This is a genomic window from Enterococcus sp. E5-162, from assembly GCF_035725965.1.
In the GTDB taxonomy this organism is placed as follows: domain Bacteria; phylum Bacillota; class Bacilli; order Lactobacillales; family Enterococcaceae; genus Enterococcus_B; species Enterococcus_B lactis.
The window spans coordinates 173014-230684 of the sequence record NZ_JAPRFV010000001.1; the positions used below are offsets into that span (position 1 = coordinate 173014).

60 protein-coding genes, 1 tRNA gene, 3 pseudogenes and 1 riboswitch (1 of these 65 running past the window's edge) are annotated in these 57671 nt (G+C 36.4%); of the genes and pseudogenes, 42 read left to right on the plus strand and 22 right to left on the minus strand.

Features of this window, described 5'->3' with window-relative positions:
• Positions 1 to 25: 25 nt before the first annotated feature.
• Together OZZ83_RS00810 and OZZ83_RS00815 are read right to left on the minus strand one after the other, a co-directional pair.
• On the minus strand, positions 26 to 286 hold the full coding sequence (locus OZZ83_RS00810) for a hypothetical protein (protein ID WP_033606565.1): 261 nt from the start codon (positions 284 to 286) through the stop codon (positions 26 to 28).
• Between the two features lie 181 nt (positions 287 to 467).
• Positions 468 to 881, minus strand: a complete 414-nt coding sequence (locus tag OZZ83_RS00815) for an Hsp20/alpha crystallin family protein (RefSeq protein ID WP_002291922.1) — start codon at positions 879 to 881, stop codon at positions 468 to 470.
• Between the two features lie 191 nt (positions 882 to 1072).
• Here OZZ83_RS00815 and OZZ83_RS00820 point away from each other — a divergent pair, with 191 nt between their 5' ends.
• Positions 1073 to 1711, plus strand: a complete 639-nt coding sequence (locus OZZ83_RS00820) for a hypothetical protein (protein WP_002291921.1) — start codon at positions 1073 to 1075, stop codon at positions 1709 to 1711.
• An 80-nt stretch (positions 1712 to 1791) separates the two neighbouring features.
• Here OZZ83_RS00820 and OZZ83_RS00825 read toward each other — a convergent pair whose 3' ends face one another.
• Both OZZ83_RS00825 and OZZ83_RS00830 read right to left on the minus strand, forming a co-directional pair.
• Positions 1792 to 2277, minus strand: coding sequence for a hypothetical protein (locus OZZ83_RS00825; protein WP_002306582.1), 486 nt, complete (start codon positions 2275 to 2277; stop codon positions 1792 to 1794).
• A gap of 137 nt (positions 2278 to 2414) precedes the next feature.
• Positions 2415 to 2630: a DUF378 domain-containing protein gene (locus tag OZZ83_RS00830; protein ID WP_002293281.1), complete on the minus strand. Its 216-nt coding sequence runs from the start codon at positions 2628 to 2630 to the stop codon at positions 2415 to 2417.
• Between the two features lie 610 nt (positions 2631 to 3240).
• On the opposite strand from OZZ83_RS00830, the gene OZZ83_RS00835 reads away from it, so the two are divergent.
• Positions 3241 to 4026 carry a glycerophosphodiester phosphodiesterase gene (locus tag OZZ83_RS00835; RefSeq protein ID WP_278023339.1) on the plus strand — a complete coding sequence of 262 codons (786 nt, stop codon included), beginning with the start codon at positions 3241 to 3243 and terminating at the stop codon, positions 4024 to 4026.
• 289 nt (positions 4027 to 4315) lie between these two features.
• On the opposite strand, the gene OZZ83_RS00840 is transcribed toward OZZ83_RS00835, so the two are convergent.
• A complete protein-coding gene (locus OZZ83_RS00840) occupies positions 4316 to 5203 on the minus strand; it encodes a peptidylprolyl isomerase (protein WP_002306584.1) in 888 nt (295 codons plus the stop codon).
• 184 nt (positions 5204 to 5387) lie between these two features.
• Here OZZ83_RS00840 and OZZ83_RS00845 point away from each other — a divergent pair.
• Positions 5388 to 6226 (plus strand): annotated as a pseudogene (locus OZZ83_RS00845) (lysostaphin resistance A-like protein).
• 195 nt (positions 6227 to 6421) lie between these two features.
• Complete coding sequence (locus OZZ83_RS00850; protein ID WP_029745051.1) at positions 6422 to 7234, plus strand: hypothetical protein; 813 nt, start codon at positions 6422 to 6424, stop codon at positions 7232 to 7234.
• 212 nt (positions 7235 to 7446) lie between these two features.
• Here OZZ83_RS00850 and OZZ83_RS00855 read toward each other — a convergent pair.
• Positions 7447 to 7812, minus strand: a pseudogene (locus OZZ83_RS00855) (Spx/MgsR family RNA polymerase-binding regulatory protein); the annotation flags it as partial.
• A gap of 155 nt (positions 7813 to 7967) precedes the next feature.
• Between OZZ83_RS00855 and OZZ83_RS00860 the strand changes: the two are divergent.
• From OZZ83_RS00860 to OZZ83_RS00870, 3 genes are all read left to right on the plus strand, one after another.
• Positions 7968 to 8474 (plus strand): cysteine hydrolase family protein, encoded by a 507-nt coding sequence (locus OZZ83_RS00860; protein WP_002345947.1) that lies wholly within the window; start codon positions 7968 to 7970, stop codon positions 8472 to 8474.
• Between the two features lie 168 nt (positions 8475 to 8642).
• Positions 8643 to 10556 (plus strand): alpha/beta fold hydrolase, encoded by a 1914-nt coding sequence (locus OZZ83_RS00865; protein ID WP_002348425.1) that lies wholly within the window; start codon positions 8643 to 8645, stop codon positions 10554 to 10556.
• 4 nt (positions 10557 to 10560) lie between these two features.
• On the plus strand, positions 10561 to 11562 hold the full coding sequence (locus OZZ83_RS00870) for an alpha/beta hydrolase (protein ID WP_002313716.1): 1002 nt from the start codon (positions 10561 to 10563) through the stop codon (positions 11560 to 11562).
• A gap of 244 nt (positions 11563 to 11806) precedes the next feature.
• Here OZZ83_RS00870 and OZZ83_RS00875 read toward each other — a convergent pair whose 3' ends face one another.
• Both OZZ83_RS00875 and OZZ83_RS00880 read right to left on the minus strand, forming a co-directional pair.
• Entirely contained in the window at positions 11807 to 12013 is a 207-nt protein-coding gene (locus OZZ83_RS00875; RefSeq protein WP_002306600.1) for a DUF3955 domain-containing protein, read from the minus strand.
• A gap of 844 nt (positions 12014 to 12857) precedes the next feature.
• Positions 12858 to 13007 carry a hypothetical protein gene (locus OZZ83_RS00880; RefSeq protein ID WP_002293298.1) on the minus strand — a complete coding sequence of 50 codons (150 nt, stop codon included), beginning with the start codon at positions 13005 to 13007 and terminating at the stop codon, positions 12858 to 12860.
• Between the two features lie 162 nt (positions 13008 to 13169).
• Here OZZ83_RS00880 and OZZ83_RS00885 point away from each other — a divergent pair, with 162 nt between their 5' ends.
• The 3 genes from OZZ83_RS00885 to OZZ83_RS00895 all read left to right on the plus strand — a co-directional run bounded on the left by OZZ83_RS00885 (position 13170) and on the right by OZZ83_RS00895 (position 15217).
• Complete coding sequence (locus OZZ83_RS00885; protein ID WP_002309158.1) at positions 13170 to 13661, plus strand: flavodoxin family protein; 492 nt, start codon at positions 13170 to 13172, stop codon at positions 13659 to 13661.
• A gap of 242 nt (positions 13662 to 13903) precedes the next feature.
• On the plus strand, positions 13904 to 14104 hold the full coding sequence (locus OZZ83_RS00890) for a cold-shock protein (RefSeq protein WP_002293303.1): 201 nt from the start codon (positions 13904 to 13906) through the stop codon (positions 14102 to 14104).
• Between the two features lie 525 nt (positions 14105 to 14629).
• On the plus strand, positions 14630 to 15217 hold the full coding sequence (locus OZZ83_RS00895) for a hypothetical protein (protein ID WP_002329249.1): 588 nt from the start codon (positions 14630 to 14632) through the stop codon (positions 15215 to 15217).
• A gap of 222 nt (positions 15218 to 15439) precedes the next feature.
• Here the strand turns inward: OZZ83_RS00895 and OZZ83_RS00900 are convergent, their stop codons facing one another.
• The 4 genes from OZZ83_RS00900 to OZZ83_RS00915 form a co-directional block, all read right to left on the minus strand.
• Entirely contained in the window at positions 15440 to 15805 is a 366-nt protein-coding gene (locus OZZ83_RS00900) for a TIGR02328 family protein (RefSeq protein WP_002306607.1), read from the minus strand.
• Between the two features lie 77 nt (positions 15806 to 15882).
• On the minus strand, positions 15883 to 16128 hold the full coding sequence (locus tag OZZ83_RS00905; protein ID WP_002306609.1) for a helix-turn-helix domain-containing protein: 246 nt from the start codon (positions 16126 to 16128) through the stop codon (positions 15883 to 15885).
• Positions 16129 to 16197: 69 nt separating this feature from the next.
• A complete protein-coding gene (locus OZZ83_RS00910) occupies positions 16198 to 16452 on the minus strand; it encodes a hypothetical protein (protein ID WP_002306610.1) in 255 nt (84 codons plus the stop codon).
• Between the two features lie 156 nt (positions 16453 to 16608).
• Entirely contained in the window at positions 16609 to 16932 is a 324-nt protein-coding gene (locus OZZ83_RS00915) for a hypothetical protein (RefSeq protein ID WP_002306612.1), read from the minus strand.
• 172 nt (positions 16933 to 17104) lie between these two features.
• Between OZZ83_RS00915 and OZZ83_RS00920 the strand changes: the two genes are divergently transcribed.
• A tRNA-Ile gene (locus OZZ83_RS00920) sits at positions 17105 to 17178 on the plus strand.
• A gap of 513 nt (positions 17179 to 17691) precedes the next feature.
• On the opposite strand, the gene OZZ83_RS00925 is transcribed toward OZZ83_RS00920, so the two are convergent.
• Together OZZ83_RS00925 and OZZ83_RS00930 are read right to left on the minus strand one after the other, a co-directional pair.
• The gene (locus tag OZZ83_RS00925) at positions 17692 to 18195 is read right to left on the minus strand and encodes an isochorismatase family cysteine hydrolase (RefSeq protein ID WP_002306614.1); all 504 of its coding nucleotides are present in this window, start codon (positions 18193 to 18195) and stop codon (positions 17692 to 17694) included.
• Positions 18196 to 18234: 39 nt separating this feature from the next.
• A complete protein-coding gene (locus OZZ83_RS00930; protein ID WP_002306615.1) occupies positions 18235 to 19044 on the minus strand; it encodes a Cof-type HAD-IIB family hydrolase in 810 nt (269 codons plus the stop codon).
• 333 nt (positions 19045 to 19377) lie between these two features.
• Between OZZ83_RS00930 and OZZ83_RS00935 the strand changes: the two genes are divergently transcribed.
• From OZZ83_RS00935 to OZZ83_RS00975, 9 genes are all read left to right on the plus strand, one after another.
• Positions 19378 to 20235, plus strand: a complete 858-nt coding sequence (locus OZZ83_RS00935) for a glycosyltransferase family 8 protein (RefSeq protein WP_002329245.1) — start codon at positions 19378 to 19380, stop codon at positions 20233 to 20235.
• A complete protein-coding gene (locus OZZ83_RS00940) occupies positions 20228 to 21130 on the plus strand; it encodes a glycosyltransferase family 8 protein (RefSeq protein ID WP_002306618.1) in 903 nt (300 codons plus the stop codon). The genes OZZ83_RS00935 and OZZ83_RS00940 overlap by 8 nt, the downstream gene beginning before the upstream one ends.
• 32 nt (positions 21131 to 21162) lie before the next feature.
• On the plus strand, positions 21163 to 21513 hold the full coding sequence (locus tag OZZ83_RS00945) for an iron-sulfur cluster biosynthesis family protein (RefSeq protein WP_002291264.1): 351 nt from the start codon (positions 21163 to 21165) through the stop codon (positions 21511 to 21513).
• Positions 21514 to 21561: 48 nt separating this feature from the next.
• Positions 21562 to 22485, plus strand: coding sequence for a magnesium transporter CorA family protein (locus OZZ83_RS00950; protein ID WP_002309159.1), 924 nt, complete (start codon positions 21562 to 21564; stop codon positions 22483 to 22485).
• Positions 22486 to 22564: 79 nt separating this feature from the next.
• Positions 22565 to 23458: an SDR family oxidoreductase gene (locus tag OZZ83_RS00955; protein WP_002306620.1), complete on the plus strand. Its 894-nt coding sequence runs from the start codon at positions 22565 to 22567 to the stop codon at positions 23456 to 23458.
• A 37-nt stretch (positions 23459 to 23495) separates the two neighbouring features.
• Positions 23496 to 24059 carry an alkaline shock response membrane anchor protein AmaP gene (amaP, locus tag OZZ83_RS00960; protein WP_002306622.1) on the plus strand — a complete coding sequence of 188 codons (564 nt, stop codon included), beginning with the start codon at positions 23496 to 23498 and terminating at the stop codon, positions 24057 to 24059.
• Between the two features lie 11 nt (positions 24060 to 24070).
• Positions 24071 to 24259 carry a DUF2273 domain-containing protein gene (locus OZZ83_RS00965; RefSeq protein ID WP_002291274.1) on the plus strand — a complete coding sequence of 63 codons (189 nt, stop codon included), beginning with the start codon at positions 24071 to 24073 and terminating at the stop codon, positions 24257 to 24259.
• Between the two features lie 12 nt (positions 24260 to 24271).
• Positions 24272 to 25171 carry an Asp23/Gls24 family envelope stress response protein gene (locus OZZ83_RS00970; protein WP_002345122.1) on the plus strand — a complete coding sequence of 300 codons (900 nt, stop codon included), beginning with the start codon at positions 24272 to 24274 and terminating at the stop codon, positions 25169 to 25171.
• A 31-nt stretch (positions 25172 to 25202) separates the two neighbouring features.
• Entirely contained in the window at positions 25203 to 25445 is a 243-nt protein-coding gene (locus OZZ83_RS00975) for a GlsB/YeaQ/YmgE family stress response membrane protein (RefSeq protein WP_002291278.1), read from the plus strand.
• Between the two features lie 287 nt (positions 25446 to 25732).
• On the opposite strand, the gene OZZ83_RS00980 is transcribed toward OZZ83_RS00975, so the two are convergent.
• Entirely contained in the window at positions 25733 to 26104 is a 372-nt protein-coding gene (locus tag OZZ83_RS00980) for a hypothetical protein (RefSeq protein ID WP_002306626.1), read from the minus strand.
• 611 nt (positions 26105 to 26715) lie between these two features.
• Between OZZ83_RS00980 and OZZ83_RS00985 the strand changes: the two genes are divergently transcribed.
• Together OZZ83_RS00985 and OZZ83_RS00990 are read left to right on the plus strand one after the other, a co-directional pair.
• Positions 26716 to 31191, plus strand: a complete 4476-nt coding sequence (locus OZZ83_RS00985) for an LPXTG cell wall anchor domain-containing protein (RefSeq protein ID WP_002345121.1) — start codon at positions 26716 to 26718, stop codon at positions 31189 to 31191.
• A gap of 168 nt (positions 31192 to 31359) precedes the next feature.
• A complete protein-coding gene (locus tag OZZ83_RS00990; RefSeq protein WP_002306630.1) occupies positions 31360 to 32823 on the plus strand; it encodes a helix-turn-helix domain-containing protein in 1464 nt (487 codons plus the stop codon).
• Between the two features lie 121 nt (positions 32824 to 32944).
• On the opposite strand, the gene OZZ83_RS00995 is transcribed toward OZZ83_RS00990, so the two are convergent.
• Positions 32945 to 33178, minus strand: coding sequence for a helix-turn-helix domain-containing protein (locus OZZ83_RS00995; protein WP_002306632.1), 234 nt, complete (start codon positions 33176 to 33178; stop codon positions 32945 to 32947).
• A gap of 8 nt (positions 33179 to 33186) precedes the next feature.
• Positions 33187 to 33660, minus strand: a complete 474-nt coding sequence (locus OZZ83_RS01000; RefSeq protein WP_325065996.1) for a DUF2975 domain-containing protein — start codon at positions 33658 to 33660, stop codon at positions 33187 to 33189.
• Between the two features lie 310 nt (positions 33661 to 33970).
• On the opposite strand from OZZ83_RS01000, the gene OZZ83_RS01005 reads away from it, so the two are divergent.
• From OZZ83_RS01005 to OZZ83_RS01020, 4 genes are all read left to right on the plus strand, one after another.
• Entirely contained in the window at positions 33971 to 35248 is a 1278-nt protein-coding gene (locus OZZ83_RS01005; protein WP_002309168.1) for a GHKL domain-containing protein, read from the plus strand.
• A gap of 7 nt (positions 35249 to 35255) precedes the next feature.
• Positions 35256 to 35996 (plus strand): LytR/AlgR family response regulator transcription factor, encoded by a 741-nt coding sequence (locus OZZ83_RS01010; protein WP_002306636.1) that lies wholly within the window; start codon positions 35256 to 35258, stop codon positions 35994 to 35996.
• A gap of 166 nt (positions 35997 to 36162) precedes the next feature.
• Complete coding sequence (locus OZZ83_RS01015) at positions 36163 to 36744, plus strand: accessory gene regulator B family protein (RefSeq protein WP_002335065.1); 582 nt, start codon at positions 36163 to 36165, stop codon at positions 36742 to 36744.
• The gene (locus OZZ83_RS01020; RefSeq protein ID WP_002291297.1) at positions 36741 to 36896 is read left to right on the plus strand and encodes a cyclic lactone autoinducer peptide; all 156 of its coding nucleotides are present in this window, start codon (positions 36741 to 36743) and stop codon (positions 36894 to 36896) included. The genes OZZ83_RS01015 and OZZ83_RS01020 overlap by 4 nt, the downstream gene beginning before the upstream one ends.
• A 76-nt stretch (positions 36897 to 36972) precedes the next feature.
• On the opposite strand, the gene OZZ83_RS01025 is transcribed toward OZZ83_RS01020, so the two are convergent.
• On the minus strand, positions 36973 to 37146 hold the full coding sequence (locus OZZ83_RS01025; protein ID WP_002291299.1) for a hypothetical protein: 174 nt from the start codon (positions 37144 to 37146) through the stop codon (positions 36973 to 36975).
• A 417-nt stretch (positions 37147 to 37563) separates the two neighbouring features.
• On the opposite strand from OZZ83_RS01025, the gene amaP (OZZ83_RS01030) reads away from it, so the two are divergent.
• From amaP (OZZ83_RS01030) to pbp4, 16 genes are all read left to right on the plus strand, one after another.
• Positions 37564 to 38130 (plus strand): alkaline shock response membrane anchor protein AmaP, encoded by a 567-nt coding sequence (amaP, locus tag OZZ83_RS01030; protein ID WP_002345120.1) that lies wholly within the window; start codon positions 37564 to 37566, stop codon positions 38128 to 38130.
• Positions 38131 to 38142: 12 nt separating this feature from the next.
• Entirely contained in the window at positions 38143 to 38331 is a 189-nt protein-coding gene (locus OZZ83_RS01035; protein WP_002290682.1) for a DUF2273 domain-containing protein, read from the plus strand.
• Between the two features lie 12 nt (positions 38332 to 38343).
• Positions 38344 to 38901, plus strand: a complete 558-nt coding sequence (locus tag OZZ83_RS01040; RefSeq protein ID WP_002290684.1) for an Asp23/Gls24 family envelope stress response protein — start codon at positions 38344 to 38346, stop codon at positions 38899 to 38901.
• 31 nt (positions 38902 to 38932) lie between these two features.
• On the plus strand, positions 38933 to 39175 hold the full coding sequence (locus OZZ83_RS01045; RefSeq protein WP_002290686.1) for a GlsB/YeaQ/YmgE family stress response membrane protein: 243 nt from the start codon (positions 38933 to 38935) through the stop codon (positions 39173 to 39175).
• A 327-nt stretch (positions 39176 to 39502) separates the two neighbouring features.
• Positions 39503 to 40717 (plus strand): ammonium transporter, encoded by a 1215-nt coding sequence (locus OZZ83_RS01050; protein WP_002313728.1) that lies wholly within the window; start codon positions 39503 to 39505, stop codon positions 40715 to 40717.
• Between the two features lie 30 nt (positions 40718 to 40747).
• On the plus strand, positions 40748 to 42175 hold the full coding sequence (locus OZZ83_RS01055; RefSeq protein ID WP_002306647.1) for an amino acid permease: 1428 nt from the start codon (positions 40748 to 40750) through the stop codon (positions 42173 to 42175).
• 22 nt (positions 42176 to 42197) lie between these two features.
• The gene (gene glsA, locus OZZ83_RS01060) at positions 42198 to 43124 is read left to right on the plus strand and encodes a glutaminase A (RefSeq protein ID WP_002309179.1); all 927 of its coding nucleotides are present in this window, start codon (positions 42198 to 42200) and stop codon (positions 43122 to 43124) included.
• A gap of 206 nt (positions 43125 to 43330) precedes the next feature.
• On the plus strand, positions 43331 to 44791 hold the full coding sequence (locus OZZ83_RS01065; RefSeq protein WP_002316287.1) for a hypothetical protein: 1461 nt from the start codon (positions 43331 to 43333) through the stop codon (positions 44789 to 44791).
• Between the two features lie 232 nt (positions 44792 to 45023).
• A complete protein-coding gene (locus tag OZZ83_RS01070; RefSeq protein ID WP_002309181.1) occupies positions 45024 to 46787 on the plus strand; it encodes a 1-deoxy-D-xylulose-5-phosphate synthase in 1764 nt (587 codons plus the stop codon).
• A gap of 84 nt (positions 46788 to 46871) precedes the next feature.
• Positions 46872 to 47330, plus strand: a complete 459-nt coding sequence (locus tag OZZ83_RS01075; protein ID WP_002309182.1) for an ASCH domain-containing protein — start codon at positions 46872 to 46874, stop codon at positions 47328 to 47330.
• 114 nt (positions 47331 to 47444) lie between these two features.
• Positions 47445 to 48128, plus strand: a complete 684-nt coding sequence (locus OZZ83_RS01080; protein WP_002316285.1) for an N-acetylmannosamine-6-phosphate 2-epimerase — start codon at positions 47445 to 47447, stop codon at positions 48126 to 48128.
• A 147-nt stretch (positions 48129 to 48275) separates the two neighbouring features.
• On the plus strand, positions 48276 to 48890 hold the full coding sequence (locus OZZ83_RS01085; protein ID WP_278023300.1) for a flavin reductase family protein: 615 nt from the start codon (positions 48276 to 48278) through the stop codon (positions 48888 to 48890).
• 15 nt (positions 48891 to 48905) lie between these two features.
• Positions 48906 to 49112: a hypothetical protein gene (locus tag OZZ83_RS01090; protein WP_002309183.1), complete on the plus strand. Its 207-nt coding sequence runs from the start codon at positions 48906 to 48908 to the stop codon at positions 49110 to 49112.
• A 223-nt stretch (positions 49113 to 49335) separates the two neighbouring features.
• Positions 49336 to 49502, plus strand: a riboswitch (M-box (ykoK) riboswitch).
• 124 nt (positions 49503 to 49626) lie between these two features.
• Positions 49627 to 50790 (plus strand): FtsW/RodA/SpoVE family cell cycle protein, encoded by a 1164-nt coding sequence (locus tag OZZ83_RS01095; RefSeq protein WP_002345119.1) that lies wholly within the window; start codon positions 49627 to 49629, stop codon positions 50788 to 50790.
• Between the two features lie 92 nt (positions 50791 to 50882).
• Complete coding sequence (locus tag OZZ83_RS01100) at positions 50883 to 51767, plus strand: LCP family protein (RefSeq protein ID WP_325065997.1); 885 nt, start codon at positions 50883 to 50885, stop codon at positions 51765 to 51767.
• Positions 51768 to 51897: 130 nt separating this feature from the next.
• The gene (pbp4, locus tag OZZ83_RS01105; protein WP_325065998.1) at positions 51898 to 53934 is read left to right on the plus strand and encodes a penicillin-binding protein PBP4(5); all 2037 of its coding nucleotides are present in this window, start codon (positions 51898 to 51900) and stop codon (positions 53932 to 53934) included.
• Between the two features lie 96 nt (positions 53935 to 54030).
• On the opposite strand, the gene OZZ83_RS01110 is transcribed toward pbp4, so the two are convergent.
• The 4 genes and pseudogenes from OZZ83_RS01110 to ahpF form a co-directional block, all read right to left on the minus strand.
• The gene (locus OZZ83_RS01110) at positions 54031 to 55182 is read right to left on the minus strand and encodes a cation:proton antiporter (protein WP_002319954.1); all 1152 of its coding nucleotides are present in this window, start codon (positions 55180 to 55182) and stop codon (positions 54031 to 54033) included.
• 153 nt (positions 55183 to 55335) lie between these two features.
• On the minus strand, positions 55336 to 55863 hold the full coding sequence (locus OZZ83_RS01115) for an HdeD family acid-resistance protein (protein ID WP_002306663.1): 528 nt from the start codon (positions 55861 to 55863) through the stop codon (positions 55336 to 55338).
• A gap of 98 nt (positions 55864 to 55961) precedes the next feature.
• Positions 55962 to 56312, minus strand: coding sequence for a DUF2200 domain-containing protein (locus OZZ83_RS01120; protein ID WP_002309193.1), 351 nt, complete (start codon positions 56310 to 56312; stop codon positions 55962 to 55964).
• A gap of 278 nt (positions 56313 to 56590) precedes the next feature.
• A pseudogene (ahpF, locus tag OZZ83_RS01125) lies at positions 56591 to 57671 on the minus strand (alkyl hydroperoxide reductase subunit F); it runs 448 nt beyond the window's last position.

Below are 57671 nucleotides of genomic sequence, written 5' to 3' on the forward strand. Positions count from 1 at the left end.
CTTCCAGCCAATTTTGACTGGAAGCTTATTTTTTTCTGAAATATCCTAACACACAAATGAAAAAGATGGCCGAAGCTAATAAACCGATTTCGTAGTAAAACAATGAAATACCAGAGTCATAATAATAAAAGCCTCTGATTTTATGGATAAAATAAATCATCGGACAAGCAGATAAAAGTAAGTATTTGTTCGGTTTTTTGAATAAGTAAAAGAAAATACTGGTCATTATGATGAATGGTATCCAAAATAAAAGTTTACTTAAGACAATCAAATGATCAACTCCCATATTTTTTACCAAGAGAGATCATACCATCTTTATCGCCAAAACAAAATATTTTTTTGTATCGTTTGAAATTTTAATTAGGATTATTGAATTAGTTCTGAATAACTATAAATTTCAATTAGAAATCACTTGTTCTTATCAAAAATAAAAATATCGCCTCTCATTTATTGAGAGGCGAAAGTTCTTAGTTTAACTCAATTTTTTTCGTTTCTTTTGGATGATGCGCCGTTTTAGGTAATGCTAATTTCAGTACACCATTTTTAAAGGTTCCGGTGATTTTTTCTTCATCAACATCAGGAAGATAGAATGAACGTTTGTAAGAGACCGAATGTCTTTCTTTCCGTACATAGTTGCCATTTTCTTTATCTTCCGTATGGGACTCGTGGTTGGCGGAGATCGTCAAAGTATTGTCTGAATATTCAACTGTCGTGTCTTCTTTGTCACAGCCAGGCATATCAGCTGTTAGTTTGTATTCTTTTTCGTTTTCAACTAAATCTACTTTTGGATAACTTGAAACACCTAAAAAATCATTGAACGCTGGACTAAACACATCATTGAAATCAGGGAACATGTCGCGAATGCTAGGTACATTTGCCATTTTTGATCATCCTTTCAATAGAGTATTTTTTATTTATCCCTATTTATGTAATAACTCTATTTTGAAAAAAATTCAAGTATAACGATTGTCTTTGTGAATGTTTCATCTAGTGAATTACAAAGGTTATCTTTCTAATTTGAGAAAGGGTTTGCTAGAATAATAGTAAGAAAATAATTTAGAGAGGAGAAAATATGGCAAAAACCACAAATCCCTATTGGCGAGAAGAAAGCAGAATCTATCATTTAGAATTAGAAATCGCTAGGACAAGCAATCCACAAAAGAAACGTGAACTCGGCTATCTTTTAGAAAAAGAAAAAACAGCTTTGCAGCAACGAAAATGGCGAGATCGAGAAGCGCGAAATTACCAAATAAAAACGATACGTAAAACCCGTAGAAGAAAAATCGTCTATTACACATGTTGTATAGCAGGAATCATCATCGTGTCATTTTTTATAATAAGCAAATTCTTTTACCCAAATGTAGAAAAATTGGATTTAGAAAACCATCCGGCGACTAATTTTATTACACAACTGACAAAAAGCGAAGTAGATACCACAAATTTAACAAGAGAGCAAGTAGAGAAGTGGGCATACTATCATTTGAAGTTAGAAGATCCAACTATTGTAAGCGCTAACCATTATTGGTTTGACGTTCGTATCAATCAAGTTAGAGAAGTAGAAGTAGATATTTTTATGGAAGAAGTAGCTGTAGCAAACTATGTAGTTGACGCAAATGGTCACTTATATCGTATGACTGCATCTGACAAAAAAATGGTGGCGAATAAATGGGACGTACCAGAGAATTTTGAAATAGAAAACGCGAACGATTGAGATACTCGTTCGCGTTTTTCAAAATAAAATAGCGTTAAAACACACAATGAACAGACAGAAATGTGAAATTTTCTATATCATCAAAACGGTGTGCCGTACGCATCAGTAATCAAGATCACTCCATCGGGGGAAACTCGATAGAAACCGACACTTCCTGATCCTCCTTGGGCACGAGTCTGCTTGCTAGAAGTCGTGAACAAATAATCTTGATCGATTTTTTGATAAAAGCTAGTAACGATATCTTCACTTTGTAATTCGGAACGATGGGCAATAAGAAATAGAAGTGCTTCATCAGAGTTTTCCAATGGAAGAGAAGGTTCAGTTCTTTCTTGCATTTCAGATGTTGAAGAAATGGTAGACGACTGAATGCTTGATTGGCTATATTGAGAATCTACATTATTAGTAGAAGTATTAGTAATGGAAGCAGTAGAAGTACTTTTAGTTGAACCGACCACAGGTGTTGAATTGGTTAGTGAAGATTCATTGATAGAATTCTTTGTAGCATTTCCACAGGCTGAAAAAAGTAGTACAACCCCTAACAATCCTACGTAAATCCCTTTATTCATGATGGTACCTCCTAAAATAGATTATCTTGATTCAGTATACCACTTTCCATGTGGAATCAGATGACTTCAAATAAAAAAACCTTCCCACTAATGGGAAGGTTCATGAAGATAATTGCTTTTTTAATAATTATAGCTTTCTAATATCTTTCATCAACTTTTCTAGTAATCATAGGGAAAAATTTCAAGCAGTAAATCGCACAAATACCTACGATGATATAAATGATCTTCGCAAAAATAGTTGTTGAACCACCAGCAATCATAGCTACTAAATCAAATTCGAACAAGCCTACCAACAACCAGTTCAGCCCTCCCACAATCAATAAAGTTAATGCAATAGCATCTAAAGTTTTCATTAGAATTCTCCTTTCTTAAATGATAAAATAATTATATATCAAAAAGAGAAACGTTGCTTATATAACGCTCAGGGATTTTAGCAAATGATGCAAAAAGAGGAAAAACAAGTAAAGGTATCGCAGATAATGCCTTCAATCAAAAAAAGAAATAGACTTACAAAACGTCTGATTTTCAACATTGACAGTCAGAAATACTTGATGAGCTCCGATGAGGGATGAGGAATGACTTGCGGACTCACTTATCCATAAAATAAACGATAGCCTTCTCGAAAACTCGAGAAGGCTATCTGACGATTCAATATTCATTAATTTAAAGTTTCGGTGACTATTACTAACTATTACTTATTTCTCATTTAAACGATGTATTCCCTAACCTCTAATACATCCTTGTAACTCTGAAGTTACGCCAGTTTTGAATAAATTTCATAAAAACAAATGAAAAGTGTCGCATAAAAATATCTTTCGTGTTTCTTTAGTATAACAGAACAAGAAGAAAAAGTCCATAAGGGATATTTTTAGCTCGTTTTAAAATAACTTTTTAAACAGGTTTAAGTTTGCTATACTTGTTTTTGAGGTGATTTGGCAAGTGAAAAAAAAGATTGGAATAGTAATGCTATTCACTATTTTATTAACAGGATGTGTTTCATTAGCAAATAATTGGTTGGAACATGAAGGTACTTACTTAGTGGCTCATCGTGGCGCACACATTATTGCGCCTGAGAATACGGTGGAGAGTATCCATCAAGCAAAAATATTAGGCTACCAAGCAGTCGAGATTGATGTTCGGACAAGTAGAGACGGCGTGAATTTTTTGATGCATGATGACACATTGGATCGAACAACAGATGGAACGGGGAAACCAGAGACATACACGATCAAACAACTAAAGAAGTTTAATTTAGATACGAAAAACTATCCAGAATACGTAAATAAAAAAGTTAAGATACCTACTTTTGAAGAAGCCGTAAAGGAAATCAAAAAAAATAACTTGATTGTCAACGTGGATGGTTCAAAAGGAAACTGGCAGGATGAACATTTTGTTAATGACATCGTAAACACGCTAAAACAAAATAGTGTGTATGAACGTTCATTTTTTGTACTGACGGATAAAAAGATCCGAGACGAAGTCGTAAAGAATCATCCTGACTGCACAGTATCTTGGTTATATGACCAAAAAAATAAACTTGAAGATGAGATTGAACAAGTAAAAAGTTATAAAAAAGCGTTGCTCTCAGTATCTAATGATGCTGCTACAGAAGAAACAATCAATAAACTAAATAAATCTGGAATCGAGTATCAAGTGTATGGGGTAAATGACGTTAAACGATTTGAAGTGTTAAAAAAATCATCCGTTCCAATCGTAGAAACGGATGAAATCAATCCTAGTGATTTATAAACATAATATATTCATTTTATGTAATTATTCATCTTTATATCCATTTTTGAACCTAGGTCGTCAAGTTGACTTAGTTTTTTTTATATAGCATGTTCATAAATAAAAAAACTTCTTTTTTATTTTATATTGATATGATTGTGATAAATTCAGTTACTTGTTTTGGTATGGAACTTGTTTTGGTATGGAAAAAAATAACCCGCATGAGGTCGTGGCAGAAGTGTTCATCTTTAAGAAATAAGAAGTAATTTCCGAAACTTGCTTGCCACATCCCCAATCGGGTCAAACTTGTTTATTTGAATATATTTTTTACATAAGGATCTTTAATAGTTACATTGTCTTTTTTCATCACTTTATGGATTGTTTTATCCATGAATTCCGTATCAAGGGTTTTTGTTTCCGTGGCGATTTTTTCTAGCTCTGATTTGTATTTATCTTTATTGGCACCTTTATCCTGTTTTTTTACCATTTTTACTAGATAATAGCTTTGCTGATAAGTCGTTGGATCTGTTACAGGAATGATATCAGAAACTTCCCCGTTGTTTAATTGAAATGCTGCTTTTTTTACTTCAGTAGGAATCCCTGGATTGGTTGAATCAAATTTCATTTTTCCATCAGTTTCCTTTAGTGTTTTATTTTTTCCATAAGCTTGAACAAGCTTGGAGAAATTTTCCCCTTCATTTACTTCTTTTTTTGCATTATCTGCTTCTTCTTTAGTCGAAAATGGGATGATCTGTGTACTAACTTCTGGATGGAATTCTTTCCAAGCAGTGTCTAGATCTTTATCTGTTAATTTTACATTGGCTTTCAAACCGTACTGGAAAGCCAGCATCTGTTTCAAAAGTTTCTTATATGTCTCTTCCGTTTGGCCAACTGCTTTTAATTGTTCCTTGTAGTTTGGACCAAGTTTTTTGATTTGCTCATTATATTCTTTTGTTACTTCCTTTGAAGAAATCTCTTTTCCGTATACATCATCAAACGCTTTGAAGACGATCATTTTTCTTAATAGTGTTTGATTGTTTGATTTAACTTTTGGGTTATCATAAAAATCCTGAACTGTAAGTGTTCCACCTTTAAACGTTGCAATTGTTTCATTGGACTTGCTACAACCTGAGAATAGTAAAATAGCAAATCCTGAAAGGCACATAATCAGTAGTTGTTTTTTCAAAAAATTTCCCATCCTTTCCTTATTAAAGACAGTCTAACAGAAGAACCAGGCAGACAGTCTTTCATTTTCGTAAGGTTTCTGTAGACATTCTTAGTTCGTAAAAATCTATTCTCTCTATGATGGAGAACATTTACATAGTTTTCACGAGACAAGAAAGAAAAGGGTTATTACACTTAATATAAAGGAGGGATGAAAGATGATCAGGATTATTCGATTGATTGGCTCTGTTTTAATAGTCTTAGTTGGTTTTGTTTTAGGAATTCTTGTCAATAATGCACTTGCGGATATGTTTCTTGGAGACAGTGAATGGATTGGAGCAATTGCTGGTACGGTTGGACATTTAGTTGTTTTTTTACTAGCTTTATTTCTTGCTAGTAAGATAGAAGGGAAAAAAGTGGAAGATTATGGTATTTCTGGACGAGGAAAAGACTGGGGGTATTTAGTGGGAGGTCTCGTTGGTGGAATTGGAGTGTTTCTGCTTATTACTAGTCCATTATATTTGATAGGGGCGTATCGGTTAGATTCAGGAAACGCAAATATTGTGCCGCTGATCACGAGTTTTATTTTATTTATTGCAGTGGGGTATCCGAAGAGCTTTTATTCCGTGGCTTTTTTCAGCACCAGCTGCTTAGATTTGGTCCGTTAATAGCAATGATTGGATCTGCTGCATTATTTGCTCTTTTGCACGGATTGAATCCTAACATGACATTTCTGGCAGTTTTCAATATCTTTTTAGCAGGTTGCTTTTTCAGTGCACTTATCTACAGTACAGAAAGTTTATTTACGGCCATCGGTGCTCACATTACTTGGAATTGGACACAAGGAGTTATTTTAGGTATACCAGTCAGCGGAACGTAAGAACAAGGTTTTTTCTCCACTCTGGTCCAATCGCAAAACACAATAATTACTGGGGGAAACTTTGGGGCTGAAGCGTCTATATCGACTACATTATTCTTGTTAGTCTTGATTGTTGGTTTGTTACTCTATGCATATAAAACAAAGCGAATGAAGAAACATACTGCTGTTTATCAATAAAAGATGAAGAAAGCAAGGCTGATATCGGTCTTGCTTTTTTAAGTCTTTCATTGATTAAACGAAAAAGTAAACAGATTCAAACGAATACACGACATCTTTTGTTAAATTTTCACAACTGACTGTCGTGTTCTCATCATTTTCATTTTATATAATTCCTTTATCAAATAGAAGGTTATTATATGGAGAGTGATTGAAATGAAGAAAACAGCGACCGTATTATTTGTTATTCTTGGGCTAAGTATAATTGCAGCAATGATTGGAATCAGTACTTCTGCAAATGAACGGACAAATGAAAATCTTTCATTTACTGTGAAAACTGATCGGATCGTTTATGACGTGACACAACAAGTCATTACTATTCTGATCAAAACAAATAAAAGCGTGAATGCTAGTGATATACATGCTGTTCTAACATATGGTTGGGATGGTAATGGAAGTTCAGAAAAGGTTATTGGGGAAGTTTATTTAAAGGACGTACAATGGACCGCTGGTATTGAGTATACAATAATGATTTCTGCAGAACTATCAATTGATGAGATCAAGAGTAAAGATAAAGTTGATTTGATTGTTTTTTATGATGGACAGATGACGATTACGGAGAATTTGAAACCAAGTAGTTGGACAGTTGTTGGACCGTCGAGCAGTACGGATAGTACGAGTAGTGAAAGCAGTACAGAAAGTACGAGTAGTGAAAGTAGCACAGGAAACACAAGTAGCGAAAGCAGCACAGGAAAAGTAAATAATGAACTTGATTTGGTACCTATCATACCAACTAAGGAACAAAAGAGAAATGCAGGGAGCAACCTAAAAAGTGTGCTAAAACAGTCTGATTTTGTTTCTCGTGGAATTGATCATCAAGAAAAAGCGAAAGAAACAGATAAGAGAAAAAGAGATTTACCAGAAACTGGTAGTAGAACCATAAACAAGCTAATTACATGGATGGGTGTGTTACTCATTTTGATTGTAGGAGCAAGCTATTTTCGTTCTCTCTTCCATCGAGTGAAATAAAGAATAAAAGCAACAGATCTAAAATTGAATAAAACGATAGATTTTTGAGTGAATATTTCATTCGAGAGTGCTGTATTGCCTGGCGAAGTTGTAGCTTTGCCAGGTTTATTTTTGTTTACTAACATATTTGAGAAACAGGAAATAACAGGAACGCAAAGATTATTTTCTTTAAAATCAACAAGATGACCAGAAAGCAAGAGTTCGTTGAGCTCTTGTTTTCTTTTAGTTTTAGGAAGGAACATCCTGATTTTATCTTCGCTAAATCCAGTCAAAAGTTTTGCAGGTTGGTCGTAGATAATCGGTTTTTTCAATAAAGAAGGGGACGTACGAATCTCAATATATAGTTCACTCAAACTGAGCTCATCTATTCTGTGAACAAGATTTTTATAACTAATAGAATGAGTAGAGAGCATTTCGGTCACGCCATTGTTTGTCAATTTTAGTAAGTGGATAAATTCATTTTTGGTTAGTGGTTGACGAATTAAGTTCTGTTCGATAAACGGTATATCATGTGTGATAAGCCAACGTTTTGCGCGTCTAGAAGACGAGCAACTAGAACCTATATATAATTTAATCATGATACATTCCTCCAATAGCTAAATATTTATGAAATAATAACATGAAGAAATAGTCGAAAAGTGCCATTTATAGGTGTAAAATAAGAAATTGTTGTCACGTATAAAGGAACTAACTAGATAAGAAATACTATTAAATCAAGAAAGAAGGCATACGTATGTCAAACACAGCCGACGCATTCGTAGTGATCGATTTACAAAAAGGGGTATGTTTTGATTCTTCGCCGATACACGGATTAAAAACAGTGACAGCATTAGTGAATAAAAGAATCAAAGCATACGAAACGATTGGAAAGCCAGTTATTTTCGTTCAACACGAAGATGATCAATTAGTACCAAAAACAAAACCATGGGAGCTATTGTCGGAATTATCTATTCCTGAACACAGTTATTTTGTGAGAAAAACCCATGCGAGTTCATTTTATAAGACTAATTTGAGTATGTTATTAACTGAATTGGACTGTCATTCGATCGAATTATGTGGGGCGCAAACAGAGTATTGTATAGATACGACTGTGAAGTTTGCTCATGGATTAGGATACCAGCTTATGATGTGCAGAGGAGCAGCGACGACTTATGATCATCCTTTTATGAAAGCAAAGGAAACAATCGCTTTTTACGAAAAGATTTGGGATAAACGATTTCTGACATTTTTGGAGCAATAAGCTGTTTCATTGTTTAAAGAAAAGCAGAATGGATAAACCAGTATCCATTCTGCTTTGTTACGTAAATTGAGAAAATAATCCTGTTCTATTTTTATGGGATAAACCGTTTGTTTTTTGTATAAAAAATGTTTGCGTTTACATATAATTCTCCTAGAATCATAAAAAGGAGTGAATCGATTGAGAACAAAACAAGTGTTAAAGGGAGCGTTGGTCGTCTTATTTGCTGTAAGTACAAATGTCCCGCAATGGTCAGTATATGGAGAGAGTATCTTTTCCGAATCGGGATCTAGGGAGGTCGAAACCACGGAAACAACTGATGCTAGAAACGAAACGAAATCGAGTACTTCACAAACAGAAACAAGTACTGAAACAACGGCTGAGACATCTGTTACTAGCACAGATCAAGAAACGACCGCTACCACAGATAACCAACAAACAGATGAAGCAACAGCTACAAAAACGCCAAACGACAAATCCTCTTCTGCTAAAGTAAGTGACAAAGAGAATGGGACAGAAAATGATGATATCGGTAAAGGCGAAAACTTCAATGGTAAGAAATATCTTAATTACTTCGGTAAACAGATGACAGATATACTTAATGGACCAGTAGATGAAATTAACGCACGACTAATAGGTTTAGTATTAAGTGAGCTTTTTGGTAAGGATTATGGTGTAGACAAAGAGATTATCAAACATCTGATTGCTACTTATCTATTGTATGATATCGCTTTTTCTAAAAATAGTGTGTTGATGTCAATGCTTGGAGGTACAGATGATGGTACGACGCCTACAGAAAACACAGGCTTCTATCCAAACACAAAACAACTTCATCAAACTGTACTAAACAAACAAGACGGCAAAATGATGGATGTGTATGCTTACTATGTCGACCAGGGTTCAGATAAAACAGTCATGATCCATGGCGGATTTAGAGGGAATTGGAATAATGGGATCGTTACAGAAGAATACAATGATTTTTATAAGGCAGGGTATAATTTATTATTTGTTGATTCCAGAGCAACTGGTAACAGTGGAGGCGATTATGTAACCTATGGACAATATGAATCAGATGATGTCCTTTACTGGATCAATCAAGAAGTTCGAGAACGTCCATCTCAAAAGATCCTGCTGTATGGTGGTTCCATGGGAGCAGCTACGATGATGTCTGTATTAGCAAAAGATATCCCAGTCAATGTCAAAGGAATTATTGAAAATTGCGGATTTGCATCAATCGATGAACAACTACGTTTTACGTATAGCCAGACAGTAGTCCCTGCATTACCGCCTGCCATAAAAAATCAGTTAGACATCATTGGGGATCAAGAGCATGAAGATTTGTTTATGGGGCTTTTGAAACAATATTATTTTGATCAGGAGATGCATTTGGATCCGACAGCCGCTCTACCTACGATTGGAATGTCTGGTTCATTGCCTAAATTGATCATCCATGGAACGGCAGATGATGTAGTACCTGTGTCTAACGCGCAAAAACTATATGAGTTAGCAGGAGGATATAAAGACCTTTTATTGGTAGAAGGAGCAGGGCATGGAAAGGCACAGGAAGTTGACCATGCTGCCTACACGAAACATGTAACGGACTTTTTGAAAGTAGTGTTCCATGATCAGATAAACGTGAAATATGTGGATGAAAACAATAAAAGTCTACTCAAAGACCAGGACGAAATCCGGCTTTACGGAGCTTATGGAGAGAATTATGTGACAGAGCAAAAGACATTCGAAGGATACGAATTAGCAAATGTTGAAGGACCGACTGAAGGGGTTTTTAACGAGACGACACCAACTATTATTTACCATTACAAAAAAATCCCGGTAGTTCCACCAAAAAAACAAGATCCGGCAGAGAATGCAGACAATAAGGGAAAGGATGAACCTCGAGATGATCAATCAAGTGATGATACGCTACCGATTCAGATGACAGTGAAAGTACAAAAAAAGACAGATACAAAAAAAGGAATGTTGCCTAAAACTGGGGAAAAGAAACATTCGCTTCTCATTTATTCAGGTGGATTTTTATCTGCTAGCACGATTATCACATGGATTTGGCGAAGAAAGAGAGGGTAAATGAATGAAATGGTTCAAGCGAATAGTGATTGCAGTGCCAGTTATCATCGTAGTTATTTTAGTCACTGTATTTTTGATTAATCAAATCACACCAAAGCCGATTAGTTTGCTTGTTAGAAAACAATTTGACACAAGTGAAAAAGAACAAGTATATGCCAGACCAGACGATTTCCAGCAAAAAATCAAACAAATCGATAGAAATAAAGAAATAACTTATCCTTCAAAGTACAAAAACAATCATATGGATATCTACACACCGAAAACGGAGAAGAAAAAGTTGCCCATCCTTTTCTGGATGCATGGAGGCGCATATGTAGGAGGGGATAAAAACGATTGTCGTGATTATTTGGAATACCTATGTTCAGACACGCAGCAGATCGTCGTAAATATCGATTATGAACGATCACCTGAAGCAAAGCATCCTACACCAGTTATCCAATTGAACGAAGCCATTCAAGCAGCCAAAAAAGAGATAAAAGAGCAAGCGGATTGGTCGAATATTTCGATTGGTGGCGATTCAGCAGGCGCACAAATTAGCGGAGAGTATTTGTTAGCACTTCAAAACGAAGAAATCAAAAAAGCCGATCAACTTGATCCAACTTTGGAGAACAAGCAGATCACAAAATTTGTTTCTTTGTCTGGACTACTAGACCCTTCTGCATTTACCCAAGTAAGTGATAAGATTTCTAGCTTTCTTTATGCAAAATGTGGATGGGCTTATTTTGATAGTAAGAACTTTGAACGTTTAGAAGACGTCAAACATTTAGCTTTAGCAAGACATGCAGACCGTTGGACGCAAAAAACATTCTTGACGGATGGGAACACAAATACGTTTACGAAACAAATGGAACAAACAGCTTCTGCATTTGAAAAAGTAGGAGTGAAAGTCACAAAAGTAGACTATACGAAGAAAAATGTTGTCTTGAACCATGAATATCAGTTTGATTTTAGTAATAAACAAGCGCAAGAAACATACCAAAAATTAGTAGCATTTTTCAAGGAATAAACGCTCATGATGTAAAAGAGGATGTGAAGAAACTGCTTAGTTCCGAGTCAGAAGGAACTAAGCAGCTTCTCAGGTTTGATGAATAGTGGGACTGGTGACTGAAGAGCTTGTAGGTACCGTGTATCAGTTCTCGCGAAAGAGACGTCCAGCCTATTGTCAAAAGATTGTTTATGGAAAATATTTATTCGGAATAAGGAAAGGTGATATGTTTTTTTTTACGGTCTCTTTTACGTAAATTTTATAGTCAGATTTGTTGTTTCGATCGTTTAAAAAAGGCAACAAATCCGAATCCAGCGGAGGCAAAAAGGGATAAAAGACCGAGCGGTAAGCAAAAGAATGCTGGTTCTACTAATATTCCGTTGTTATTGATATAAGGCTGGGAGCAAAGATGAATAGCAAATAAAATCAATGCACTAGCGAAAAAAAGCAAAGAAATATGAATAGCTTTCATACGCAGCACCTCCTTTTTTTATAATTATAGGATAGATAGATTAAGAATTCATAAATGTGTCAAGTTTGTTAGAACGTGAACAAAAAATACCATCCATCTATCATAAGTAAGTTTGGAGCAAAGTTATCTCATGATAAATGAAAAAGGATTCATCCATCATATAGATAGGAAGTTCATTAGTATATGTCTAGACCAATAATGGAAAATATGAGAAAATAATAGAAAAGGTTTAGGATACCCCCCAAAAAGAATTTCCCCAAAAAATCGATGTATCCTAAACTTTTTTATTTTACATAACAATCATAACAACTGTGAAATAAAATTACAAACGATAACCTAATATGTATTCGAAAGCCAGTTTTATCCGGAGAATGCTTGATTCATAAAATATTTATTTTTATTTTTTAGAAAATAAGAAACAAAACTAATAAAAAAAAGAAAAAATAAATTTTTTCCCTACTGTATACTATCCTTGTTATTGCATCTAATAAGTCACTCGAATAATACCAATACAACCTTCTCCAAAGATGTGATAACATACGTTCTAACCCACCGACTATTGATGTTCTGTACCACCCTTACAGAACCCGAAAAGCCACTACCAAATATTTGGTAATGGCTTTTTAGGTTTTAATGGATTTTTTACTTTTTCTGTTATAGTAGGATTCTTCCTTTTTTTAAAAAATATTTAGTTGATTGAGTCAGTCGAATACAATCGTCAATTAGATGGAGGGTTGTCAGATGAGAAGAAGTTATTGAAAACACAAAACGCACCTACTGTTATCATCCAGTAGATGCGTTTAAAGAGAAGAACGAGAATCGTCCATATGAGGGTTTCCACTCCTTATGCAGATTTTTTTAATTCTTGCACTGCTTGTTCGATCGTAACACCTGTTGCTACATGATTGCTATTTTCTTTGTCAAAAACGACAAAGAGATTCAAATCTGTATCCAAGGTTACTCGATATTGTATATCTTTGTTATAGAATGTCATAGCCATTCTCCTTTCTTTAAATACTTGCTGAAAGGCAACGAACACGTTGATAACGAAATTCCATTTATAAGTATATCACCAATTGAAAGGTTTTCATAGTTAAGAAAGTTTAAAGTCAAAATTTAGCAATCATGTTGTAAAATAAAGTGGGGAGGGAACACAATGACAACTATATTTATAAATGCAAGTCCAAACAAAGAAGGTATGACTAGTAAGTGGGGAGCGAAAGTTCTAGAAGGAATAGATTATGAGAGGATCGATCTTGTAGATTTTCATATTGCTCAATTAGGTCAAGTCAAAGCTAATGATGATTTTGATGCCGTCATGGATAGATTGGCGAAGGCGAACTACGTAGTTATTGGTACACCGATTTATTGGTGGGATATTAGTGGACTGCTTAAAACGTTTATTGACCGTTGGACAGAATTATTCCAAATCGGACTTGATTCAGAAAACGCGCCATTACACCAGTTACCAGTACTATGGATCGTTCAAGGAGCAGCGCCAGAAGAAGCCATACCAGGCATAGAGAGAATGCTAGAAAATATTAGTAAACGATTCGTGATGGATTCACAAGGAATACTATATCAAAAGAAACAAATCTCTGAAGCAAACAGACAACTTAAACAAATGCTAGTAGATAAAAACAAATAAATGGAGAACAACAGGCGGCTCAAACGCGGTTATCCAACTTTTTTATCGATTCGAAGACAATAAGTTTTATATTTTATTGCATTATTCTTGTGTTATTAGAAAAAGCATGATATATTAAATAAGTAATCTATTTTGAAACGTAATTTGAGCGATATATCTACATAGATAAAACTCCTTTTGCCTATCAAATATTTATTGCAACGAAAAAACGTACATTGATACGTATCAGGAGGAATTTATTTATGAATAACGGTACAGTAAAATGGTTCAACGCAGACAAAGGTTTTGGCTTCATCACTGGTGAAGATGGAAATGATGTATTTGCACATTTCTCAGCTATCCAAGGCGACGGTTTCAAAACTTTAGAAGAAGGCCAAGCAGTGTCTTACGATGTTGAAGATGGTCAACGTGGCCCTCAAGCAACAAACATTGTTAAAGCTTAATAAAAATTGACTTTTAACCGTCTTTTCTTTCGAAAAGACGGTTTTTTTTGTACGAAGAAATTCATTGATCGTTGAATAGGCGGAAGGATGTTTTTCTTGGTGCTTTTTTGCTTCGTCCTTTGCTTTTTCATTTCATAGCTGTGTTTGTTTGTCAATAGGTATTTTCGAGAAGTATTTTACATAAAGTGGTGTATCGATTATTAAAACAATAAAAAAACAGATAAACTATTACTTTTGCATAATTATTTAAAGAAAATTAAAACGAAAAAGCCTAATAGTAGTAAGATTTTAAAAGGATTTTTTTGTTTTTAGATAACGATATTTATTTGATTAATTTTAATTATGTCTTTTATTTTAAATGTATTGAGCTTATTTTTTTATTTAAAAATAACTATGTTATGTATTATGAAAGTTATAAGAGTTTTTAAATAAAATTTAAGAACATTTAGAAATTATTAAGCTTTAACTGAAAATAAAAAAACGAAATGTTATTATTTTAGTCTGTTTTCAGGGGGGGATAATCTTATGATAAAAAAACTATTTTTACTATCAACATTAACACTAGCAATGGCAGGTTGTTCTACAACCGATTCGGCAACTGAATCAACAACAGAAACAACTGAAGACACGACAGAAGAGGTAAAAGTTGAGACGATCACAGAAGCCGAAGTCGACGAAGCACGGGAACGCTGGGCAGAAGCAATCATAAGTATCGGTAAAGCAAGCGAAGAAGGTATGGAGGAAGCAACAGAAAAAGCAGAAGAAGTCATCGAGACATTGTATGCATACGACGAAGGTGCTGTGCTTTTTAAACCAACTAAAGCTGCAGAGTTACCATTCAGGGCAACAAAAGAAGAAGCACTTTCTTATTTCGTTGGCGGTGATATCAGCGAAGATTCTGGTTTTGCGTTAGAACCTTGGACAGACATCCGCTTCGACAATCATGAAACGATCATCGATACGGATTCAGCAATCGCATCAGGAGAATATTACTTTACTTCTGGGAAAACGGGTGATGAAACAAAAGTAGAATATACTTTCGGATTTATACGTGATGACGAAGGTAACCTGAGAATCAACTTGCACCATTCGAGCTTACCCTACGTTGGTTAAGACTTTTTCGATGAGTAAAGAGTAGAAGAGTTTTTCATGTTATATTAGAGCGTGGGACAAAAGTAAAGAAAAACTTTTGTCTCACGCTCTAAACATGTGTAAACGGCGGAAGCAGAAGCAACTCCTTCGGAAATAAGCTGAAATTCACAAAGATTTGAAAAGCAATTTTCGTGAATTACCTCTTATTTCTTGGAGTTAAACGCTTCTATCCCAGCCTCTTTTTTAGGTAAGATAAATTCCTTTTTGCTCCAAATTTGCTAAACACTCTGCTAGATACACTTCATCATGTTCCGGATAAATCGGAACGCTACGTTCTACAGTAGGCAAATCAAAAAATGCTTCGCATGATTTGCCACGGTACATAGGATCTGTCCATTCAGGTGCTGGGCTGTAGCCACGCTTTTCCATTTCGTCCATGACAAGTTGATGATATTGAAATAATTTATAAGGAGAATAGTGGAAGACATAATCTACAGTAGCGTGTTTCTTTCCCCAACCATTTCCTCTTAACGCACAGCATTCTCGATGTTGTCCTAAAAGCTGCTGACGAGGAAGCTTTGAAATCAATTTTTCATGCCATAAACGCATAGATACATCTCCTTTTTGTACATAGTTTGTTCACTTTAAACATTAAATGAAAAAACCAGCACAATGGCTGGAAAAAATCATTTCAGTTTGCTTGCTGTTTCTGAGCGACCAATCAGGTAGTCAACGGAAATATCGTAAAAGTCGGCGATGTAGATCAATTCAATGATACTTGGAATTTCTTCCCCTTGTTCGTATTTACGATATTTGAATAAAGGAATACTTAACGCGCTAGAAACAGCTACTTGGGATAAAGATCGGCCAGTTCTTAAAAAATTCAGACGACAACGTAAAGTATCCAGTAAAATAGCTTCTTCGATACTCATTTAATCACCTTTCATCATAATAGGATAGTTGTAATGACCATAGAAAGCTACACAAGCAATCAATAGGACTCAATGTTTTTTATTTAAACGTATCAAATAAAGAATGACGATTAATAGAGACAAAACCAACCCTGATAATTCTTCTACAAAAACACTATCAGGTTCAAAGTAGTTGTAATTAAAAACCTTCCACATAAAATAAATAACCGGAAGAGTCAAAACAGCTAAATAAAGCCGTTCTTTGTTCCAATGCATAAGATAAAAAATAATTGCGATCAGGACGACCGAAGGCAACCAAAACAAAACTCTAACCAACGTAATCATGTAACGGACTCCTCAACGTTTCTTCTAATAAAAGATAACATGTTATTGCATACATCACAAATGAAATGCTAGGAAAATCAAAGAAGAATAGACCGATGAAAAAGCGGAACAGCTCTCTGCTCATACGCGAGAACTGTTCCGCTAAATACAAGTTATCTATCTAGAAAAAATCAATGGATTGATATTTAAGTAATTCAATACATATAAAAAGAGGACGATTGCATTCATTAAAAAGGAAAGAATGATGATCCCGTAACGAATAGAAACATATTTAACAAATATTTCTGTCTGGACACGTGCATATTTTTTTCCTTTGTAGCTGATTATCATGATGAGAAGGAGAAGGGTGATCACACCTTGGAAAATCATTCCAACAAACAGGACTTCTGAACTTTGATGATTGTATTGGAGAAAGTAAGCTGCTGCCGCAACCAAATCGAATAAAATCGCAATAAATGGCAAAATAATCACTCCTAGCATTGAGAATTTTTAAAAGAATAGCATTTCTTCTAAAATAAGCAAGTAAAAAATAGTCAAGTTTCAAGTCAAGTAAATAAGAATAAATATATCATATTATTTATATTTTGAAGCTTGTGAGCGTCTATAATTCGTGCTATAGTTAAAAAGTAACTAAAATATATCTCATGATGATGTACCTTTAGCTCAGTTGGTTAGAGCAGACGGCTCATAACCGTCCGGTCGTAGGTTCGAGTCCTACAAGGTACATAAGAGGTTGTGAAAAAGCTGCCCTGCATCAACTAATAAGAACAGCCAAGTAAAAACAGCTTCTTATGTTTTTAACTTGGTTGGACTTATTACCGCAGATGCAAGCTTTTGAACACCGTTTAAGGAAGAGGTTGTGAAATCAGCGTTTTGACCTGAGTATTAGAGAAACAAACGGAAAAATAGTTCCTCATATTTTGCCGTTTGTTAAGCTAATACCGAGAGTCAGCTGATTGAACACCATTTAAGAAAGAGGTCGTGAGCCTACCGTTTAACTCTGAGTCACAAGGAGCAATTTCAAAAAACAGCTTCCCATGTTTGTTGAATATTGTGACTTGTGACTGAGGAGTTGGCAGGAGAACACTGTTTACCAAGGTGTCATGGAAAAGCCAATATACTTTTGTAGAAAAAGCACGTAAGACTGAAAACAGTTCTTCGTGCTTTTTCTTTTTTATTTGCTTGCTAAATGATAATAGAACTTATATAAAGAATAGACTGTAGCATACGTGTGACTGTCTATTTTTTAGGTTCAATGATCGAAACATTGAAATCTTTCAGAAGTTCCAACGCAGATTCTCCATGTTTTCTACTAGAAACTAACGTTGGATCAACAAAAAAGTCAGCTTCAGGAAACGCACTCTGCAAGCCTATCAAATTAGAGAGCACACATAAGTTTGTTTCGATCCCAACCACTTCGATCTCTTTTTGTTCTTCTTTGCTTTCAAACAAAGTCTCCTTGATTTCAGCTAAAGTTTCAGGGGGGATCGTAAAGTAATACTTTTTGATCACTCGTTCATTTCCTTGGGGAGAAAGAAGAGGGATCAATTGCAAATCTTCCCGTTCCTCTTCTTTGTCCTTCAGTTCGACTGGAATATCCCGTGTGAATAGAATATATTCCTTGTTTTTGCGTGCTTTAGCTAATCGTTTAGCAATGCGTTCCGCCAATTGGTCTGATTCTGGAATATAAAATTCGCTATTTGGATCAAGAATATGATTTTGCATATCGATAATAACTAACATTTTCTTTCCTCCTACGTTCATGACGTCATTTTTTTATTTTCAATAGAAGTTTTTTAAAATATAAGCAACCCCAGCTTCCTCATTCGTCAGTGTTACTTGGTTTGCAATTTCTTTTACTTGCCGCTGTGCATTCCCCATCGCAATACTCAACCCACTATAATTCAACATAGCAATGTCGTTTTCTTGATCGCCAAAAGCCATGATATCACTCGACTCGATTCCAAGGTAATCCGCCAGAAAAACAAGTGAATGAGCTTTAGTGATACCTGTAGGCGTGATTTCTAAGAAATGCGGATCAGAGAATACTGAATTGATGCCGTCTGCTTGCAGATCTCTTTGTAACTTCTGTAGTTTTTCTTCACTCTTATCTGTTAACGCTAATTTAAGATAGCTAAGAGAAGGATCTTCTAACATACTTAAAATTTGATCAAAAGAATGATTCTGCAGATTGAAATGTTCATAATAGGGGTCGTCTTTGACAAGATTTGACTCATCGAATGTCAGCTGATCATCTTGGGTTTCTCGGCTGGCAATAATTGAGATTTTTGCTTCTTGAGCATAGAAGAAGGCTTTTTTCAGAGTATCGATATCTATTTTCGAACGTCTGAGAACCTTTGCCATCTTTCCATCCTTCATTTCAGCAATCAGCGAACCATTGGAAGAAATCAAATAGCCGCCGATCCCTAATTCGGAAAAAATATCTTTAGCAGAAATGCTGTTCCTTCCTGTAGCTACTGTTACGATTCCGCCATTTTCATCAAATTTCCGAAGTGCCTGGATATTTTCTTCTGGTATCTTTCCATTTCGATCAAGCAAGGTACCGTCTAAATCAATCGCTGCTAGTTTCATTTTATCTTCCTACTTTCTTTTTACATATCTATTTTCCTGTTACCTTAAGATTAAATGAGAAATTAAAAAAATGAAACTAACTTGCTTTGCCGTTATGAATTTTTTCAAAAAACATTCTTAAGAAAAAGGTGGCTATATATAGTAGTTTTTGGTCAATACCTTTGAATAAAAAGCCATGAAAAACGAATAGTTAGCGCTTACCAATGCGTTTTGTAATAAAAAAATTTTAAAATATTCAATGAAAACAAAGCATATATTTTGCTTTAAAGCCAAATGAGGAATATTCTAGATGTAGAACAGGTTAGAAAAAGATTAGAAAAAGGAGTGATTTTGATGGAGAAGAGATACGGCGTAGTTCCTGTGGTGACTGCTTCAGACGAAAATTATGCTCCTTACTTGAGCGTGATGATCGCAACTGCATTAGAAAATTGCAATAAAGCAAGACGCATAAAATTTTATGTGATTGACGATGGTCTATCAGAATATAGTAAACAAGGATTGGAAGAAACGGTAAATAAATATTCAAGTAATGCAAGTATCCAATTCCTGACAGTGGAAAAAGATATCTACGAAGACTTCCTAGTCAGCGACCATATCACAACTACCGCTTACTTAAGAATTTCTTTACCCAACTTATTAGCTAAAGAGGATTATAAGAAAGTCCTTTACTTAGATTCAGATGTGTTAGTGCTAGACGATATCGTAAAACTATATGATGAACCATTAAATGGAAAAACGATCGGCGCCATTATCGATCCAGGACAAGTGAAAGCATTGGAAAGATTAGGAATAGATTCCGATGACTTGTACTTCAATTCAGGGGTGATGGTGATTGACATCGATCAATGGAATAAAAAAGAAATTACAGAAAAAACTATCCATTATTTAAGTGAAAATGGTGATCGAATCATTTATCACGATCAAGATGCTTTGAATGCTGTCCTTTATGAAGATTGGGAACAACTTCATCCAAAATGGAACATGCAGACTTCTTTGATTTTTGAACGACACCCAGCACCAAATGAAAAATATGAACGTCTGTATAAAGAAGGAAATGAAAAACCTTCAATCGTTCATTTTACAGGACATGATAAACCTTGGAATACGTTGAAAGATCATCCGTATACCAATTTATACTTAAAAAAATTAGCACACAGTACTCTAACGAAAGTAGGCGAGATCAATGAATAAAAAAGAAATAGCAGTAGTCGCAAGTTGTAACACAAAATTCGTACCGCATTTAGCTGCGTTATTTGTCTCAGTATTAGATAATTGCAACCCGTCTAAATTTGTTCGGTTCTATGTGATTGACGACGATATCGATTTTGAAAGCAAACAGCTTTTACGTTTCTCAGTGAAAAATGCACGAATGAATTCAGATGTAGAATTTTTGAAAATTAATAAAGAATTCTTTACAAATGTAGTAATCAGCGATCGTATTCCAGAAACAGCTTATTACCGCATAGCGATTCCGGAATTGTTCCGCGGCACGGAAGTTGAACGTATCTTATATATGGATTGCGACATGATTGCTTTACAAGATATCTCTAAATTATGGCGTCTTGACTTCGGTGATTCAATCGTAGCAGCTGTTGAAGACGCTGGGTTCCATCAACGATTAGAAAAAATGGAGATTCCAGCTAAATCAATGCGTTACTTCAACTCAGGATTGATGCTGATCAATGTAAAAAAATGGTTAGATGAAAATATTACGCAAAAAGTATTAGACTTCATCGAACATAATCCAGAAAAATTAAGGTTCCATGACCAAGATGCATTAAATGCAATCTTACATGATCGTTGGCTTCCGCTTCATCCGCGTTGGAATGCACAAGGCTATATCATGGCTAAAGCAAAGAAACATCCAACAGCAGCAGGTGAACGTGAATACGAAGAAACACGCAACAATCCTTACATTATCCATTTCTCAGGACATGTGAAACCTTGGAGCAAGGATTTTGAAGGACCAACGAAGAAATATTACGAAAAATATGCAGGGATGACGGCGTTCCGTTGTGTGGCTAAATTCCCTAAATATCCAAAATATGCAAAAATTCAACAAAAAACAGACGTAGTTGTTAAATAATACAAGACTACAACTGAACAGGGGGAGTAGGAATGGAAATTACACTGTCTAAAAATGCAGTAGAGACGTTAATCGAAAAAGTGGGGGAAAATACAAAAATTGCACTCGCTCTCATCAATGATTCCGATCCATTTTTAAGGGATAAAGGTGCTTTTGCAAAAGGCAGCTTTTTCCAAATCATTCCTTTTGTTTCGGAATTTGGAGAGTATGCAACAAAAATCGAGCATCCTTTACTGGAGATCTATACATCTAAAGTAGAACAAAGTTATTTCGGTAAACGACTAAACATGGACTTTAATAAACAGCTTGACAGCTTCTCATTAGAAAATGAAAGTGCAGTACTCGATTATAATATCAAATTAAAGAACTGCTTCTTCAGCTAATCGTTTTTGAAAAGTCCAGAAAGGAGGTATACATTGAGATACTACTTTGTGGATGATGAAAAGAAAGTCACAGAAACAGATGAAAACAAATACAATTGGCTTATTCTCGATAATAAAAAGCCAGAAGAGATCCAGCAGGCAATCAAAGAATTCGAGCTTCCAGATGATATTTTCGTAGGCACGGAATATCCGGAAGAAGTTTCTCGGATGGAGCGCCTTTATGAGACCAAATTAGCGCATCCATTTTCTTTGGTTGTGATCAATCTGGATCAGTCAGATAATCGTATCGAAAAAAAATTGACACCGATATCTTTTGTACTTTCCGATAATCTCTTGATTACATGTATTGATAGAAAGACCGATTTCGTGGATCGCTTGCTGACAAAGCATGGAGATCATTTAAACTCGTTTGAAAAGATCATCACGTATACATTACTGGATATTTATACCCATTACGTGAAAGAACTAAGAGAAATGAAGCATAGAATTGACGCTTTGGATAAAGCAGCTCGTAAAACGACGGAGAATGAGGAACTGTATAAACAGGCAGATCTTGAAAGAGACATTGTGTATATCGATCATACCTTAAGAGATCAGCGGAAAACGATGAATCAATTATGGAATTCTGAAACGTTTATCAAACGTTTAGACGATGAACAGTTGCTTTATGATGTCCATTTGAGGCAGCGCCAAACAGAAAAAATGATCGAGATCTATCGAGACTTATTGGAGAGTATTGGTGATTTATTCAATGGGATGATGGACAATAATCTAAACCACATCATGAAATATCTAGATTCAGCTGCACTAATCATCTCCGTTCCGGCGTTGTTTGCAGGGATTTGGGGAATGAATACAGGAGGGTTGCCGGGTAAAAGCTCTGCTTTAGGATTTATCCTCGTAGTATTCGGCTCTTTGATAGCAGCGGCGGTTTTAGGCTACCATCTATACCGAAAAGATTATACGAATTAAACAAACTATTTAAAACAGGTATCAAACAAAGAAATTTGTTTTGGCAATACAATTTAGAAAAACTAGGAGGAATACAGCAATGACAGAACCAAAATTAATCGATCCGCGAAATCTGTACCATACGGAGAAATTTCCTAAGCAAGATCAGGATACGCCAGCTTTACAACAGAACATGATTCCTGTTCCTGATTGCGGAGAAGAATCCTATGAGGGCAGTAATCAGCTGGAAAACCGACGTGTACTCATCACTGGTGGCGATTCAGGGATCGGTCGTGCAGCAGCGATTGCATTTGCTAGAGAAGGTGCAGACATCGCTCTTCAATTCTTCCCAGGAGAAGAAAAAGATGCAGAAGAAGTAGCTAAATACGTCAAAGATGCAGGACGTAAAATCGTCTTACTACCATTTGATCTTCGTGATGAACAAGCACCTAAAGAAATCATTGAAAAAGCAGTAAGTGAGCTTGGTGGGCTAGATACGATGGTATTGAATGCAGGACAGCAAATTTCTTGCCAGTCCATTGTTGAACTGCCACTTGAACAAATCAAAGACACATTCATGGTCAACATCATCGCTATGTTTGCTTTAGTGAAAGAAGCAGTTCCGCATATCCCAGCAGGAGGAGCGATTGTTACAACAACATCTGTCCAAGCCTTCAATCCAAGTGAACATTTATTGGATTATGCAGCAACAAAAGCTTCAATCGCTAACTTTACGATTGGCTTAGCAAAACAACTTGCTCCTAAGGGAATCCGTGTAAATGGCGTAGCACCTGGTCCAATCTGGACACCGCTGCAACTAGACGAAGGCCAGCCTTCTGATTCAATTCCTGAATTTGGTCAGCAAAGTTTACTAGAACGTGCAGGTCAGCCAGGAGAATTAGCACCGGTCTATGTCTTCTTAGCATCGAATAAAGCAAGTTATGTCACAGCTCAAATCTACGGAGTAACTGGTGGAGAAGCGATCAACTTATAAAAAGTTGATCGTTTCACCCCTATGAGGAGGTGCGAAAATGAATAAAGGAGTAAAAACGCTTGGAGTGATCGGAACGTTACTTTTGCTATCTATACTTTTGTTTGCGATACTATTAAGTGCAGCCTATCCACTGCCTTTTCAATTAGAGAAGTTTCGATTCTTTTCCATCACTAATTCATATGTGCAACAATATGTATTCTGGCTTGCTGTTGCATTTGCTATTTTGACGATTATCACGTTGCTTGTTTTCTTGTTTTATCCAAAAACGATCGGAACCTTTTTACTGAAACATGGTGATGGGGAGTTGACGTTGGATAAAAAAGCAATCGAAGGAATGGTTCGTTCTCACTTGCATGAAGATGAATTTATCCATTCACCAAAAGTAAATGTCAAAGCAACGAAAAACAAGATCGCCGTCAATGTAAAAGGGGAGTTGAAACGAACTTCAGCACTCATTGGTAAAACGGGAACATTGATGAAAGAAATCGAAAACGAAGTACAACACATATTAGGCACAAAAGAGTCAGTGAAAGTATCCGTGAAATACACAGGCTTTGAAGAACCAGCTAAACAAAGTAATGACCGCAAACGAGTAGAATAGGGGGGACCAAAATGAAAGAACTATTTTCGACATACAAGCTCCCTATCATCTTTGGGGTACTTGGGTTGATATTAGCCGTTTTATGGATAACCGTCGGCTTTTTCAAGACTTTATTGATCTTGATCATGGCCGCTATCGGTGTCGCTATCGGTTTTTATTTGAAACAAACGAAAATCTTAGATCACTATTTTAAATCTTAGGAGGAAACATCCATGAATAACAAAAATAATAATAACAATAAAATGAACAACCAAAAACCAGTGTCTGCACATCCAGACCCAACGACACCAAACCAATCAAATGGTGTGAACGATGAAAAGAACAAAACAGCACCAGTATCTGCACATCCAGATCCAGTCGTGCCAAATGTTCAACAAGGTGTAGAAGAAAAGAAACATGACGCAGAAAAACATGCGCCTCATCATCCCGGCTCTCCAGAATCTAAAGTTCCAGAACAACATGATGCAATCGATCCTTCTAAACCATTAGAGGAACAAAAGCACCCTTCTGATCATGCGAAAGCACAAGAAAAACTTGGTTCTGAACACTCAAATGGACAAGAAAAATTTGGTTCACAACATACAAATGACCAAGAAAACCATGGCTCTGAGCAGGAAGATTCGATGCGCGGTGAGTTGAATTATGAAGACAAAGTGGTGCAAAAAATCATTGGAATCGCAATTGAACAAGTAGACGGTTTATTATCTGCAAACGGTGGTTTCTTCTCTAATGTGGCAGGAAAACTTGTGAATACAGATAATGTAACGGCTGGGATCGAAACAGAAGTCGGTAAAAAACAAGTAGCAGTTGACATGGATATCATTGTGGAATATGGCAAAGATATCGAAAAAATCTTTGAAGAAATGCAAGAAGTAATCGGCAAAGAAGTAAAAAATATGACACACTTAGACGTCATCGAAGTTAACGCTAACGTAGTGGACATCAAAACAAAAGAAGAATTTGAAAAAGATCAAGAAACAGTGCAAGACAAAGTAACTGACGCAGCGAAAAAAACCGGTGAATTTGCTTCTAATCAAACAGATAAAGTAAAATCAGCAGCTGGAAGCGGCGTTGAAAAAGTAAAAGAAAATACAGAGCCACGCGTTCAGTAATAAGGAAGCAAAACATTAGGAGGAACGAAACATGGGATTTATTTGGTCACTTATCGTCGGAGGAATTATCGGAGCAATTGCAGGAGCAATCACGAATAAAGGTTCTTCGATGGGGATTATTGCAAATGTCGTAGCAGGTTTAGTTGGATCAGCACTTGGCCAAGCATTATTAGGTTCTTGGGGACCAAGTATTGCAGGAATGGCAATCGTACCATCATTGATTGGTGCCATCATTTTAGTACTGATTGTCTCATTTTTTGCTAGAAAACTGTAAAAAGACTTTTAATAAAAAGGTCGTGAAAAAGCTGTTCTGCATCAAGTAATAAGAACAACCAAACAAAAATAGCTTTTCATATTTTTCGTTTGGTTGGGCTTATTATCGAAGATGCAAGCTTTTTATTCGAAATAAGGGGCTGTGACAAGATTTTGTCATAGCCCCTTGTTTGTGTGGGTAAATTCCCAATTAGATTTTTAAAAGTTTTTTAAAGAAAAACCAGTATGTTGACCAGTTTTTCCTTAATTGTGTCTTTATTGATACAGAGAAGCTTTCTCCACCTTTTTTTAATAAAACAATGTCTCCCTAAATTTTCTTGAGAGAGGGAAGGTGAACATACAAAATAGTACGACCACTTGAAAGTCCCAGATGATCCACAAATGAATCGTATGATACTGATGAAGTAAAAAGCAATGGATCAGAAACTCAAAGAGATTGAAAAAGACAAGGAAGAAATAATATCTCTTTTTTACTCTTGTCTGTTTTAGCCAATAATAGCTCGTAAAGTAATCTAGACAAACAAATAGAAGTAAACAAAGTTTCGTAAGAGCAGTAATCGCATCATGTTGCTCAGCTAGACGATTGACGAGCAGAAAGAATGTTGGTAATGGAATATAGATCACGAGTAATGAAAGAAAAAAGTAAACGATGAATGGCATACTATTCCTCCTAATTGTGTGAATTCGTCCTCATTTTAAAATAACGATATTTGTTTGTGAAGCTTTTTCGTGTCGTAACAAATGTTATCTAATGTATTTTTAAATAAATAATCATTATTATCAAATTAACGTTAAAAAGAAAAATGAGTAGTGGATCGTTGTTATTCGAAACATTCTGTCAAAAACTCCATATTAAATGGTAAAAAGTGGCATTACATAATAGAAAGAACCCCTTTACAGTATAAATGTGGGAGTTTGCTCCCGCATAAAAACAAAAAGAAAGGAGTGGGAGACACCCAGTTACGATTATTGGGGAGAGAACTACATATTCAAAGATCGTAAGAAGGGGAACAGAAGCAATTCACGTACAATGCTGACCGTCAAGTTTGTCACAACAAATGATCGTTAGGTGTTTAGCAAAATCAATACTATTTGATCGATCAGACTTGTGTCAATTGAGCAAAAGCTACGGAGGTTAGAAACAAGCAAATCTATTTTTACACTATTTATTTATGTTTAAAACAAGAGAAAATAGCATACCTTCTTTGCTGACGGTTTAAAACAGATCGTTTTTGATCTGTATAGGAAAAATAAAGGAGGTAAAACGTTCATTGAAAAAAATAAAAAAGCTATTAACTAGTACACTATCTTTGGGACTGGTTCTAGGGAATATGGGCGGTACCGTAGTAGAAGCCGCCTCTGCCTTACATTCGATCGAATTACCAGTATTAAGGCAATTGCGCCCTCATGAAGAAAAAGAACAGGAAGAAACGAATGAAGAGGAAAACAAACCACGAGCATCTACCTTGCCACGATTACCCATAGAAACACAAGAAAAAGAAGAGTTACGAATGGAGAATGTCCTTCAGGAGTCACGACTAGCTAGATGGTCACGTGAAGAAATAGAAAAAGAAGCATTTAATTTTGCTGCACGTTTGACCGAATATAGGTTGAATGAGGCAATGAAAAAACATAATCATTCTTTTGTAAATGGGGAAATGATAGAAATTCATTTTGTACCAACTGTTGACGACATATTTAATACGCCCGAAGGTATTCGTCCCAGTTTTCCTTCTAATGCGCTTCATAACAATACAGTGGTTATCTGGCCCAATGGGGGTGTAACTATTGATAATTCTATTTCTTATACAGAAAGTGGGAATTGGAGATATGAATTGTCAACCCGTGGTGGCGCTAATGCAACTCAATCAATGACTCTAACTAGAATAGGAAATCAACAAAATTTAGGCACAGAAACTATGGGAATATGGATAGGCCTTTGGCTAAGTTTTAACAGCTCCGGCGCAGACTACGCAGAATCCGTAAAAACAATAAACTTCCTTTCTGCAGCACAAGCTATGGGAGACATCAAAGTCGAAGCAAAAACAGGTCCGCATTCTTTATGGGAAAATGATGCCCTTCCTGATCCTTCTGATTATGTGACGATTGATCGTAGTAATGTCAAATGGGATCTGAAGACAGAATGGGAAACTCCGCCTAGAATGGATATAGTAGGTACTCAAAATACTAGAATTAAAGTAACCGAAGATACTTCTGGCAGAACGACTACTGTAACTGTGCCGATCACGGTTCAGGATAGAGCACTACAAATCACTGGAAAGGCTGGTCCGCATTCCATTTACGTGAGCGAAGCAATCCCTAATCCTGCTGACTACTTTGAAGTGAGAGACCCTCTTGGACAGACCCATCAGTTAGAGTGGCTCGATGCTGATACGAGCTCAGTTGGTACGAAAACGTGGCGGGCAAAAGCAACGGCTGCTGATGGACGTGAAGCTACTGGTTCGATCACGATGGATATTCTTCCTCAACCAGAGTTAGAACTAAAATTGAAGGATGTAGAAGATCGACATCTCGGTGGAAATTATCCTGCACTTTCCTCTTCATTCCGTGAATATATCCAAGAAGCGACGATGGAAGGGCAAAGGCTTAATACAGCTGACTTAGAGTTTGTCGCCGCTGAATCAACAGAGCCAGATTCTTCTATCGTAGGAGAACAGGCGCTCAAACTGACTGTTCAAACGAGACACCCTGTTACAGGTCGAATGATCAAAGGAACAGCTGAAACAACAGTCAATATTCGTTGGGGCGACACGTTCTTATTGAAAGCCCATGATGGACGATCAGCTGGAGCATACGCTTTCCAGTTGAGGAATGGGAATAATGCTCGAATCGTGGCAACTCGAGGATTAGATTCTCCTCTCGATGAACGGATTGGTCTTGAAGATTCGTTGTATTACTCTATTGAGGTGCTACGAAATGACCGACAAGCTTATTACCATGAGGTGCCGGGGAGAGCTACTCTACAGCAAGTGATCACGACATTCGGAAATGGAAATGGATACCTTGATGTACAGTTGGGCGATATCATCAATATTCACCATCCACAAAAGAGTGCAGGAAGCTCAGTCTTGATGGTAGAAGAAGAAGAACAGGACTTCACTTACGGAACAGATAACGCCTATTATCGTGTCACAGCTTTCGGATTTGAACCACTTCCTGTACTCCCTGATCCGGCGATCCAACTGAAATTGAAGCCAATGGAAGAACGTACATTAGGAGAAACTTCTGCGTCACTGGCAAGTACGTTTAAAAATTATATCGAAGAAGCCACTTTTGAAGGGGAATCAGTTGCGATCGAGGATTTAGAATTCGTCGCAGCAGAATCGACAGAGCCGACGAATACGATTGCTGGCAAACAAGATATTCGGATCACGGTACAAGCGAAACACCCGATTTCTGGGGAGACGATCAAAGGAACAGCCGAAACATCGGTCAATTATCTTTGGGGAGATACATTCATGATCAAGTCAAGCGAAGGTGGCTCAGCAGGAGCTTATTCCTTACATCTAAGAAGTGGGAATGCAGCTAGATTAACCGTTACCAGTGGGTTGCCTTCAGCATTAGATGAACGGGTCGGTACGGAAGAATCGATGCACGCCTTGTATTATTCTTTGGAAGTCTTGAGAAACAATCAGTCAATCTACAATTATGAGGTACTTGGTAGAGGAACTCTGCGGCAAGTGATCAATAACTTTGGGAACGGGAATGGCTACTATGATGTACGATTGGATGATGTAATCAAGATCTATCACCCACAGAGATCACCGAACAGCTCAGTTGTCATGATCGATGAAGAAGAACGGGATTTCACTTATGATTCCGAATATGCTTATTACAGAGTGACTGCATTCGGACTAGAACCGATTCCAGTGATGGAAGCAGAAGGGACTTCGCAAACATTCTCTTTGAGGGAGGACGTCAGCACATTAGATGTCAAAGAACTAGTCAAAGATGTCACGATCAATCATCAAAGTATCTCAGAAGATCGTTACACGATCGAACAAGTGTCAGAGATTGACACAAGTACAACTGGAAAACGAACGACAAAAGTAAAGATTACGATGAATGATGGGTTAGCTGAAACCGAAATCGAAGTGCCTTATGAAGTACAGTGGGGAAGTACATTCGTTCTTCGAGGACTGGAAGAAATGACCGTCGGCGCGTTTAGTTTATTAAAAGAAGGCGATCAGTTAGCAATCCATGCTTCTCCTGGTTCAAGCAACACGGACTTGAATCGTCCAGTGAACAATCCGTTCGGCAGAGGAATCTATTATGCCATCGAAGTGCTTGAAAATGACACGCGAAAATACAACTATGAAGTAACAGGGAATACCTTGATCCGTCAAGCAGTAAACGGCTTCAACAACGGGCAGCCGTTAGCAGTCAATGTAGGAGATACCATCAAAGTCTATCACGCGGAGACACAAGGAAGAAATCTTCTGATGATGGATGAAATGGTCAGAGATTACACAGGTGGTTCTAATTATGCCTATTACAGAGTAACGGAAGAAGGATTCGAGCCATTTACAGATATCAAGGCTGATCCGATTTCACAAGAACTGCTGTTAGGACATGAGACGAATACAGTGAATCCGGCAGAATTGATCCAAAATGTGACATTCAACGGACGTCCGCTAACGAGTGATCTTTATACGGTGGAACAATTGTCTAACTTCGATACGACAACAGTGGGAGAAAAAGGGGTTCGTGTGAGAGTAAGCACGACTGATGGTACTGGGTTCACAGAAGTGAAGATCCCTTATGTAGTGAAATGGGGAAGTACGATCCGAGTCAAAAACAATGACGGCGCAACGATTGGCGCATTCAGTCTAATTAAACAGACAAATCCGAACAATCAGAATACTCAAATGATGATCCGAGCATCTCAAGGTGTGGCAAATACAGAGTTGTCCAAAGTAGTGCATGATTATTCCGATCGCTCGATTTATTATCAATTCGATGTGATGAACAAAGATAATACCACTAGCAGATTCACATATGATGTAACAGGAAACCGAACGATCGAACAAGCATTGTCTCGATTCAATAGTGGACAGCCATTGAATGTCAACGTAGGAGACATTGTCAGGATCTATCATACGAAAGAGTTTAGACGAAATATGTTGATGGAAGATGAGCAGGAGAAGAACTTCACTTACGGTTCTCAATATGCTTATTATGAAGTCACAGAATATGGGTTCGAACCAAGCGGGAAAATTGATGTAGAAGCTAATAAAGTAGAAATCCCACGAGGTGCAACGGATCTCGATCTTAAATCATTTATCAAAAATGTAAAAGTAAATGACAAGGTCATTCCAGAAAATCTTTATACAGTCTCTTTAAATTCTGAAATCGACACATCGACTCCTGGTCGGAACAATGTCGCAGTCAACGTGACGACTGACAGTTCTTATGGCGGTTTTTCAACAGAATTGAATATGCCGTATGAAGTACGTGATCACACGACGGAATCCAGTACGAATGAATCACAAAATAATAACACGAATAATGATGGAACAAGCGGCAGTACGGAACGAAATGAAGGAACGACACCAAGCATCCAAGATGATCCAACAACAAGTGCAGATAATGAATCTTCACTGAATATGCCACAAACCAATGCAACTAGGAATACTGCATGGACGTTGATTGGTATCGCGTTAGTAGCAGGCATAGGGACGATTGTTATGAGAAGAAAAGCAAAAGAGAAAGTTGAAAATCAATAACCGTTTTTTGCTTAAGTAAGAAAAAATAGTTCTCAAAGTTCCTATTCCTAAAACAGATAAACGATATAATATAATTAAAGGCACTCAATAAGGGAAACCGACATTGAGTGCTTTTACATTTATCTATCAGGATGTATCAAAAGAATTTTGTTAGAAAGGGGTGGAAACATGTTGAATCTTCTCTCAAAAAAATTACAACGTCAGTTGAATCTGTTAGAAATACTATTCGAGGAGGAACGTTGCCGTCTTAGTCAATTGGAAAAAAGATTGGCAAGTTCTGGAAAAACATTGCGGAACGATTTTATAGAAATCAATACATATTCTTCCGATATCCAAATCGTCACTGATCGGGATGCTGGTGTGACAGCTATATTTTCACCTGCTTTCACAAAAGATCATATTTATCAGATCGTGATCTCCCAATCTACTGAATATAAATATTTAGAAACCATACTGCTACATCCAAAAGAGAATTATTTAGAATTAGCAGAGTATCTGTTTATTTCAGAAAGTACATTGCGAAGAATCGTAAAGAAAACCCAATCAAAATTAAAAAAATACGATTTGAGGATCAAAGGGTTGACTCGGATTGTCGGAGAGGGTCAGGTGATCGACGGTCTTACAGCTCGTTTGCTGATGGAAAAGTATCCTTCTCCTGCTAGTATTTTTAATCGTTCTTTTAGCGAAGCAATTTATGACGTGGTTATCCTATTTTTAAAAGAAAATCAGCTGTATGAGGTAGCAAAAAATGATCCGAAAACCTTATGTTTTTTACATTTTTTTATTGCTTGTCGTATACAACGATTCAACAAAAATAAAATGGAAATGGAGCAAAAGAAAATCAGCTGTTTCACCTTTTCATTCTTGGAGAAAAATCACTTGAGCCATTTTTCTTTGCCATGGGAAGAAAAAATCTGGCAGTGGATATTTGATACAGAAGTCATCCATACTGCTTTGAAAATAAGAAATGCAAGCGAGCAAAGAAAGTATCATTTTTGTATCAGTAATTGTTTAATGACATGGATGGATTGCTTGGAAAAAAAATATCAGTTGGAATGTGAGAACAAAGATCTGATCGTTCAACGATGTAAAGAGATACTGACACAACCACGATTTCCAGAATATATCCTAAATGATCCAAGCCAGACAACGATAGTCGATCCGCCGATTTTAGCCTGTTTATATGAAGAACTGAAGGGCAGGATGGTTGATGACTGCAGAGAAAAAGGATACGTCATCCCTGAACTAGATTCATTTGTTCGCCATGCTATCTTAGAAATTCTTTTCGACTGGCCGTTATTGCTATCATACATTGAAGGGAAAGAAAATAAATTAAAAGCAGTGATAGTCATAAATACAAGAAAAAAACAGGCGGATTACATAGCAAAAAGATTGCAAAAAAAATTGGGAGACTATTATCAATTTAGTGTCATGCCAAACTTTAATCAGAAAGAAAAGAAATCATATCATCTAGATATCGACTGTATTATTACAAATGTAATGATTGATGATGAGACAAACATTCCGGTCTTCGGTATTTCTCTATTTCCAAATCAACGTGAGATCCAAAATCTTCTCCATTTTTATCAGGAGAAGTACCAAGTAGTAGAAGAAAAGTCTCTCTACGTGTAAATACGTATCTATAGACAACAGGATATTCCATCAAAATAAAATATCTGAGTAATAGATGTAATGACCGCTAAAGTTCTCGTACATCTATTATTCAGATTATTTTTTTACTGATTGTTATGTTTTATATTCCTTTTTTTGGTATAGGATCGGGGTCTTTTTGGTAACTTAATAAATCCCCCGGTTGACACTCTAATACTTCACAGATTTTTTCGAGGGTAGAAAAACGGATAGCTTTTGCTTTTCCGGTTTTTAGAATAGAGATATTTGCCATCGTAATACCCACTTTTTCACTCAATTCTGTTACACTCATCTTTTTTTGAGCCAATACTACATCTAGATTAACGATAATAGCCATGTCGCACCTCACACTGTCAAATCATGATCTGTCTTAAGTAAAATCGCGTGTTCGAGCAGATTTTCCAACACGCTTGTCAAAGTGTATACGGCAAAAGGAATGAATACGACAGCAATTCCTACCAACATCAAACCAGGAGCATCATCTAAATCAGTCACTTTCAAAAATTTAGGAAGCAAGCCGAAAAAGGCGAAGCCAATAATCAAAATCGTTCGTTCGATTTTTTTGAGAATGTCCAAGCTTTGATTGGAAAAGGCCTGGTTTTCTTCGATTTGTTTCAACAGTCTCAATAAGAAATAAGCAATAATAATCCCTAAGAGAAGGGCGAAGTAGATGACAGAAACGAATAAAGTCGTCTGCCAATCAAAAGTGAATCCTTTTTCGCTTGTAGCAATCTGAGTATAAAAAAGTATACCGAATAAAATAAATACGGCACTTATACCTAAAACAACAAACTTTAATAATAATGTTTTTAATTTCATTTTTATCCCTCTTTTATCTTTGATAGCTAAAATATAGCAGGATAATTATTGAAAAGCAATTAATTTTTATCGAAAAACAATAAATTTTTGCCTTTTTTAGCAAATGTGGTTTTATAGTATTTGAGAGTTTTAATTGAAGTTAGCCTTTGATTCTTTTTGATTTATAAGGAAACTTTTAAATATGTTATTTACAAATAGTTAGTAAACTATGTTACAATTTTTATGGGGAAAAACTTAAAAAATAAATTTTTTTATTCATAATTGCTGTTTATTTTGTTATGTAAAACATGCATAAAGTGAGGTTCTAAAATTGAATATTTTACAGTTAAGTTATTCTCTACTCATATCAGGGCAGCTGATGACGATGTTTGTTGGATTGGGCTATTTGAACAAGAAACTAAGAAATAAAAAGTATGCTTTATTATCAATCTTAGTTATCCTATTAATATCGGTGCTTTATCAATGGATAAATGTAATTGCCACTGGTTTGGTATGGCTAGTCATGTGTGCTCTCGTGATTTATCATGAAGAGACGCTTCAATCAGCTTTATTCTATGCTTCGTTATCTATTATCCTACTTATTTTTTCTAATTATCTGATTTACGTTATCTTAAAATCATTATCTATAATGATGAATGATTTGGGTATATGTTTTTTATCAATTATTTTATATTTATGTTTCGCATTTTATTTAAGGAATCATATATTAAAAAAAGTACCCCTTGAATCGATGGTATATGATATTAGTAAGTATACTGTTATTGCTACGTTTTTGATTTATTTCATTTTTCTTATGATTGAACGCTTTTCAGATTTAGACTGTTTCATGAAGGGTGCTCATGGGATCTTTATGCTGGCATATAGCCTTTTTGCTATTCTTATCAGCTTTTTAGCTGTTTATACAAAAAAGGCAGAATATAAAAGTAAAGAAGAAAAGAATCGAATGGAATATCTTATCGAATATAGTGAGCAAATCGAAAAAAGTTATATGGAAATACGCAAGTTCAAGCACGACTACAAAAACATACTAGTTTCTATGGAAAATTATATCCAAAGTAATGATATAGATGGGTTGAAACATTTTTTTTACTCCCACATCAAGGAAACTGGAACCCTTTTTGATCAGGAATTGTTAGAAATGTCACCGATAAGAAATCTTGAAGCCAAGGAAATAAAAAGCATCGTTTTGAGCAAGTTGTATCTAGCTCATGAAAAAGGAATAGAAATAGACGTAAATGTGCCACAAAAATTGGATTCTTTCCCCGTTCCTTCTATCATGCTAGTTCGGATGCTGGGGATCATACTAGATAATGCAGTTGAAGAATCTTCTATTATAGATAAGCCGAAAATCTTGTTTGCCGGATTGAGACAAGAAGAAGCGATAACCTTTATTATTGCCAATAAATGTCGTTCTGATATACCTGATTTACATGTATTAAAGAAAAAATCTTATTCATCAAAAGGGAAAGAACGTGGGATTGGTCTAAGCAATCTTGATGAATTAGTTCAGTTGAATAAAAATGTGTACTTAGATACTAAAATCGAAGAAGGACAGTTTATTCAAATACTGACCATTTGGGAGGGGTAGAATCTTTATGTTGAAAATTTTTGTTTGCGAAGATGACGGAACATTTAGATTAAAATTAGCAAAGATGATTCAAAATTATTTAATGATGCAAGATTATGACATCAAATTTCAAATGGATACCTCGGACCCTGAAGTGTTGCTTTCATATATACGTTCAAATAAAACAGAAGGCATCTATTTTTTAGATATTGACTTAAGTTCCAATATGAACGGAATCAATCTAGCCGCTACGATTAGAGAATACGATCCACTAGCAAAAATTATTTTTGTGACCAGTTACACGGATTTAGCTTATCTCACTTTTTTGTATAAAGTAGAAGCAATGGATTATATTGTGAAGGGGAACGATACACTGCTGCAAGAAAGCGTGACAAAATGTATCGATGTGGCTAACCAAAGATATCTTGATACAATTTTACCTACAAGAGAACAGATTCGTATTAAGAGTGGACCAATCAATACAAAATTGTTCGTAGACGAAATCTTGTTTTTTGAATCCAGTCCTGTTCCTCACAAAGTGATCGTTCATCTTGAAAATCGAATGCTAGAATATAATGGAAAAATCAAAGAGATCGAATCGTTTAGCCCGAGCTTTTACCGTTGCCATCAATCGTTTGTTGTAAATGTGGATAATATTTGTTCCATCAACAAGAAGGAAAGAACGATCCTTATGTCTAACGGAGAAAAGTGTCTTGTTTCCACCCGAAGTTTAAAAAAATTATTGATTGCATTTAGCAAAGGAGCGTGACGAATGTCACGTTCTTTTTTTATAGAATAATTTAGATATAAAGAATATAAGGGCTTTATTAAGAAAGAAAACACTGCAGTTATGTAAAAAAAACGCGCACTTTTTACTTTTTAATATATGCATCCTTATTTTTAGTATAATCAAAAGTGAGAAAGGGGTGAACGATATGCCAAATGAATATCTGTCTCTTGAAGAGAACCTGTCAAGCAAGATGAGCAGAAAACTCGGAGAGAAATATGGGTTAACAGAACTGGAGGAAGCAAAAGTCAACTATGGATTAGCGATCCTGTTCATTAATCTTTTCAAGTTCATGCTTATTTACGTATCAGCGTTTTTCTTACATAGCATTCTTGCTGTGATCACCACTCATTTGTCTTTTATTGCTGTACGAAGATATGCAAAAGGATATCATGCAAGCCGAAGCATGGCCTGCACGCTCTATAGTATGGGATTATTGGTGGCGCTACCTGTTTTGGCTAATCATTACAATTTGGAACTTACACGCTACGAATATTTCATCGGAGCAGCTATTCTTAGTATGGTTTTAGGAATCATTGGTTCCTTTATCGCACAAGACCAACAAAAAAGAAGAAGCGTAAGAAACAAACTAGTTATAACAGGAATAAGCCTCACGCTGATCGGTTCAGTGATTCCAGCAAATGATTCAAGAGTCATGATATTACTGAGTATGTTGACCGCAATCTTACTTGTATTCATTCCAAAAAAAGAAAGGAAGATCATCAAATGAAACACACACAAACTAAATTTAGTCTCTCACATGCAATCACAACAATTGCTATCAGCGTTGCCGAAAAGGCTGTAATAAGCGGAAGTACCTGTATTGGTTTAGTTTATGAACCAAAAGTACCAGAAGCATTAAAAAAAGAAGTAGAAAAATAAGTAAAAATAAAATGGATTACCGAATAAAAAGTACCGTAAGTCCTAAAAACTGTGCCAACAGATCGTTGACACAGTTTTATTTTTTTCGATAGTTTTGTAACAAAAATACAAAGATGAAAAAGAATAAAGATTCCCATAGAGTAGTAGTCCAACTGAATTCTTTACTGATACCAAATACCATATTTCCAAGATTCGATACAATCAAATAGCCAATCGTTATGATCAATGAATAATACAATCTTTTCATCATAGGACATACCTCGTTTTTCTTTATAAGAATAGTATAAACCAAAGAAGAGAATAAGAAAAATGATAATAGAAAAATAAAGTAAAAACGCAATAAAGTAACTTAAGTTATTTTATTGCGTTTTTTTCTTCACTGAAAAATTTTAACAAATAAATAGAATTTTGTAATAATAACTGAGCATAATCTTTGCAATTTTTAATCTTGAATAATATCCTTTAAGTATAGCCAGCAATCAAAAAGAAATAGAGAATAAGTGAGTAGTTGTTATTTCAGTATTAGAATGACAATAAAATGCCGTTATAATCCAATATCGTTTGGTAGCGCTTTATTTATTGGTGCTAAACTAACTGTTCGCTCTCTATACTGTGATTGTCGGTAGAGTTATTTACAGGGTAAAAATAAGTTTATAGGAGGTGGAAAATGAATAAGGGGTTAAAAATAACCGGTGTTATCATGAGTTTGCTACTACTTTCAGTGTTTCTAGCAATTGCGTTAATTAATGCGCCGTATATTATGCCTGAACAATTGGAACGATTTCGCTTCTTTACCTTAACGAATTACTACATGCAACAATATATTTTCTGGGCAGCTGTAGTATTTGCCGTTCTTGCTATTATCATCTTGCTAGTCGTTCTTTTCTATCCAAAATCAAGAGGAACTTTCGTTATGAAACGGGAAGATGGCAAATTGACGATCGACAAAAAAGCGATCGAAGGGCTGGTACGTTCCCATTTACACGAAGAAGAGTTCATTCATTCACCTAAAGTACGGATACGTTCAACGAAAAATCGAATCCATATCCATGTCAACGGAGACTTGAAGCGAACTTCTTCATTAGTAGGGAAAACAGGTGTACTGATGCAAGACATCGAAGAAGAAGTGGCTAGAGTACTTGGAACAAAAGAAACAGTCAAAGTGGCAGTCACATACAGCGGTTATGAAGAACAAGAAGATACAAGAGACTACAAGCACTCTCGAGTGGAATAGGAGGGCCAAATAATGAAAGAACTATTTTCAGCATACAAGCTCCCTATTATCTTTGGGGGTCTTGGACTACTGCTAGCTGTTTTATGGTTAACAATTGGATTTTTCAAAACATTGTTGATCATCATTATGACAGCAATTGGCGCAGGAATCGGATTTTATTTGAAACAGACAGGAATAGTGGATCAATTTTTTAAATCATAGGAGGAAACAAAGATGGAAAACAAAAACATGAACACAACAAATGGATCAGTTTTGGCAAATGAAAAAGGGGAAAACCGCATGATGAATGGTGAATTGACTTATGAAGACAAAGTTATCCAAAAAATCATCGGCTATGCATTGAAAGATGTAGACGGTCTATTGACATTAGATGGTGGATTCTTCTCAAATATGGCTGAAAAATTAGTCAACACAGATAATGTAACAGCAGGTATCAATACAGAAGTAGGAAAGAAACAAGTAGCTGTGGATTTAGATGTGATTGTAGAATACGGTAAAGACATCGAAGACATCTACAACCAAATTAAAGAATTGATCAGTACTGAAGTAAACAATATGACACATTTAGATGTTATCGAAGTAAATGTGAATGTTGCAGACATCAAAACACAAGAAGAATACCAAAAAGATCAAGAAACAGTACAAGACAAAGTAACAGAAGCAGCAAAATCAACAGGACAATTTGCTTCACGCCAAACAGATAAAGCAAAAGCTGCTGTAGGCAAAGGTGCACAAAAAGTCAAAGAAAATAACGAACCACGTGTACAATAAGAAGTAAAAAGTCAGTTAGGAGGAATTTAAAATGGGATTTATTTGGGCATTAATCGTCGGAGGTATCATCGGAGCAATTGCAGGAGCAATCACGAATAAAGGATCATCAATGGGAATCATCGCAAACATCATTGCTGGTTTAGTAGGTTCAGCCATTGGACAAGCTTTATTAGGAACTTGGGGACCAACAATTGCAGGAATGGCTATCATTCCATCATTGATTGGTGCAATCATTTTAGTATTAGTCGTTTCATTCTTTGCACGTAAATTATAAGCAAATTGAAGAAAAACTTATGTTGAAATGAAGAACACATTTGAGAACCGCAGCGAAACTTGCTGCGGTTCTTTTTTATATGAAGTATTCTTTATTCCTTATGAAAAAATAGCTTGAAAAATAAAAAAAGACGAAAATAAACGGTTTTCTATAAAAGAAAATCGTTTATTTTTTGTCTTTATTTGGTCAAAACGATAAAAAAGCACAGCACACCAAGCTTTTATTGATTGTCTGTCTTTTATAAATACAAGAATGTATTTATAAAAACAGAAGAAAAATACAAGTAGATTTTTTTTATACTCGTAAACGTAGAAAGGAGGCGAAAAAATGAATACATTACCTATCAATACAGGAGATACAGCATTCATGATTTTATGTACAGCAATGGTTTGCTTGATGACTCCTGGTTTAGCATTTTTTTACGGCGGACTGGCACGAAAGAATAATATACTGACGATCATGACTCAATCTTTTCTCTCAGTTGGGATAACAACGATCATGTGGATATTCGGTGGATTCGGATTGGCATTTGGACGAGATATTGGCGGTATGATTGGAAATCCGGCAGATTTCTTTTTGATGAGACATGTTACAAGCTTCCCCAACATGTTCCATGGAGCGACGATCCCATTTTTGATGTTCTTTCTTTATCAACTGATGTTTATCGTGATTACTGTTCCTTTGATGACAGGAGCTTTTGCAGGGAGACTGAATTTAAAAGGCTATATTATCCTTGTTGTTTGTTGGAACCTGCTGATTTACTTCCCTGTTTGCCATTGGATATGGGGCGGCGGATTTTTGGATCAGATGGGATTTAGAGATTTCGCTGGCGGAGCAGTCATCCACACGACAGCTGGATTCGGTTCATTGGCATGCATCCTCACACTTGGACAGAGGAAGATTCCTATGGGCGAAAGAAATCAGCATAGCAGTCTTATGGCAGCTGCTATCGGTACAGGTCTACTTTGGTTTGGCTGGTTCGGTTTCAACTCTGGTGGTGCACTTCGAGCAGATAATCAAGCAGTCAATGCATTTGGTTCAACATTCATCGCTCTTGCATTTGCGATGGTTACTTGGTTGATTATTGCAAAAGTAAAAGGAAATGGCTTTGATTTTGTCGACGTACTAACAGGATCCGTTGCTGGATTGGCAGCCATTACGCCTTGTGCTGGTTATGTAGAAGCAAAAAGTGCTATGTTGATCGGAATCATTGCTGGAATCGTCTGTCATGCTGCTGTTGATTTTCGTAAAAAGAAACAATGGGACGATGCACTTGATGTGTGGGGCGTCCATGGAATGGGCGGATTCACAGGGACGATTCTGATCGGAATTTTTGCATCTAACAGCCATTTATTAACAAATCCAAGCAGCTGGTACTTCTTAGGAATCCAAGTGATTGGTGTCATCATTACTGCCGTGTATGCCTATGTGCTAACAACAGCGATTCTAAAATCAGCCATGCATTTCACAACGATCACTACTACAAAAGAAGAGCAGGAAGAAGGATTAGACTTTTTCTTCTTTGGTAACAAACGCAATTGAAACAAAATCAAATAGAAAAGAGGAAGATTCATGCAACAAAGCAAAACGAAAATTCCTGCAAAAAAATTAACGTTCTTCGGCTTTTTAGCCATGACGATCTCAATGGTCGTTTCACTATATGAATATCCCACATTTGCGACCTCTGGCTTCAGTTTAGTATTTTTCTTGTTATTAGGCGGTTTGCTATGGTTTATCCCTGTGGCATTGTGTGCAGCAGAGATGGCAACGGTGAAAGGCTGGGAAAAAGGCGGTGTCTATACTTGGGTCAGTCGGACATTGGGAAAACGATTTGGATTTGCCGCTATCTTTTTCCAATGGTTTGAGATAACTGTTGGTTACTTGACTATGCTGTATTTCTTAACTGGTGCATTATCCTATGCAACGGGAATCGACGCTATACAAAACAATAAATTTCTGAAATTGGCCATCTTATTGATTATTTTCTGGGCTATTTTGCTCTCTCAGCTAAAAGGAACCAAATACACTTCTTTAATTGCTCGAATCGGTTTTGTAGCTGGGATCTTATTGCCTGCATTAGTCTTATTTGGCTTAGGGATCCACTATGTCTCTTCAGGTGCTCCACTACAAACGACACTTTCTATGAAAACATTGATTCCTGATTTTTCAAAATTACCTACGCTGGTTGTTTTTGTTTCCTTTATTTTAGCGTATATGGGAGTAGAAACATCTGCTAGTCATGCAAATGAAATGGAAAACCCTAAAAAGGATTATCCATTAGCAATGTTTGTATTGGTCATTCTGGCCATCATTTTAGACACTTTTGGCGGATTGACTGTGGCTACTACAGTCCCTCAACAGGGTTTGTCTCTTAATACAGGAGTGATCCAATCGTTAGAATTTTTATTAAGACACATTGATCCAAGTCTTGCATGGGTTGCGAAAATCCTTGCGATCCTTGTTTGTTTAGGTGTCATCGGAGAAATAGCTTCTTGGGTAACTTCTCCTTCAAAAGCACTTCACGTAGCGGCAGAAGAAGGATTACTTCCTGAATATTTTGCGAAAGAAAATGCACATGGTGTTCCTGCGCATTTGATGATTGCAAATGGGATTGTTGCGACAATCTGGGCAGCCGTCTTTACATTAAGTGGCGGGGGGAATAATCTTTCGTTTCTTGCAGCAATGTCATTGACTGTTGTGATTTACCTAATGTTGTACTTTATGTTTTTCGCGGGCTATTTGAAGTTAGTATTTAAAGATGAAAGTCTTGAAAGAGCCTATCAGGTTCCAGGCGGAAAAGTTGTAAAAGTAATCGTTGCTTGTTTAGGTCTTTTGACTTCACTTTTTGCTTTTTGTATCTCATTTGTTCCACCTGCAAGTATCGCAGCTGGACAGCATGGGATTTATGAAACGATTCTGATCGTTTCTTATCTTATCGTCTTAGTTATTCCATTTACGATCTATGCATGCCGTCATAAATTCCAGCATGCAGAAAAATAAAAAATGAAAGCTGGTTATTCAAATGGAAGGAAAAGAATTAGAACAATTGATTGGAAAAAATTTCCACTACTATCAAACGGGACAAGTGGCAGACTACATTCCAGCATTAGCTGAAGTGGATCCAAAACAATTAGGTATGGCGATTTATGATCTTGATACAAAACAACTGATCGAGGGAGGAGATGCCGATGTACGTTTTGCCATCGAAAGCATGTCAAAAGTTCCCGTATTGTTATTAGCAATCAAAGATAACGGAATTGAAAAAGTCTTTCAAACAATCAACACAGAACCCACCGGATTTGCTTTCAATTCTATCATGAATATGGAGATCAATCATCGCAAACATCCGATGAACCCTTTTGTTAATGCAGGAGCGATTGCAACAACCTCTTTGATTGCGGGAAAAGATGCAGATGAAAAATTTGAACGGATCATATCATTTATGAAAGAAATCTGTGATGATCCTGATATCACATTGAATGAAGAAATCTATCATTCTGAATCAAGAACAGGTGATATCAATCGCTCTCTTGCTTATTACATGAAAGGCAATCAAATGATCGAAGGAGACGTTCCAGAGATACTCGATGCCTATTTCAGACAATGTTCCGTCAATGTCACCGCTACAGGTATAGCAAAATTAGCTGCTGTATTGGCAAATAAAGGGATCGCTCCTTGGAATGGCAACCGGCTCATTACTGAAGAAAGTGCAACGATCGTCAAATCGATTATGACAACTGCCGGTTTGTATGATGAATCAGGCGAGTTTTCCGTCCATGTTGGTGTACCTGCCAAAAGCGGGGTAGGTGGCGGCTTGATGGCAGCTGTGCCAAATCGTTACGGTATAGGCGTCTTCAGTCCAGCATTAGATCCATTCGGTAACAGTGCAGCTGGCATCCAATTACTGAAGGACGTAGTCAAAGAACTAGATGCTGATATCTTCGAATAACCTTTCTTGAAAGTGGCTGGGGTAAAAGTCCAAGCGATGCCAAGTTATCTAAACGATAGCTGGGATTGTAAGCTTGATCGACTTTTGTTCCGGCTTCTTTTTTATTGGTTTTTGAAAGGGGTTTTCTAAACAAAAAGTAAATAAAAAAGCGATTCGTGGATATGTTTAAATAAAACTATAAGAAAAACTGGAGGCGTGTATCAGGAATGCTGGAAAAATACATTGAGCGAAATATATTTAGGAAAGTGTATCTATGCGAACAATTATTTGAATTCCAAGAAATAGATATCGAACAAACAGCTATTTCACTAGGGGTGACCACACCGACGATCCTTCATGATCTAGAAAGTCTAGCCGAGTGTTTGGAATATTGCATAAAAGAAAAAATAAGAGAGAAGCATAAGTACAAACTTATATTTAAACGTGGGATCGCTCTTTCTGAGCTTACGCAATTTTTGTATGGTCAATCTTATTTTTTAAAGTTTTTAAGTTATTATTTCAAGGGCATATTCACGAGTACAGAACTGGCTGATCTTGAATTTATTTCTTTGAGCAAAGTATATACGATCAAAAAGAGCGTCTTGGATTTTTTCAAAGAAAATGATTATTTGAAAAATAAAGAAATCATTATTCCAGAATTTGATTCGCGGAATATTCTGCTAGCTTTAGTACGTTATATCAATTGGGAAGGATATGAGAGTAAAAATCCACATGTAGAAGAAGCTTGTAACGAGCTGATCGATTATGTAGAGACTCATTTTTTTAAAAGGAGATATTCGGAAGATGAAAAGTCCTTTATCATACGGGGAATAGAGATTGCAATTGGAAGAAAGACGTTTCCCCTTGAACTGAAAGAAGAAGATAAGAAAAGTGCGGAGACGAAGCCATTATTTCAATTAGTCTGTCAAGGATTGGAAGAGCAAAAAGGGATGTTACACTTACAGGAAGAAGATATCTATTATATTTTCTCTTTGTTCAATAGCAGAAATTATACCAATGAGAACATGGAGCTGTTAAGAAAAGATTTCGAAGTTGTGTATAAAAATTTTGTTCTCAATGACCTGTCACTCAATGAATTGATTTTACAGATTCTCCCAGTTGCTGAAATCGACGATGCAGACAATTTTATTTTTAAGCAATCCTTTTTACAATTTGTCCGTACGTTGTGGGCAGACGGTCAAGTATTTTTACCGGAACGAATCTATCTACTGTCAGAAAAAGAACAGCTTCTATACAGAAAAATAGTAGAAGTGCTAGACGATTGGAAAAAGAAAAACCAAATTCATCTAAGATGGAATGATAATTTCATCCGAAAATTTGTTAAGAGTCTTTCTTTGATTACCAGAGAACAGATGATACAGCAAGAGATAGAAATATTTGTTGTTTCAGAAAGTTCAGTCAAACAATTTTTTTATCGAACTCAATTTCATTTGTATGCTGAAGAAGATATGGCTGAAATAAACCCCATTCTATTTCGTTCTTTAGAAGAATTACCTGATGAATGTTTGTGTTCAAAAAAACGAGTGGTTTTATGCGATGCTGCTAGCTATCAAACTGGTTTGGAAACGGAAAAAACAAAGGTCTATCCTATCTCGTTAAAAGGCGCAAACATCCTTTTGTATCGTATTGCTCAAGAGCTTCATTTATTAAAAAAACATATTTCTTGAGGAAATCTTAAAGCAAGACAAAAATCAACTTTCTACAGAGCTTTTTAAAAGACTGTAGAAGTTTTTTTATTTGTGATCTGTTTTGTGCGAAGAACTACTTATATAACAAACTTTCTCTGAATTTTTTTAAAAATACTATTGACTTAGAGTCAACTCTAAGGAGTAGAATAGATAAAGTGTTACAAATCTATTTTCAACTAAAAAGAAGATAGTACGGAGGAGAGAATGTATAATGAGTACAGCATTACATGTATTGGATACAATCAATAGTCCAGCAGATGTCAAAAAGTTATCTGTTGAGGAAATGAAACAGCTGGCAGAAGAAATGCGCCAAAAGATCTTGCAAAAGGACAGCGATGTAGGTGGGCACGTTGGTCCGAATCTAGGTGTAGTCGAATTAACGATCGCTTTTCATTATGTATTTGATTCACCTAAGGATAAAATCGTATGGGATGTTTCCCATCAATCTTATGGTCATAAGCTGCTAACTGGTCGGAAAAATGGCTTTGAAAAAGGACATTACCATGAAGTAAGCGGGTATTCCAATCAACACGAAAGTGAACATGATTATTTTACAGTGGGTCACACATCTACATCTATCAGCTTAGCTACTGGGTTGGCTAAATCCAGAGATTTGAAGAAAGAATCAGGAAATGTGGTAGCATTTATTGGAGATGGCTCACTAAGTGGCGGCTTAGCTTTTGAAGGGCTGAACAACGGCGGCGCTTTACAGACCAATTTAATCGTATTAGTAAACGATAATGAGATGTCTATTGATGAGAACCACGGTAGCTTATATCAGAACTTAGCAGAGCTTCGTCAAACTCACGGTGAAAGCAGTAATAACCTATTTAAAGCTATGGGATTTGATTATCGCTATGTGGATGATGGAAACGACCTAGAAACGGTGATCCGTTTATTTGAAGAAGTAAAAGATATTGATCATCCAATCGTACTTCACGTACATACGGAAAAAGGCCGCGGTTATCAGCCAGCGATCGATAATAAAATGAAATATCATTGGCACGTCCCATTTGATCTGTCTACAGGAGAAGCAAAACAGGCAGCTTCTGGAGAAACATTCAATACGATCATCATGGATTATCTGGATAAAAAAGTGCAAACAAGTACAGCACCTATTGCCGCTGTCAATGCAGCAATACCAGGCGCCTTTGGACTGAAAACATTCCAAGAAAAACATCCAGATCATTATTTTGATGTGGGGATCGCCGAGCAGCATTCCATTACGTTTGCTTCTGCTTTGGCTTCTCAGGGAGTACGTCCAGTCGTCTTCCAATCAAGTACTTTCCTGCAACGGGCATATGATCAATTATCACATGATTTAGCAATCAACGAGAATCCAGTCATCATTTTAGTTGGTGGCGGAACGATCTCTGCTAGTGATCGAACACACCAAGGAACGTTTGACATTCCTTATTTATCAAGTATCCCGAATATCAAATATCTTGCTCCAGCAACAAAAGAAGATATGATCTCTATGCTAGATTGGGCTTTTGAGCAAACAGCACAGCCTGTAGCTATTCGAATCCCTATTCACGGTGTGGAACATGGTAAAGCTATCGCAAATGATTACAGTATTCCAGCCTATCAGACAGTGAATAAAGGCGAAAAAGTGGCAATTTTAGCTTTAGGTGGTTTTCTTGGACTAGGAAAAGAAACAGTGGAAGCTTTTAGAGAAAAAGGAATAGAAGCAACATTGATCAATCCAGGAACAATCACAGAAAATGATGTAGAAACATTAGATAAATTAAAAGAAGCCCATGAATTAGTCATCACATTAGAAGATGGTAGTTTATCAGGCGGATTTGGTGAAAAAATCAGTCGTTATTATGGTGATTCTTCAATGCATGTGCTGAATTTCGGTGCAAAGAAAGAATTCACAGATAGTGTTCCAACAGTTAAACTTTATGAACGTTATCATTTGACACCAAGCCAAATCGTTGAGGATAGTCTACGTGTCTTAAATATTCAATAATCCATCGTATTTTCCATCCAGATAATCGTTTATACTAGTATCTGGATGGTTTTTATTATACGAAACAAAGGAGTAGATGCTATTATGTATCAAAAAGTAGAAGAATATTTCAAAAAGTTTCAAGAAAAATATCCTAGATATCAATCAGAAGAACTAAGCTTTTTTTCATTTGGGAATACAGAAGAAATGGCAGATGAATTGAGTGGGTTAGTTGTAAAAAAAATAAAAACCGGTACATCAAGTGGATATGATCTATATAAAAAAGAGAAGGAACCTTTACCAAAAGTGGGCCAGTTAGATGTGGTTCTGAATGGAAAAAATGAACCAGTTTGTATCATCAAAAATATAAATGTGACTATCTTGCCTTTTAGTGAAATCACGGAAGAACATGCTTGGAAAGAAGGAGAAGGAGATCGAACGTTAGCCTATTGGCGGAAAGTCCATACTGACTTTTTCAAGCATGTCTACAAAGAAGCACTGAACATGGCATTTACAGAAGAGAAGCTAATCGTATATGAAGAGTTTGAAGTAATTTTCTTTTAGCAAGAAAGGCTTGCTAAAAGAAAAAGGATAGCTACTTTATTGACTCTTAGATAGAAAAGGGTTACATTTTTATAAGAAGATGTATTTCTAGAGAACGTTATTGGAGGAGATAGTGTGGATGTACTGGAAAAAATAAAAGGTGGGGTTGTCGTTTCTTGTCAAGCTTTGGAAAATGAGCCATTACACAGTTCTTTTATCATGGGGAGAATGGCTTTGGCTGCAAAAGAAGGCGGAGCAGTTGGTATTCGCGCAAATACAACAGAAGATATCAATGAAATCAAGCGAATCGTTGATTTGCCGGTAATAGGGATTATCAAAAGAGATTACGATGGGTCAGAAGTATTTATTACTGCGACAGAAAAAGAAGTGAAAGAACTTTTGGAGACGCAAGCTGAGATCATTGCACTGGATGCAACTTCTCGTAAACGTCCGACAGAAAAAACAACAGCTGAGCTTGTCCAAATGATCCACGATCACGGTCGATTAGCCATGGCAGATATTTCGACTTTTGAGGAAGCGCTTCAAGCGCAAGAAGATGGTTTTGATCTTTTGTCTACGACATTAGCAGGATATACAGAATATTCTCGAAAAACACAGGAGCCTGATTTTGATTTGTTGAATCAGATCATAGAACAAGTCAATATACCAGTAGTCATGGAAGGCCATACTGACTCTCCAGAACACGTAGAGAAAGCCTATGAATTAGGTGCTTTTTCAGTCGTGATTGGATCTATCATCACCCGTCCACAATTCATCACTAAAAGATATGTCGAAGCCGCGAATAAAGCAAAGAACTAAAAAACACGTACGGCACAGATTCTTGACAAAAAAGAAAAATTAATAGATAGTTTAAAGCAGATTCTAAGAAGAAGAGGAAAGTGTTGCTTTTCCTTTTGTCTTCGCAGATCTGCTTTTTAGCGTATTTTATAGAAAGAAGGCGAGACCATGTTTGAACGAAGTCCTTCAGAATTGACAGAACGTGAAAATTACAAGTTGCTGATTGGTTCAGTTATCCCTAGGCCGGTTGCAGTAGTAACGACTAAATCCGTAAATGATATAGTGAATATCGCACCCTTCAGTTACTTTAATATTGTCAGTTCGAATCCACCTATCTTATCCTTGGCGATCCAGAGAAAACAAGATACAGTAAAAGACACAGCAAAAAACATTCTTGAGACAAGAGAAGCGGTCATCCATATCCTTGATGAGGACAACGTAGAAGAAGCAAATAAAACAGCTGCTAATCTGCCTAATGAGGAAAGCGAACTACACTTGACTGAATTGACTTTAACGGATTCAGCAATCATTTCAGTACCAGCATTGACAGAAGCAAAAGTTCGTTTTGAGACAACCTTATATGAACATGTCGAGATACGGAATAAAAATAAAGTAACAGCTGATTTATTTTTGCTAGAAGTACAGAAATATCATTTGAATGAAACAGTTTATGATGAAAAGACGGGAAGAATCGATCCAAGAGAATTGAATGCTATAAGCCGTTTGGCAGGAAATGATTATGCAGCAATAGGAGAAATTTTCACGATCGTACGTCCCCAATAAGAAGGAGTAATAGTTATGTTAAAAATAAGTTATAAACCATCAGCAGATTCAAAAGAAATGGGAAAAGAATACGAGACAGTGAATGATTTTCTGCAAGGGCAGTATTTAGAAGTTCCGCCATTACAAGATCATTTTGTCGTCACCAAAGTTACTTTAGACGGCAAAGAAATAGGATTAACAGACCACACGATTAGCGGGTTATTCAATTACTTAAACAAATAAACATTTATTCCGAAAAGTGAAAATCATATAAAAAAACACTAAAAATAAAAAGATTATCAAGGAATCCTAGCACAATTGAACGAAACTGCGCTGGGATTCTTTTACGTTATTTGTTATTTTTTCCTAAAAAATATTAAAGATTGTTAAATTTCACTATTTCATTTCAAATTTCATTGCCTATTCATTAGGAAAAGTCTATCATGGACTCGTAAATAGAATATAGTAATAACCTTGTTAGGTGAGGCTCCTATACAAACATAGGCTATTGCCCAGAAACGTCGAAAGTCGCCAATGGGTAAAACAGAAACTGTCGGATTAAGGCTTTTTCCAATAGCTAAGAATGTTTTCTTTACGTTGTATAGTGCTAAAACTCGGACGATGAGATGATGCTAGGTCAGAATTCTTGTTCGAAAAGGTTTCTGGCCTTTTCTTTATAGTTTCAAGACTGACTTATTTGAAGAGACAAACTCGCTCCTTACCTGACAAGTGGATTACTGTGGGAGGAGGAGATGCGGTGAAAAAAAGAAAAAAGATCGATTGGTGGATTTTGGGTCCTTATTTGACTTTGTCCATGATCGGTCTTTTAGAAGTATACAGTGCTAGTTCTTATCGTTTATTGCAAGCAGATGAAAATACAAAAAGTCTATTATTGCGCCAACTGATTTTCATATTTTTGAGTTGGGGCGTAATCTTCTTAGCTCGTTCAATCAAACTGCACTATTTACTTCACCCTAAAATAGCAGGATATGGTTTAGCTTTATCGATTTTCTTTTTGATCTTAGTACGAGTAGGAATATTCGGTGTCACTGTCAATGGCGCACAACGTTGGATTTCTCTGTTTGGCATTCAATTCCAGCCTTCAGAATTAGCAAATCTTTTTCTGATTTTTTATCTAAGCTGGTTTTTTCGTGACGGAAATAATCCGCCAAAAAATCTAAAAAAACCTTTCCTGATTACAGTAAGCATAACTTTGTTGATTTTATTCCAGCCAAAGATTGCTGGAGCATTGATGATTCTTTCGATTGCGTGGGTCATTTTTTGGGCAGCAGCAGTTCCATTTAAAAAAGGAATCTATCTGATTGTTACTTTTTCTGCCTTATTGATTGGAGCAGCCGGCGGAGTATTATATTTAGGAAACAAAGGCTGGCTTCCCCAGATGTTCAATCATGCTTATGAAAGGATTGCAACTTTAAGAGATCCTTTCATAGATAGTCATGGTGCGGGCTATCAAATGACTCATTCGTTTTATGCACTATACAATGGTGGCATATGGGGGAGAGGATTAGGAAACAGTATCACAAAAAAGGGATATCTTCCAGAGACAGAAACAGATTTTATTTTTTCGATCATTACAGAAGAGCTTGGGCTAATTGGTGCATTGTGTGTACTTTTCTTATTATTCTCATTATGCATGAGAATCTTTTGTTTAAGCAGTCGTTGTAAAAATCAGCAAGCTGGATTGTTTCTTTTAGGATTCGGAACTTTGCTATTCGTTCAGACGATAATGAATGTGGGAAGTATCGCAGGGCTTATGCCAATGACTGGCGTGCCATTACCATTTGTTAGTTATGGAGGAACAAGTTATCTGATCCTTTCTTTAGGGATCGGGATCACGTTGAATATTTCTTCGAATATACAGGCCGAAGAGTTGCCGCTCTATCGACCTGAAAAACAATAAAGAGAAACTGAGAATCTCTCAGTTTGAATTATCATAAAGGACTATCTTTTATTTTTCAAGCGAGAGATTCTTTTTAGAAAGAGGAATTCGCAATGAAAGTATTTCAAAAAATCATATTATCTGTTTTGTTACTGCTTACACTAGTAGTCGGCTTTTTTTCGATTGAATTTGTCCATGGATTTTCGTCTGCAAAACAGACCTCAACTGTAAAAAAGGTAGATCCGAAAAGTGTCCCTACCACACTAAACGTGGCTTTGATTGGTTCGGATGCCCGTTCGAAAGACGAAAATGGTCGCTCAGATTCACTTATGGTTGCACAATACGACCAGAAAACACAACAAGCAAAACTAATCTCTATCATGAGAGACTCATATGTCGATATACCAGGTTACGGAATGGATAAAATCAATGCAGCGTACTCTTACGGAGGAGTTGATTTATTGAACCAAACATTAAAGGAAAATTTCAAATTTGAAGCCCCGTATTATGCAAGTATCACATTTCAAGATTTTATCGATTGCGTCAATGAACTGTTTCCTGATGGAGTAAAGATTGATGCAGAAAAATCTTTAGATTTAGATGGCGTATATATAAAAAAAGGGAAGCAAGTAATGGATGGCAATACGTTACTGCAGTATGCTCGATTCCGTGAAGACGAAGAAGGGGACTTTGGGAGGATTAGAAGACAGCAACAAGTGATTAAAGCTATCTCTCAGCAGCTGAAAGACGTCACTTCGATATTTAAATTACCGAAAGCGGTGGGAAAACTACTTGGCAGTATCCAAACGAACCTTCCTGAGAGTGTGCTACTGGATTGCGGTATGGATTTCCTCAAAGACGATAATAAAAAGATCGATACATTATCCGTACCAGTAGACGGCAGTTGGGACTTCAACGACAATACGCCTTCCGGAAGTGTTCTGAAATTAGATTTGACCAAAAACCAAGAAGCAATCAAAAAATTTCTGAATAATTAAGTAAAGAAAATAAAAGAAAAGAAGTTAGAAATAACAATTTATGTTATGTTCTGACTTCTTTTATTATGTTAGAATAAACAGGTATAAATAGTGAAAATAAAGGAATAACAAGCAAAAGAAGGAGGAAAAAATGAAAAGAAGTGACAAGCACGGCAAAAATCGAACAGGCGCTTATATTGCCGGCGCAGTGATTTTAATAGTAGCTGCAAGTGGCGGTTATTTTTACTACCGGCACTACCAAGAAACCCAAGCAGTAGAAGCTGGAGAAAAGACGGTTGAGCAATTTGTCCAAGCTTTAAACAAAGGAGATTATAACAAAGCTGCAGGAATGGCATCGAAAAAGGCAGCAAATAAAAGTGCATTATCTGAAAAAGAGATCTTAGAAAAATACCAAAATATATACGGTGCTGCCGATGTCAAAGGACTTGAGATATCAAATCTAAAAGTAGATAAAAAAGATGATTCTACTTATAGCTTTTCATATAAAGCAAAGATGAATACCTCATTAGGTGAATTGAAAGATCTTTCTTATAAAGGAACATTAGACAGAAATGATGGAAAAACCACGATCAACTGGCAGCCTAACTTGGTTTTTCCAGAAATGGAAGGAAATGACAAAGTAAGTCTGACCACGCAAGAAGCAACAAGAGGGAACATTTTAGATCGAAATGGGGAACCATTAGCAACAACCGGCAAACTAAAACAATTAGGAGTCGTTCCAAGCAAACTTGGGGATGGGGACGAAAAAACAGCCAATATCAAAGCCATTGCTTCTGCATTCGACTTAACAGAAGATGCTATCAATCAGGCTATTTCACAAAGCTGGGTACAACCCGATTACTTTGTCCCATTGAAAATCATTGATGGAGCAACGCCAGAACTTCCAGCTGGAGCTACCATCCAAGAAGTAGACGGCAGATATTATCCTTTGGGTGAAGCAGCTGCTCAACTGATTGGTTACGTGGGAGATATCACAGCAGAAGATATTGATAAAAATCCAGAATTAAGCAGTAATGGAAAAATCGGACGATCTGGTTTGGAAATGGCTTTTGATAAGGATCTTCGTGGGACTACAGGTGGAAAATTAAGCATCACAGATACAGAAGGTGTCGAGAAAAAGGTTCTGATCGAGCATGAAGTCCAAAACGGAAAAGATATCAAATTGACAATCGATGCAAAGGCACAAAAAACAGCTTTCGACAGTCTAGGAGGAAAAGCTGGATCGACTGTTGCGACAACGCCAAAAACCGGTGATCTTCTTGCGCTTGCTAGCTCTCCAAGCTATGATCCAAACAAAATGACAAACGGGATCTCACAAGAAGACTACAAAGCTTATGAAGAAAATCCTGAACAACCATTCATCAGCCGATTTGCGACAGGTTATGCTCCTGGCTCTACGTTTAAAATGATCACAGCAGCAATCGGTCTCGACAACGGCACTATCGATCCAAATGAAGTGTTGACGATCAACGGGCTTAAATGGCAAAAAGATAGTTCTTGGGGATCGTATCAAGTAACTCGTGTTAGTGATGTGTCACAAGTAGACTTAAAAACTGCTTTGATTTATTCCGATAATATATATATGGCACAAGAAACGTTGAAAATGGGGGAGAAGAATTTCCGTGCAGGTTTGGATAAATTCATTTTTGGTGAAGACCTTGATTTGCCAATCAGTATGAATCCAGCACAAATTTCTAATGAAGAGAGCTTTAATTCAGATATCTTGCTAGCTGATACTGGATATGGACAAGGCGAACTTCTAATTAATCCTATCCAGCAAGCAGCAATGTATTCTGTTTTTGCCAACAATGGCACACTTGTCTATCCTAAATTGATTGCAGATAAAGAGACAAAAGATAAGAAGAATGTCATCGGCGAAACAGCAGTACAAACGATCGTGCCAGATCTGAGAGAAGTTGTGCAAGATGTAAATGGTACAGCACATTCTCTTTCTGCTTTAGGGATTCCATTGGCAGCGAAAACTGGTACAGCGGAAATCAAAGAAAAACAGGATGAAAAAGGGAAAGAGAACAGTTTCTTGTTTGCTTTCAACCCTGATAACCAAGGATATATGATGGTTAGCATGTTGGAAAATAAAGAAGATGATGATTCAGCAACTAAACGAGCACCCGAACTATTACAATACCTCAACCAAAATTATCAATAAAGAACGACTTCATAACTATAGTAAAAGGACTGTGACGGTATCGTCACAGTCCTTTTTTCGAATAAACGACAGGTTCACGACCACTTTCTGGGTCACTCACACTTCATAAACTTTTTTTGTAAAATATTTCAGAACAAGTGGAGAAATAAGTGTACTTAATAAAATCACGATTACTAAAGGTGAATAGTACTGTGGTTCGATCAATTGACTTTGCTGTCCAATTTGCAAAATGATCAAAGCCATTTCTCCACGCGAAATCATACCAGCACCGACCATCAATGAACTATGTTGAGAAAAACCGGCAATCTGAGCACCAAAATACCCTCCAAGCAATTTGGTCAAAATTGCTACAAGCGTCAATATAGAAATAAAGAGAAGCTGCTCACCAAAGTCAGAAAAATCAACTTCTAATCCTACACTGACAAAAAATACTGGTATAAATACTGCATATCCTAAAGCTTCAACATTGTGGTATACTTCTTCTTTGACCTTTGTCTGACTGACTGCTATCCCAGCAAAAAAGGCACCAATGACAGAACTAAGACCTACAAGATCCGCTACGTAAGACATACCTAAACAAATAACTAGCGATACGATGATAATAGAAGAATTTGCGTACACTTTTTCTGCAAATGAAAGCAAGAAGGGTGCAATCCATTTGACTAATAAGAAAATAAAAACAAAGTAAACGAGCTGTTCAATCAAAACAAGCGGTAAAGAAGCATTGCTAGAAGCTTCTCCAGTGAGAAAAGATAGACTGAAACTTAGGACTAAAACGACTAAAATGTCATCTACAACAGAAGCACCTAAAATAGTTGAGCCTTCTTTCGTATTCACCACGTTTAGTTCCTTTAATACTTCAACTGAAATACTGACAGAAGTTGCTGCAAGAATAATCCCAAAGAAAATCGCTTCATTTCCCGAAACTTGGAATGCTTCGCCTGTTAGCCAACCAAAAACAACAGGGAAGATGATTCCGAGTAAAGCAACGAACATGCCTGGTCGGAAATATTTTTTCAAAAGAGATAAATCACTTTCCAGACCAGCTAAAAACATCAATAAGATTACACCAATCTCCGAGAAGTCATGGACTAGAATATCCGGTTTGACCCAATTCAATCCAGCTTGTCCTAGCAAAACACCAACAAGTAATTGTCCGATTACTGCTGGAATACCTAATCTCCTAGAGATATGTGAGCCAATCGTTGTTGAAATCAATATCAGGCATAAAATACCAATAAATTCCATTCTCATCATTCCTTTTTATAAAATATAGCCCGAACTTAGCATAACATATATTATTGAAAAAATAGGAAAATATACTCATAAAAAAACCAACAATCCAAAAGTATTTTTTGGTTTGTTGGTTTTTAAACAGTCTATTTTAATAACTAAAAACGATTAACGTATAGTCATTTTTCTTACTCTGATAAAATTGATGATTTCCTGGATGCCCATGAAAATCAAGATGAAACCGAATATTTGAAATAGAACCATCAAGCTTTTGAATGGATTAAACAATAAGACGAATCCGCCAATCAACAACAGAATACTATAAACACTCCAACTTTTAGCTTTTGTATTCATGCTGAAGAACAACTGGAACAAGCTGTTGATGATAACAGCTAATCCAAGAAGAATCGGCAGGATAGAAACGATTGCAGGTGCAAAAGCATAAACGATCAGCGCACAGATCAGGAAAAAAAGACCACTAAACAGACCGATACTCCAAGAACCTGTTTTCCTTTTAAAACGGTAAGCCTCAAAAAGATTCAACACCCCAAGCAAAACAAGATAGGCAGTGATCAGATAACCGATAAAATGAAAAACAGCAGAAGGGTTTAGCACAATCGCAATCCCAGAAATAATATAAACAGCAGCTCTTAATAAGGCATATTTTTGAATATTTTGTTTAATCGTCTCAAACATATAAGAAAACCTCCTTTGACTTATTTTAACGTGAACTAGTCATTTTACCAAATCAAACGTTACAAAATGAGTGAAGGAGAAGAGCTTCTTAAGAAAGATCATTTTCTGAGGATCTTTTCCATTTTTTTGCCTTTTGCTAGCTCATCGATCATTTTATCTAAATAACGAATTTCTTTCATCAAGTTATCCTCGATGTTTTCTACTCGCACACCACAAACAACACCTGTAATCAAAGAACGAGAAGGATTGGGGGCAGGGGCTTCCGCAAAAAATTGTTCGAAAGTCACTTGTTTTTGTAGTTGCTCTTCTAGTTCTGTTTGGGAATAACCTGTCAGCCAGCAAATGATTTCATCTACTTCCTCTTTTGTACGATCTTTTCTCTCTGCTTTTGCTACATACATAGGATAAACGCTTGCAAAACTTGTCTTAAAAATACGATTTTGCGCCATAATCAGTCACCTTTCTTCTCTCAAACTATTTACTACTTATAGTATATAAGAAAAAGAGAAGAAAAAGTGATTATTCAAAAAAAAGACAAGAAGGATTGTGACAAAATTCTTATCACAATCCTTTTTTTCGAATAAACGGTGTTCTCATGCCTACTCCTCAGCCACAAGTCACAATATTCAACAAACATGAGAAACTGTTTATTGAAATTGTTCCTTGTGACTCGGAGCTGAACGGCAGGCTCACAACCCCTATCTGTCTTTTGTACAATCTTTATAGTTCAAGTGCGCATCAGATAATCGAATGCTCCTAAAGCTGCAGTAGCTCCTGAACCCATTGAAACGATGATTTGTTTGTATGGACTATCTGTACAATCACCAGCTGCGAAAACGCCGGGGATATTCGTTGCGCCATTTTTCTCGGTCACTATTTCATTTCTTGGATTCATTTCGATCGTTCCATCTAGCCAATCCGTATTAGGGAGTAAGCCGACTAGAATGAATACTCCTGAAACAGCTAGTGTATGCATCTCCATCGTACGGCGATCGATATAGGAGAGAGATTCTACCTGATTCGTACCGCTGATTTCTTTCGTCGCTGCATGTTTGATAACAGTGACATTCGCAAGAGAGACTAGTTTATCCTGTAAGATTTGATCTGCTTTTAATTCTGGTAAGAATTCTAGAACATATACATGTTTTGCTAACCCAGCCAAATCAATTGCTGCTTCAACACCAGAATTACCACCGCCGATAACAGCAATCTCTTTTCCTTTAAATAGAGGACCGTCACAGTGTGGACAATAAGCAATTCCTTTATTTTTAAACTCTTTTTCGCCCGGTACATTGATAGAACGCCAGTGCGCACCTGTCGCAATAATTGCAGTTTTTGCTTGAAGTGATATACCGTTAGCCAAGCCGATATTGATAAAATCTTGCTCTTTATTTAAGGAAACAGCCTCTTGATTGATCATAATATCGATAGGGTAACTACGCACATGATTTTCTACTTGCTGCATTAATTTTGGCCCTTCTGTGTAAGGGGTACCAATCATGTTTTCAATTCCCAGTGTTTCAACGACTTGTCCACCGAAGGAGTCAGCAACAATCCCTGTGCGGATTCCTTTACGTGCTGCATAGATAGCTGCACTACTAGCTGCTGGTCCGCCACCGACCACTAATACATCATAAGGTTTTTTTTCAAATAATTCTTCTTCAACCAAAGGACCAGTGATTTTTTCAACGATTTGTTCGATCGTCATGCGTCCGCTACTAAATTCTTCACCATTTAAAAACACTGTTGGCACTGCCATGATTTGTTTATCATCAATTTCTTTTTGGAACATACCGCCTTCAATCATC

Excerpts from the sequence above, each read along its gene's own strand:
- OZZ83_RS00810 (WP_033606565.1), bottom strand. The coding sequence starts at position 286 with ATGGGAGTTGATCATTTGATTGTCTTAAGTAAACTTTTATTTTGGATA.
- OZZ83_RS00815 (WP_002291922.1), bottom strand. The coding sequence starts at position 881 with ATGGCAAATGTACCTAGCATTCGCGACATGTTCCCTGATTTCAATGAT.
- OZZ83_RS00820 (WP_002291921.1), top strand. The coding sequence starts at position 1,073 with ATGGCAAAAACCACAAATCCCTATTGGCGAGAAGAAAGCAGAATCTAT.
- OZZ83_RS00825 (WP_002306582.1), bottom strand. The coding sequence starts at position 2,277 with ATGAATAAAGGGATTTACGTAGGATTGTTAGGGGTTGTACTACTTTTT.
- OZZ83_RS00830 (WP_002293281.1), bottom strand. The coding sequence starts at position 2,630 with ATGAAAACTTTAGATGCTATTGCATTAACTTTATTGATTGTGGGAGGG.
- OZZ83_RS00835 (WP_278023339.1), top strand. The coding sequence starts at position 3,241 with ATGCTATTCACTATTTTATTAACAGGATGTGTTTCATTAGCAAATAAT.
- OZZ83_RS00840 (WP_002306584.1), bottom strand. The coding sequence starts at position 5,203 with ATGGGAAATTTTTTGAAAAAACAACTACTGATTATGTGCCTTTCAGGA.
- OZZ83_RS00850 (WP_029745051.1), top strand. The coding sequence starts at position 6,422 with ATGAAGAAAACAGCGACCGTATTATTTGTTATTCTTGGGCTAAGTATA.
- OZZ83_RS00860 (WP_002345947.1), top strand. The coding sequence starts at position 7,968 with ATGTCAAACACAGCCGACGCATTCGTAGTGATCGATTTACAAAAAGGG.
- OZZ83_RS00870 (WP_002313716.1), top strand. The coding sequence starts at position 10,561 with ATGAAATGGTTCAAGCGAATAGTGATTGCAGTGCCAGTTATCATCGTA.
- OZZ83_RS00875 (WP_002306600.1), bottom strand. The coding sequence starts at position 12,013 with ATGAAAGCTATTCATATTTCTTTGCTTTTTTTCGCTAGTGCATTGATT.
- OZZ83_RS00880 (WP_002293298.1), bottom strand. The coding sequence starts at position 13,007 with ATGACATTCTATAACAAAGATATACAATATCGAGTAACCTTGGATACA.
- OZZ83_RS00885 (WP_002309158.1), top strand. The coding sequence starts at position 13,170 with ATGACAACTATATTTATAAATGCAAGTCCAAACAAAGAAGGTATGACT.
- OZZ83_RS00890 (WP_002293303.1), top strand. The coding sequence starts at position 13,904 with ATGAATAACGGTACAGTAAAATGGTTCAACGCAGACAAAGGTTTTGGC.
- OZZ83_RS00895 (WP_002329249.1), top strand. The coding sequence starts at position 14,630 with ATGATAAAAAAACTATTTTTACTATCAACATTAACACTAGCAATGGCA.
- OZZ83_RS00900 (WP_002306607.1), bottom strand. The coding sequence starts at position 15,805 with ATGCGTTTATGGCATGAAAAATTGATTTCAAAGCTTCCTCGTCAGCAG.
- OZZ83_RS00905 (WP_002306609.1), bottom strand. The coding sequence starts at position 16,128 with ATGAGTATCGAAGAAGCTATTTTACTGGATACTTTACGTTGTCGTCTG.
- OZZ83_RS00910 (WP_002306610.1), bottom strand. The coding sequence starts at position 16,452 with ATGATTACGTTGGTTAGAGTTTTGTTTTGGTTGCCTTCGGTCGTCCTG.
- OZZ83_RS00915 (WP_002306612.1), bottom strand. The coding sequence starts at position 16,932 with ATGCTAGGAGTGATTATTTTGCCATTTATTGCGATTTTATTCGATTTG.
- OZZ83_RS00925 (WP_002306614.1), bottom strand. The coding sequence starts at position 18,195 with ATGTTAGTTATTATCGATATGCAAAATCATATTCTTGATCCAAATAGC.
- OZZ83_RS00930 (WP_002306615.1), bottom strand. The coding sequence starts at position 19,044 with ATGAAACTAGCAGCGATTGATTTAGACGGTACCTTGCTTGATCGAAAT.
- OZZ83_RS00935 (WP_002329245.1), top strand. The coding sequence starts at position 19,378 with ATGGAGAAGAGATACGGCGTAGTTCCTGTGGTGACTGCTTCAGACGAA.
- OZZ83_RS00940 (WP_002306618.1), top strand. The coding sequence starts at position 20,228 with ATGAATAAAAAAGAAATAGCAGTAGTCGCAAGTTGTAACACAAAATTC.
- OZZ83_RS00945 (WP_002291264.1), top strand. The coding sequence starts at position 21,163 with ATGGAAATTACACTGTCTAAAAATGCAGTAGAGACGTTAATCGAAAAA.
- OZZ83_RS00955 (WP_002306620.1), top strand. The coding sequence starts at position 22,565 with ATGACAGAACCAAAATTAATCGATCCGCGAAATCTGTACCATACGGAG.
- amaP (WP_002306622.1), top strand. The coding sequence starts at position 23,496 with ATGAATAAAGGAGTAAAAACGCTTGGAGTGATCGGAACGTTACTTTTG.
- OZZ83_RS00965 (WP_002291274.1), top strand. The coding sequence starts at position 24,071 with ATGAAAGAACTATTTTCGACATACAAGCTCCCTATCATCTTTGGGGTA.
- OZZ83_RS00970 (WP_002345122.1), top strand. The coding sequence starts at position 24,272 with ATGAATAACAAAAATAATAATAACAATAAAATGAACAACCAAAAACCA.
- OZZ83_RS00975 (WP_002291278.1), top strand. The coding sequence starts at position 25,203 with ATGGGATTTATTTGGTCACTTATCGTCGGAGGAATTATCGGAGCAATT.
- OZZ83_RS00980 (WP_002306626.1), bottom strand. The coding sequence starts at position 26,104 with ATGCCATTCATCGTTTACTTTTTTCTTTCATTACTCGTGATCTATATT.
- OZZ83_RS00990 (WP_002306630.1), top strand. The coding sequence starts at position 31,360 with ATGTTGAATCTTCTCTCAAAAAAATTACAACGTCAGTTGAATCTGTTA.
- OZZ83_RS00995 (WP_002306632.1), bottom strand. The coding sequence starts at position 33,178 with ATGGCTATTATCGTTAATCTAGATGTAGTATTGGCTCAAAAAAAGATG.
- OZZ83_RS01000 (WP_325065996.1), bottom strand. The coding sequence starts at position 33,660 with ATGAAATTAAAAACATTATTATTAAAGTTTGTTGTTTTAGGTATAAGT.
- OZZ83_RS01010 (WP_002306636.1), top strand. The coding sequence starts at position 35,256 with ATGTTGAAAATTTTTGTTTGCGAAGATGACGGAACATTTAGATTAAAA.
- OZZ83_RS01015 (WP_002335065.1), top strand. The coding sequence starts at position 36,163 with ATGCCAAATGAATATCTGTCTCTTGAAGAGAACCTGTCAAGCAAGATG.
- OZZ83_RS01020 (WP_002291297.1), top strand. The coding sequence starts at position 36,741 with ATGAAACACACACAAACTAAATTTAGTCTCTCACATGCAATCACAACA.
- OZZ83_RS01025 (WP_002291299.1), bottom strand. The coding sequence starts at position 37,146 with ATGATGAAAAGATTGTATTATTCATTGATCATAACGATTGGCTATTTG.
- amaP (WP_002345120.1), top strand. The coding sequence starts at position 37,564 with ATGAATAAGGGGTTAAAAATAACCGGTGTTATCATGAGTTTGCTACTA.
- OZZ83_RS01035 (WP_002290682.1), top strand. The coding sequence starts at position 38,143 with ATGAAAGAACTATTTTCAGCATACAAGCTCCCTATTATCTTTGGGGGT.
- OZZ83_RS01040 (WP_002290684.1), top strand. The coding sequence starts at position 38,344 with ATGGAAAACAAAAACATGAACACAACAAATGGATCAGTTTTGGCAAAT.
- OZZ83_RS01045 (WP_002290686.1), top strand. The coding sequence starts at position 38,933 with ATGGGATTTATTTGGGCATTAATCGTCGGAGGTATCATCGGAGCAATT.
- OZZ83_RS01050 (WP_002313728.1), top strand. The coding sequence starts at position 39,503 with ATGAATACATTACCTATCAATACAGGAGATACAGCATTCATGATTTTA.
- OZZ83_RS01055 (WP_002306647.1), top strand. The coding sequence starts at position 40,748 with ATGCAACAAAGCAAAACGAAAATTCCTGCAAAAAAATTAACGTTCTTC.
- glsA (WP_002309179.1), top strand. The coding sequence starts at position 42,198 with ATGGAAGGAAAAGAATTAGAACAATTGATTGGAAAAAATTTCCACTAC.
- OZZ83_RS01065 (WP_002316287.1), top strand. The coding sequence starts at position 43,331 with ATGCTGGAAAAATACATTGAGCGAAATATATTTAGGAAAGTGTATCTA.
- OZZ83_RS01070 (WP_002309181.1), top strand. The coding sequence starts at position 45,024 with ATGAGTACAGCATTACATGTATTGGATACAATCAATAGTCCAGCAGAT.
- OZZ83_RS01075 (WP_002309182.1), top strand. The coding sequence starts at position 46,872 with ATGTATCAAAAAGTAGAAGAATATTTCAAAAAGTTTCAAGAAAAATAT.
- OZZ83_RS01085 (WP_278023300.1), top strand. The coding sequence starts at position 48,276 with ATGTTTGAACGAAGTCCTTCAGAATTGACAGAACGTGAAAATTACAAG.
- OZZ83_RS01090 (WP_002309183.1), top strand. The coding sequence starts at position 48,906 with ATGTTAAAAATAAGTTATAAACCATCAGCAGATTCAAAAGAAATGGGA.
- OZZ83_RS01100 (WP_325065997.1), top strand. The coding sequence starts at position 50,883 with ATGAAAGTATTTCAAAAAATCATATTATCTGTTTTGTTACTGCTTACA.
- pbp4 (WP_325065998.1), top strand. The coding sequence starts at position 51,898 with ATGAAAAGAAGTGACAAGCACGGCAAAAATCGAACAGGCGCTTATATT.
- OZZ83_RS01110 (WP_002319954.1), bottom strand. The coding sequence starts at position 55,182 with ATGGAATTTATTGGTATTTTATGCCTGATATTGATTTCAACAACGATT.
- OZZ83_RS01115 (WP_002306663.1), bottom strand. The coding sequence starts at position 55,863 with ATGTTTGAGACGATTAAACAAAATATTCAAAAATATGCCTTATTAAGA.
- OZZ83_RS01120 (WP_002309193.1), bottom strand. The coding sequence starts at position 56,312 with ATGGCGCAAAATCGTATTTTTAAGACAAGTTTTGCAAGCGTTTATCCT.